The 57,671-nt window shown below is 66.0% G+C and carries 48 protein-coding genes and 1 other RNA gene (2 of these 49 running past the window's edge); 23 read left to right on the top strand and 26 right to left on the bottom strand.

Features of this window, described 5'->3' with window-relative positions; genetic code table 11:
- The 4 genes in view from hisC to gyrA are tightly spaced (at most 10 nt apart) and all read right to left on the bottom strand, a layout consistent with a single transcriptional unit that may run on beyond the window.
- Positions 1-199: the 5' portion of a histidinol-phosphate transaminase gene (hisC, locus tag KW836_RS26040; protein ID WP_175137462.1), read on the bottom strand. It extends 923 nt beyond the left edge of the window; 199 of the gene's 1,122 nt are visible here — the first part of the coding sequence; the start codon lies at positions 197-199; its stop codon lies beyond the left edge, outside the window.
- A gap of 10 nt (positions 200-209) precedes the next feature.
- A complete protein-coding gene (gene pheA, locus KW836_RS26045; RefSeq protein ID WP_175122837.1) occupies positions 210-1,295 on the bottom strand; it encodes a prephenate dehydratase in 1,086 nt (361 codons plus the stop codon).
- The gene (gene serC / locus KW836_RS26050) at positions 1,288-2,418 is read right to left on the bottom strand and encodes a 3-phosphoserine/phosphohydroxythreonine transaminase (RefSeq protein ID WP_218345148.1); all 1,131 of its coding nucleotides are present in this window, start codon (positions 2,416-2,418) and stop codon (positions 1,288-1,290) included. Before serC ends, pheA begins: the two co-directional genes overlap by 8 nt.
- Positions 2,418-5,078 (bottom strand): DNA gyrase subunit A, encoded by a 2,661-nt coding sequence (gene gyrA, locus KW836_RS26055; protein ID WP_175122839.1) that lies wholly within the window; start codon positions 5,076-5,078, stop codon positions 2,418-2,420. Before gyrA ends, serC begins: the two co-directional genes overlap by 1 nt.
- A 412-nt stretch (positions 5,079-5,490) precedes the next feature.
- Between gyrA and ompA the strand changes: the two genes are divergently transcribed.
- The 5 genes from ompA (at position 5,491) to ssrA (ending at position 9,729) form a co-directional block, all read left to right on the top strand.
- Entirely contained in the window at positions 5,491-6,072 is a 582-nt protein-coding gene (gene ompA / locus KW836_RS26060) for an outer membrane protein OmpA (protein WP_056322232.1), read from the top strand.
- A gap of 148 nt (positions 6,073-6,220) precedes the next feature.
- Complete coding sequence (gene ubiG, locus KW836_RS26065) at positions 6,221-6,949, top strand: bifunctional 2-polyprenyl-6-hydroxyphenol methylase/3-demethylubiquinol 3-O-methyltransferase UbiG (protein ID WP_218345149.1); 729 nt, start codon at positions 6,221-6,223, stop codon at positions 6,947-6,949.
- Positions 6,946-7,620, top strand: a complete 675-nt coding sequence (locus KW836_RS26070; protein ID WP_175122840.1) for an HAD-IA family hydrolase — start codon at positions 6,946-6,948, stop codon at positions 7,618-7,620. The genes ubiG and KW836_RS26070 overlap by 4 nt, the downstream gene beginning before the upstream one ends.
- Positions 7,621-8,071: 451 nt before the next feature.
- The gene (locus KW836_RS26075; RefSeq protein WP_175122841.1) at positions 8,072-9,250 is read left to right on the top strand and encodes an MFS transporter; all 1,179 of its coding nucleotides are present in this window, start codon (positions 8,072-8,074) and stop codon (positions 9,248-9,250) included.
- A gap of 90 nt (positions 9,251-9,340) precedes the next feature.
- Positions 9,341-9,729: a transfer-messenger RNA gene (ssrA, locus tag KW836_RS26080) on the top strand.
- Between the two features lie 75 nt (positions 9,730-9,804).
- On the opposite strand, the gene KW836_RS26085 is transcribed toward ssrA, so the two are convergent.
- From KW836_RS26085 to KW836_RS26100, 4 genes are all read right to left on the bottom strand, one after another.
- Positions 9,805-10,059, bottom strand: coding sequence for a hypothetical protein (locus KW836_RS26085; protein WP_218345150.1), 255 nt, complete (start codon positions 10,057-10,059; stop codon positions 9,805-9,807).
- Positions 10,060-10,230: 171 nt separating this feature from the next.
- Positions 10,231-12,771: a TonB-dependent siderophore receptor gene (locus KW836_RS26090; protein WP_218345151.1), complete on the bottom strand. Its 2,541-nt coding sequence runs from the start codon at positions 12,769-12,771 to the stop codon at positions 10,231-10,233.
- Between the two features lie 176 nt (positions 12,772-12,947).
- Positions 12,948-13,958 (bottom strand): FecR domain-containing protein, encoded by a 1,011-nt coding sequence (locus tag KW836_RS26095; protein WP_218345152.1) that lies wholly within the window; start codon positions 13,956-13,958, stop codon positions 12,948-12,950.
- 31 nt (positions 13,959-13,989) lie between these two features.
- A complete protein-coding gene (locus tag KW836_RS26100) occupies positions 13,990-14,583 on the bottom strand; it encodes a sigma-70 family RNA polymerase sigma factor (protein ID WP_218345153.1) in 594 nt (197 codons plus the stop codon).
- 348 nt (positions 14,584-14,931) lie between these two features.
- Here KW836_RS26100 and wecB point away from each other — a divergent pair, with 348 nt between their 5' ends.
- From wecB to KW836_RS26155, 11 genes are all read left to right on the top strand, one after another.
- Entirely contained in the window at positions 14,932-16,089 is a 1,158-nt protein-coding gene (gene wecB, locus KW836_RS26105) for a non-hydrolyzing UDP-N-acetylglucosamine 2-epimerase (protein ID WP_218345154.1), read from the top strand.
- A 35-nt stretch (positions 16,090-16,124) separates the two neighbouring features.
- Positions 16,125-18,338, top strand: coding sequence for a cellulose biosynthesis cyclic di-GMP-binding regulatory protein BcsB (locus tag KW836_RS26110; protein WP_218345155.1), 2,214 nt, complete (start codon positions 16,125-16,127; stop codon positions 18,336-18,338).
- Between the two features lie 12 nt (positions 18,339-18,350).
- Complete coding sequence (locus KW836_RS26115) at positions 18,351-20,045, top strand: glycosyl transferase family protein (protein ID WP_175122847.1); 1,695 nt, start codon at positions 18,351-18,353, stop codon at positions 20,043-20,045.
- A complete protein-coding gene (locus KW836_RS26120; RefSeq protein WP_218345156.1) occupies positions 20,042-22,786 on the top strand; it encodes a hypothetical protein in 2,745 nt (914 codons plus the stop codon). Before KW836_RS26115 ends, KW836_RS26120 begins: the two co-directional genes overlap by 4 nt.
- A gap of 34 nt (positions 22,787-22,820) precedes the next feature.
- Positions 22,821-23,837 carry a twin-arginine translocation pathway signal gene (locus KW836_RS26125; RefSeq protein ID WP_218345157.1) on the top strand — a complete coding sequence of 339 codons (1,017 nt, stop codon included), beginning with the start codon at positions 22,821-22,823 and terminating at the stop codon, positions 23,835-23,837.
- An 88-nt stretch (positions 23,838-23,925) separates the two neighbouring features.
- The gene (locus tag KW836_RS26130; RefSeq protein ID WP_255596332.1) at positions 23,926-24,981 is read left to right on the top strand and encodes a cell division protein FtsQ; all 1,056 of its coding nucleotides are present in this window, start codon (positions 23,926-23,928) and stop codon (positions 24,979-24,981) included.
- 9 nt (positions 24,982-24,990) lie between these two features.
- Positions 24,991-26,571, top strand: coding sequence for an MBOAT family protein (locus tag KW836_RS26135; protein WP_218345159.1), 1,581 nt, complete (start codon positions 24,991-24,993; stop codon positions 26,569-26,571).
- A gap of 24 nt (positions 26,572-26,595) precedes the next feature.
- Complete coding sequence (locus tag KW836_RS26140; protein WP_175122851.1) at positions 26,596-26,835, top strand: acyl carrier protein; 240 nt, start codon at positions 26,596-26,598, stop codon at positions 26,833-26,835.
- Positions 26,836-26,860: 25 nt separating this feature from the next.
- Positions 26,861-28,354, top strand: a complete 1,494-nt coding sequence (locus KW836_RS26145; RefSeq protein ID WP_218345160.1) for an AMP-binding protein — start codon at positions 26,861-26,863, stop codon at positions 28,352-28,354.
- Entirely contained in the window at positions 28,351-29,025 is a 675-nt protein-coding gene (locus KW836_RS26150) for an alginate O-acetyltransferase AlgF (RefSeq protein WP_218345161.1), read from the top strand. Before KW836_RS26145 ends, KW836_RS26150 begins: the two co-directional genes overlap by 4 nt.
- 10 nt (positions 29,026-29,035) lie before the next feature.
- Positions 29,036-30,166: an acyl-CoA dehydrogenase family protein gene (locus tag KW836_RS26155; protein ID WP_218345162.1), complete on the top strand. Its 1,131-nt coding sequence runs from the start codon at positions 29,036-29,038 to the stop codon at positions 30,164-30,166.
- A 64-nt stretch (positions 30,167-30,230) separates the two neighbouring features.
- On the opposite strand, the gene KW836_RS26160 is transcribed toward KW836_RS26155, so the two are convergent.
- The 5 genes from KW836_RS26160 to KW836_RS26180 form a co-directional block, all read right to left on the bottom strand.
- Positions 30,231-31,232: a DUF4434 domain-containing protein gene (locus KW836_RS26160; RefSeq protein ID WP_218345256.1), complete on the bottom strand. Its 1,002-nt coding sequence runs from the start codon at positions 31,230-31,232 to the stop codon at positions 30,231-30,233.
- Between the two features lie 3 nt (positions 31,233-31,235).
- Positions 31,236-31,649: a YidB family protein gene (locus tag KW836_RS26165; RefSeq protein ID WP_175122855.1), complete on the bottom strand. Its 414-nt coding sequence runs from the start codon at positions 31,647-31,649 to the stop codon at positions 31,236-31,238.
- A gap of 141 nt (positions 31,650-31,790) precedes the next feature.
- Positions 31,791-33,044, bottom strand: a complete 1,254-nt coding sequence (locus KW836_RS26170; RefSeq protein WP_218345163.1) for a lytic murein transglycosylase — start codon at positions 33,042-33,044, stop codon at positions 31,791-31,793.
- On the bottom strand, positions 33,041-33,757 hold the full coding sequence (locus KW836_RS26175; protein WP_218345164.1) for an MOSC domain-containing protein: 717 nt from the start codon (positions 33,755-33,757) through the stop codon (positions 33,041-33,043). Before KW836_RS26175 ends, KW836_RS26170 begins: the two co-directional genes overlap by 4 nt.
- 15 nt (positions 33,758-33,772) lie before the next feature.
- The gene (locus tag KW836_RS26180; RefSeq protein ID WP_218345165.1) at positions 33,773-34,597 is read right to left on the bottom strand and encodes a ferritin-like domain-containing protein; all 825 of its coding nucleotides are present in this window, start codon (positions 34,595-34,597) and stop codon (positions 33,773-33,775) included.
- Between the two features lie 96 nt (positions 34,598-34,693).
- On the opposite strand from KW836_RS26180, the gene KW836_RS26185 reads away from it, so the two are divergent.
- A complete protein-coding gene (locus KW836_RS26185; RefSeq protein ID WP_218345166.1) occupies positions 34,694-35,827 on the top strand; it encodes a GNAT family N-acetyltransferase in 1,134 nt (377 codons plus the stop codon).
- 27 nt (positions 35,828-35,854) lie between these two features.
- On the opposite strand, the gene KW836_RS26190 is transcribed toward KW836_RS26185, so the two are convergent.
- Together KW836_RS26190 and KW836_RS26195 are read right to left on the bottom strand one after the other, a co-directional pair.
- Positions 35,855-36,325: a DUF1854 domain-containing protein gene (locus KW836_RS26190; RefSeq protein WP_175122860.1), complete on the bottom strand. Its 471-nt coding sequence runs from the start codon at positions 36,323-36,325 to the stop codon at positions 35,855-35,857.
- Positions 36,326-36,346: 21 nt separating this feature from the next.
- Positions 36,347-38,632, bottom strand: coding sequence for an ABC transporter ATP-binding protein (locus tag KW836_RS26195; RefSeq protein WP_175122861.1), 2,286 nt, complete (start codon positions 38,630-38,632; stop codon positions 36,347-36,349).
- A gap of 259 nt (positions 38,633-38,891) precedes the next feature.
- Between KW836_RS26195 and cphA (KW836_RS26200) the strand changes: the two genes are divergently transcribed.
- The 5 genes from cphA (KW836_RS26200) to KW836_RS26220 all read left to right on the top strand — a co-directional run bounded on the left by cphA (KW836_RS26200) (position 38,892) and on the right by KW836_RS26220 (position 45,495).
- Positions 38,892-41,507 (top strand): cyanophycin synthetase, encoded by a 2,616-nt coding sequence (cphA, locus tag KW836_RS26200; protein WP_218345167.1) that lies wholly within the window; start codon positions 38,892-38,894, stop codon positions 41,505-41,507.
- Between the two features lie 59 nt (positions 41,508-41,566).
- Positions 41,567-44,137 carry a cyanophycin synthetase gene (gene cphA, locus KW836_RS26205; protein ID WP_175137393.1) on the top strand — a complete coding sequence of 857 codons (2,571 nt, stop codon included), beginning with the start codon at positions 41,567-41,569 and terminating at the stop codon, positions 44,135-44,137.
- Between the two features lie 552 nt (positions 44,138-44,689).
- Positions 44,690-44,890 (top strand): CsbD family protein, encoded by a 201-nt coding sequence (locus KW836_RS26210; protein WP_006218180.1) that lies wholly within the window; start codon positions 44,690-44,692, stop codon positions 44,888-44,890.
- Positions 44,891-44,917: 27 nt separating this feature from the next.
- Positions 44,918-45,082 (top strand): DUF1328 domain-containing protein, encoded by a 165-nt coding sequence (locus KW836_RS26215; protein ID WP_006389411.1) that lies wholly within the window; start codon positions 44,918-44,920, stop codon positions 45,080-45,082.
- Positions 45,083-45,156: 74 nt separating this feature from the next.
- On the top strand, positions 45,157-45,495 hold the full coding sequence (locus KW836_RS26220) for a BON domain-containing protein (RefSeq protein WP_056567736.1): 339 nt from the start codon (positions 45,157-45,159) through the stop codon (positions 45,493-45,495).
- Positions 45,496-45,601: 106 nt separating this feature from the next.
- Here KW836_RS26220 and KW836_RS26225 read toward each other — a convergent pair whose 3' ends face one another.
- From KW836_RS26225 to KW836_RS26270, 10 genes are all read right to left on the bottom strand, one after another.
- Positions 45,602-46,474, bottom strand: a complete 873-nt coding sequence (locus tag KW836_RS26225) for a PhzF family phenazine biosynthesis protein (protein WP_218345168.1) — start codon at positions 46,472-46,474, stop codon at positions 45,602-45,604.
- 74 nt (positions 46,475-46,548) lie between these two features.
- Entirely contained in the window at positions 46,549-47,973 is a 1,425-nt protein-coding gene (locus KW836_RS26230) for a 4Fe-4S binding protein (RefSeq protein ID WP_218345169.1), read from the bottom strand.
- A gap of 41 nt (positions 47,974-48,014) precedes the next feature.
- Positions 48,015-48,863: an FTR1 family protein gene (locus KW836_RS26235; protein ID WP_175122866.1), complete on the bottom strand. Its 849-nt coding sequence runs from the start codon at positions 48,861-48,863 to the stop codon at positions 48,015-48,017.
- Between the two features lie 14 nt (positions 48,864-48,877).
- Positions 48,878-49,201: a cupredoxin domain-containing protein gene (locus KW836_RS26240; RefSeq protein WP_175123344.1), complete on the bottom strand. Its 324-nt coding sequence runs from the start codon at positions 49,199-49,201 to the stop codon at positions 48,878-48,880.
- Positions 49,202-49,233: 32 nt separating this feature from the next.
- Positions 49,234-49,770: an iron transporter gene (locus KW836_RS26245; protein WP_056569437.1), complete on the bottom strand. Its 537-nt coding sequence runs from the start codon at positions 49,768-49,770 to the stop codon at positions 49,234-49,236.
- A 222-nt stretch (positions 49,771-49,992) separates the two neighbouring features.
- Positions 49,993-50,559, bottom strand: coding sequence for a polyhydroxyalkanoate synthesis repressor PhaR (gene phaR, locus KW836_RS26250; protein WP_175122867.1), 567 nt, complete (start codon positions 50,557-50,559; stop codon positions 49,993-49,995).
- Positions 50,560-50,678: 119 nt separating this feature from the next.
- Positions 50,679-51,416, bottom strand: a complete 738-nt coding sequence (locus tag KW836_RS26255; protein WP_175137390.1) for a 3-ketoacyl-ACP reductase — start codon at positions 51,414-51,416, stop codon at positions 50,679-50,681.
- Between the two features lie 80 nt (positions 51,417-51,496).
- A complete protein-coding gene (locus tag KW836_RS26260) occupies positions 51,497-53,131 on the bottom strand; it encodes a class I poly(R)-hydroxyalkanoic acid synthase (RefSeq protein ID WP_218345170.1) in 1,635 nt (544 codons plus the stop codon).
- Between the two features lie 123 nt (positions 53,132-53,254).
- Positions 53,255-54,019 (bottom strand): peptidoglycan editing factor PgeF, encoded by a 765-nt coding sequence (gene pgeF / locus KW836_RS26265; protein ID WP_218345171.1) that lies wholly within the window; start codon positions 54,017-54,019, stop codon positions 53,255-53,257.
- Positions 54,007-55,005 (bottom strand): RluA family pseudouridine synthase, encoded by a 999-nt coding sequence (locus tag KW836_RS26270; RefSeq protein WP_218345172.1) that lies wholly within the window; start codon positions 55,003-55,005, stop codon positions 54,007-54,009. The genes pgeF and KW836_RS26270 overlap by 13 nt, the downstream gene beginning before the upstream one ends.
- Positions 55,006-55,112: 107 nt before the next feature.
- Here KW836_RS26270 and KW836_RS26275 point away from each other — a divergent pair, with 107 nt between their 5' ends.
- A complete protein-coding gene (locus tag KW836_RS26275; protein ID WP_175123345.1) occupies positions 55,113-55,901 on the top strand; it encodes an outer membrane protein assembly factor BamD in 789 nt (262 codons plus the stop codon).
- An 80-nt stretch (positions 55,902-55,981) separates the two neighbouring features.
- Here KW836_RS26275 and KW836_RS26280 read toward each other — a convergent pair whose 3' ends face one another.
- Positions 55,982-57,671, bottom strand: partial view of an ATP-dependent DNA helicase gene (locus tag KW836_RS26280; RefSeq protein ID WP_218345173.1) — the 3' portion only. It continues 401 nt past the right edge of the window; the window shows 1,690 of its 2,091 coding nt (coding positions 402-2,091); its start codon lies off the right edge, out of view; it ends in the stop codon at positions 55,982-55,984.

The raw sequence follows: 57,671 nt of genomic DNA on the forward strand, positions 1-57,671 counted from the left end.
GCGATTCGGCCGCGGCCAGCATGGCCGCCTTCGCCGATTTGGGCATGCCCAACGGGTTTTCGTTGGAGGCCAGCTTGACGATGGTCGCCGGATCCAGCCCGAATTCGCGGGCCAGTTCTTCGATCGGCTTGCCTGCCTGGTACGGGGCAATGGCGCTGACGTGCGCGGGAGCAACGAGGGGCTTGGATGCGTGGGTCATGATGTGGGATTCACTGCGCCGGGTACGAGCCCAGCACTTTGAGGTAGGCAACCTGCGCCTGCAGGGCCGCCAGGGCGCGCTCGACATTCGGGTCGTTCCGGTGGCCCAGGACGTCGACGTAGAAATAGTATTCCCACTGGCCCGTGCGCGCGGGGCGCGACTCGAAGCGCGTCATCGACACGCCGTTGGCGGCCAGGGGCGCCAGCATTTCATAGACGGCGCCCGCGCGGTTCGGCACCGCCAGGATCAGGCTGGTCTTGTCCTTGCCGCTGACCAGGGGCTCGATGTTGCCGATTGCCAGGAAGCGGGTGCGGTTGTGCGGGTCATCCTGGATGCCGGCGGCGACGATCTGCAGGTTCCAGGCGGGCGCGGCCACTTCGCCGGCGATGGCCGCGATGCTCGCATCCGACGCGGCGGCGCGCGCTGCTTCGGAATTGCTGGAGGCGGCCACGCGCTCGACGTCGGGATAGTTGCGCGTCAGCCAACCCTGGCACTGGGCCAGCGCCTGCGGGTGCGCGGAAATGGTCTTGATGCCGTCCATGCCGCCCGATTGCGACATCAGGCAATGGCGGATGACGAGCGAACGCTCGCCCAGGATCTTGACCGGCGTGTTCAGCAGCAGGTCCAGGCTGCGGTTGACAGCGCCTTCGGTGGAATTTTCCACCGGCACCATGCCCACGTCTGCCTGACCGGCCTCGACAGCCCGGAAGACCTCGTCGAACGAGGCGCAAGGCAGCTTCTGGACCGCATGGCCAAAGTGTTCCAGCGCAGCCTGCTCAGAGAACGAACCCTGCGGTCCCAAAAACGCGACGGTCATGCCGCGCTCCAGGCCCCGGCATGCGGAGATGATTTCGGTCCAGACCGACGCCACGCCGGCGTTCGGGAACGGACCCGGATTGATCTGCTGCAGGCGGCGGATGACCTCGGCTTCGCGTTCGGGACGCAGCACGGGTCCATCGGCGTGCGCGGCATGCTTGGCCTCGCCCACTTCCAGCGCGGCGCGCGCGCGCTGCGACAGAAGATCGAGGATCTGCGCATCGAGGTCGTCGATGCGCTTGCGCAGGGGAAGCAGCTTGCGCTGCAGCTCGTCATCCATGGCGGCGCTCGAATTCCTTCAGGTACTCGACCAGCGCCGCCACGCCTTCGAGCGGCAGCGCGTTGTAGATGGAGGCGCGCATGCCGCCCACGCTCTTGTGGCCCTTCAACTGCGTGAGGCCCGCTGCCTCGGCGCCCTTCAGGAAGGCGTCGTTGAGCGACTCGTCATGCAGCACGAACGGCACGTTCATGCGCGAACGCACGGGCGCGTGAATGGGATTGCGGTAGAAACCGGTGCTGTCCAGGTAGCCGTACAGCAGATTGGCCTTCGCCTTGTTGGCGGCTTCCATGCCGGCCACGCCGCCATTGGCCTTGACCCACTTGAACACCAGGCCCGCGATGTAGATCGCAAAGGTGGGCGGGGTGTTGTAGCGCGAGTGTTCGGCCGCTACGTTGGCGTAGTCAAACGCCGAGGGGCAGATCGGCAAGGCCTGGCCAATCAGGTCGCGGCGCGCGATGACCATGGTGACGCCGGCCGGGCCAGCGTTCTTCTGCGCGCCGGCGTACATCATGCCGCAGCGCGACACGTCCATCGGGCGCGACAGGAAGTGCGAAGAGGCGTCGATGACCAGGGGCACGTCGGGTGCGCCCAGGTCAGCGGTGTCGGGCCAGTCCAGGAATTCGACACCGCCAATGGTTTCATTGCTGCACAGGTGCAGGTAGGCCGATTCCTTGCGCACCTGCCAGGTATCGGCAGGCGGCACCCAGGTCAGCGGCGCCTGTTCGCGGCCGTCGATCTTGGTGGCGTGATCGGAACTGGCCGCGATGTGCGTGCTGCCGTAGCGGCCGGCTTCCTTGTACGAACGCTTGGACCAATGGCCCGTCACGACGAAATCCGCAGCTGGGGCGCCGCGGCGTCCCATGAGATTCATGGGAACGATGGCGTTTTCCCCGGAACCGCCTCCTTGCATGAACATGACGGCGTAATCGGCCGGCAGGCCCAGCAAGTCGCGCAGATCGGACTCTGCTTCATCGCAGATCTGCACGAAATGCTTGCCGCGATGGCTCATTTCCATCACGGACATGCCGCTGCCGTGCCAGTCCAGCATTTCTGCAGCGGCTTGCTGCAGCACCACCTCGGGCAAGACCGAGGGGCCGGCCGAGAAGTTCCAGGGGCGGGCCATTATTGCTCCGTAGGTTCCGTCGAATCTGCTGCGTCGTTGCTGTCGTCGCCACCGGTTTGCTGGCCGTCTTCGTCCAGTTCGCCGTCATCGTCCGCGTCGCTTTCGACGACACGGCGCACGCCGGACAGCGTGCTGCCGTCGTCGACGTTGATCAGCGTGACGCCCTGCGTCGCACGGCCCATTTCGCGGATTTCCGCGACACGGGTGCGCACCAGCACGCCGCCGGTGGTGATGAGCATAATTTCATCGGTAGGCGTGACCAGCACAGCACCCACCACCTTGCCGTTACGCGAGGTGGTCTGGATGGCGATCATGCCCTTCGTGCCGCGGCCATGGCGCGTGTACTCCGCGATCGGCGTGCGCTTGCCGTAGCCGTTTTCCGTGGCGGTCAGCACCGTCTGCGTTTCGTCGCCGGCGACCAGCAGCGCGATGACCGTCTGCGTGTCCTCGAGCATCATGCCGCGCACGCCGCGGGCGTTGCGGCCCATCGGACGCACGTCGTTTTCGTCGAAGCGCACGGCCTTGCCGGCGTCCGAGAACAGCATGACGTCGTGCTTGCCGTCGGTGAGATCCGCGCCAATCAGATAGTCGCCATCGTCAAGGTCGACGGCGATGATGCCGGCCTTGCGCGGGTTGGAGAAGTCGGACAGCGGGGTCTTCTTGACCGTGCCGCGCGAGGTCGCCATGAAGACATAGTGGTCTTCGCTGAATTCCTTGACCGGCAGCACCACCGTGATCTTCTCGCCGTCGGCCAGCGGGAACATGTTGACGATCGGCTTGCCGCGCGAGTTACGCGTGCCTTGCGGCACTTCCCAGACCTTCAGCCAGTACACACGGCCGCGGTTCGAGAAGCACAGCAGGAAGTCGTGCGTGTTGGCGATGAAGAGCTGGTCGATCCAGTCGTTTTCCTTCATGGCCGTGGCCTGCTTGCCGCGCCCGCCACGCTTTTGCGAGCGGTACTCGGACAGCGGCTGGCTCTTGATGTAGCCGCCGTGCGACAGCGTCACGACCATGTCGGTCGGCGTGATCAGGTCTTCGGTATCGAGTTCCGTCGCGTTCAGTTCGATTTCCGAACGGCGCGAATCCTTGGCGCCGGTGGAGAACTCGGCCTTGATGGCCTGCAGCTCTTCGCTGATGATCGTCGTGATGCGCTCGGGACGGGCCAGGATGTCCAGCAGGTCGGCGATGGTGGACATGATGTCCTTGTACTCGCCAACAATCTTGTCCTGCTCCAGCCCGGTCAGGCGTTGCAGGCGCATGTTCAGGATTTCCTGGGCCTGCGTATCGCTCAGGCGATACAGGCCGTCGCCCTGAAGACCGAACTCGACGCCCAGATCGTCCGGACGGAAAGCCGCGCGGCCGCCCGGCGTGTCGCCGTCGGCGCGGGACAACATTTCGCGCACCAGCGACGAATCCCAGGACTTCGCCATCAGTTCCTGACGGGCGACAGGAGGAGTCGGGGCCGCCTTGATGATCGCGATGAAATCGTCGATGTTTGCCAGCGCCACCGCCAGACCTTCCAGCACGTGGCCGCGCTCGCGGGCCTTGCGCAACTGGAAAACCGTGCGGCGCGTGACCACTTCCCGGCGATGCTGCAGGAAGTAGTCGATCATCTGCTTCAGGTTGAGCAGGCGGGGCTGGCCGTCGACCAGCGCCACCAGGTTCATCCCGAAGGTGTCCTGCAGCTGGGTGTTCTTGTAGAGGTTGTTCAGCACGACCTCGGGCACTTCGCCGCGCTTGAGCTCGATGACAAGGCGCATGCCGTCCTTGTCCGACTCGTCGCGGATGTCGGAGATGCCTTCGATCTTCTTGTCGTTGACCAGCTCGGCGATGCGTTCCTGCAGCGTCTTCTTATTGACCTGGTAGGGAATCGCGTCGATCACGATCGCCTGGCGATTGCCCTTCTCCATGTCTTCGAAGTGCGTCTTGGCGCGCATGATGACGCGGCCGCGACCCGTGCGATAGCCTTCGCGCACGCCGGACATGCCATAGATGATGCCGCCCGTGGGGAAGTCCGGCGCCGGGATGAGCTCGATCAGCTCATCGACCGTGCACGCCGGATTGCGCAGGCAGTACAGGCAGCCGTCGACCACTTCCTGGAGGTTGTGCGGCGGAATGTTGGTCGCCATGCCCACCGCGATGCCGGAGCTGCCGTTGACCAGCAGGTTGGGCAGGCGCGACGGCAGCAGCAGCGGTTCCTGTTCGCTGCCGTCGTAGTTGGGTCCGAAGTCGACGGTTTCCTGGTCGATGTCGGCCAGGAGTTCGTGGGCGATCTTGGCCAGGCGGATTTCGGTGTAACGCATCGCCGCGGCGTTGTCGCCGTCGATGGAACCGAAGTTGCCCTGGCCGTCGACCAGCATGTAGCGCATGGAGAAATCCTGCGCCATGCGGACAATGGTGTCGTACACGGACTGGTCGCCGTGGGGGTGGTACTTACCGATGACGTCCCCGACGATACGCGCTGACTTCTTATAGGCGCGGTTCCAGTCGTTGTTCAGCTCGTGCATCGCGTAGAGCACGCGCCGGTGGACAGGCTTCAAGCCGTCCCGCACATCCGGTAGCGCCCGACCGACGATCACGCTCATCGCGTAATCGAGGTAACTGCGGCGCATCTCTTCTTCCAGCGATACCGGAAGCGTCTCCTTGGCAAAGGAATCCATATATATAACGACAGAATCGTGTAAGGAGGAACCCGGGCCGGGTAAACAGGAAATTCTATCATTCGATTGGGGGACCGGTCCGATGGGCCGTCCGAAGGCGCCGCAAGCGGGCCGCAACGGACCGATCAGAAACGCCGCCCGGCCACGCCCACCCGCGCCCTGCGGCCCTGTTGTCAAAAACCAACATGGGAAACGGCAGGAGTGCCGAAAACGTCATATCCAGCATTAATGCGCCTGTCCAGGGAAGCCAAAGCCCCCCAAATGCCTTAAGATTGTTTCCAGCACGCAGGAAACCCAGTAGCTATTCCTTTGAACCAGCTCTTGGCGTTGCTATACTGGCCCCGTTTTCCTGATATGCGGCGGGGGTTCGCTGCGAGTCACTTATCCAGCTTCAAGCTCAACGAGGAGAAACATGAACAAACCCTCCAAATTCGCTCTGGCGCTCGCCTTCGCCGCCGTCACGGCCTCTGGTGTAGCTTCCGCGCAAACCGTGGACAACTGGCGCAACCCGTTCGGTAACGTTTGGAAGAACGGCACGAACGAACTGTGCTGGCGCGATGCCTTCTGGACCCCGGCCACCGGCATCCCCGGTTGCGACGGCGTCCCGGTTGCCCAACAGAAGGCGAAGCCGGCCCCGATGGCGGCAAAGGTCGTGTTCAATGCTGACACGTTCTTCGACTTCGACAAGTCGACCCTGAAGCCCGAAGGTCGCCAACTGCTGCAGCAAGTCGCTCAGCAAGCCAGCACCATCGATCTGGAAACGATCATCGCCGTCGGCCACACCGACTCGATCGGTACCGAACAGTACAACCAGAAGCTGTCCGAGCGCCGCGCCGCTTCGGTCAAGGCTTACCTGGTCAGCCTGGGCATCGACCCCAACCGTATCTACACGGAAGGCAAGGGCGAACTGCAGCCGATCGCTTCCAACAAGACGAAGGAAGGCCGCGCCCAGAACCGTCGCGTTGAGATCGAAATCGTGGGTAGCCGCAAGTAATTGCCGGACTAGCTACAATAAGAGGGCCTCGCATAGCGAGGCCCTTTTTTTCGCCTGCGATGCACCCCTCTGGTGCATCGGCAAGCCCCTTCCTCGCCTAGCGCGCTGGACCCCTCTATATATAGAGCAGCCTTACGCCGGACCGCCCATGAACACGCAAACTCACGACACCGCGCAAGCCACCGTCAACGCCGATCAGGCCGAAATCGACAAGTTCAGCGCCTTGGCCAGCCGCTGGTGGGACCCCGAAAGCGAGTTCAAGCCGCTGCACGCCATCAATCCGCTGCGGCTGGAGTGGATTCAGGAATGCGCCGGCAGCCTGGCCGGCCGCAAGGTGCTGGACGTAGGTTGCGGCGGCGGCATCCTGTCGGAAGCGATGGCCCGCAGCGGCGCCGATGTAACCGGCATCGACCTGGCCGACAAGTCCCTGAAGATCGCGCGCCTGCATGGCCTGGAATCGGGCGTGAAGGTGGAGTACCGCAAGGTGCCCGTCGAAGAACTGGCTGCCGAGCAGCCGGGTCAGTACGACGTGGTGACCTGCATGGAAATGCTGGAGCACGTGCCGGATCCGGCCTCGATCGTGCGCGCCTGCTCGACGCTGGTGAAACCTGGCGGCTGGGTGTTCTTTTCGACGTTGAACCGCAACGCCAAGTCGTTTGTGTTCGCGATCATCGGCGCGGAGTACGTCCTGCGACTCCTGCCCCGCGGCACCCACACCTACGACCAGTTCCTCAAGCCCAGCGAGCTGTCGGCGGCGGCGCGCGGCGCCGACCTGGAACCGGTGAGCATGCGCGGCATGGAATACAACCCGATCACCCAGATCTACTCGCTGACTTCCGACACCTCGGTCAACTATCTGATGGCAACCCGTAAATGAGCGCCCTGATCCTGTTCGATTTCGACGGCACCCTGGCCGACACCGCCCCCGACCTGGCAGCCGCCGCGAACCGTCAGCGCACCCGCCGCGGCCTGGAGCCGATGGCGTACGAGGCGCTGCGTCCTGTGGCATCTCAGGGCGCGCGCGGACTGTTGCGCGTGGCGCTGAACCTGCAACCGGGCGACGCGGACTATGAGCCCACCCGCCTGCAGTTTCTGGAAGACTACGCCGCCAGCTCGACGGTGCACAGCAAGCTGTTCCCCGGGATAGAAGACCTGCTGGCCGACATCCGCAACCGTGGCATGTCCTGGGGCATCGTCACCAACAAAGTCACCTACCTGACCCTGCCCATCGTCGAATTCCTGGACCTGACGCGCGACAGCGCCGTGCTGGTCTGCGGCGACACCACTGCCCACGCCAAGCCGCATCCCCTGCCCTTGCAGCACGCCGCGCGCGAAGCGGGTTTTGAGACCGACCGCTGCGTCTACGTCGGCGATGACCTGCGCGATATCCAGGCCGCCCACGCGGCGGGCATGCCCGCTGTCGCCGCGGCCTATGGTTATGTCGGCGAAGACGATAACGTCATTGCCTGGCAGGCGGAAACCTGCGCGAATTCGCCAGAGGAACTCTGGTCCGCCATCGAGCCGCTGCTGCCCCGCGACTTGCGCTAAATGTCGGGGATGGGCCGTTTGCCCGTCCGCCCCGCCTTGGTCACGCCCCGCCTTGGTCACGCCCCGCCTTCGGTCACGCCCCGCCTTCGGCGGTGACGCACCTTCCAACGCGGCATCCTCGCCGATGACGCCGCAGCTCCCCGCGATTGTTCGGCCGAATTAGTGCAGCAGGCCGAACAATCTATCCGGATGCCGGGGGTTTATCCGGCCGGCGATCTCCCCTAAAGTGTGAACCGTGCATCGCGATCCGGGTTGTCCGGATCGCTCCGTTTCCGGCTCATGCCGGCGTTGCAGCCTCTCGCAGGCGGCGACGACATCTCCGTGCTGGCGGACCTCCGCGTCCCGCCGCACCGTGCCCGCTACGTTGACGCGGCGCACGCCCGACCTTTTGACCTTGCCTTCAACTCCCTGCCCGCGCGGCGCCATCCGGCCTCGCGTCCAAGGAATGCCTATGCTTTTGCCCATCCTGCTACTTTCCGCCGCCGGCTTCACCATCCTGACCACCGAGTTCCTGATCGTGGGGCTGCTGCCCGGTCTTGCCCGCGATCTGGACGTGACCGTTTCCCAGGCAGGCTTGCTGGTGACGCTGTTTGCCTTCACGGTCGCGGCGACCGGCCCCCTGCTCACCGCCTTGATGGCCAACATGGAACGCAAGCGCCTGTTCATCGGGGTGCTGGTGCTGTTTGGCCTGTCCAACGCGCTGGCCGCCGTAGCGCCCAACATCTGGATCATGGCGATCGCGCGCTTTGTGCCGGCGCTGGCCCTGCCGGTGTTCTGGTCGCTGGCCAGCGCCACCGCCGTCGAACTGGTGGGCCCCGCGCGCGCCGGACGCGCCATTTCGACGGTGGCGTTCGGCATCGTGGCCGCCACGGTGTTCGGCATTCCGATCGGTGTGCTGATCTCGGACGCGTTCGGGTGGCGCGCCGCGTTCTGGGTGCTGTCCGTGGTGGCGTTTGCCAAGGCCCTGCTGCTGCTGCTGACCTTCCCCAGCACGCGCATCCGCGCCGACAGCGTGCGCCTCGTCACGCAGCTGCGGATCCTGCGCAAACCCATCGTGGTGAGCCATGTGGTGCTGTCGCTGCTGGTTTTCACCGGCATGTTTACGGCCTATACCTATCTTGCCGACATGCTGGAGCGGCTGGGCGGCTTTGACGGCGAGACCGTCGGCTGGACGATGATGGCGTTTGGCGCCGTTGGGCTGGTGGGCAACACGCTGGGCGGACGCCTGGTGGACCGCAGCCCGCTCGGCGCCACGGCGCTGTTCTCGTCGCTGATGGCGGTTGGCCTGGCGTTCGTCGCGCCGGTCATGCAGTCGCACGGTCTGCTGGCTGTCGCGCTGGGCATCTGGGGAATCGCCCAGGCCGCACTTTTCATCGTCTGCCACGTACGGCTGATGAAGTCCGCCCCCGAGGCGCCCGCGTTTGCCGCGTCGCTGAACATCTCCGGCGCGAACATCGGCATCGGCCTGGGCGCGGTGGTTGGCGGACATGTGATCGACCACTATGGCCTGGCGACGCTGGGCGGCGCCGCGGCCGTCATCGTGGCGGTTTCCGTCGGGCTGGCCGCGCTGATGATGGCGGCGTCCCGAGGCCGGCGGCAATCCAAGGCGGCGTGCGCCAACGCGGCCTGACGCCAAGCTTGTCTCGCCCCCGCCACGCTTGACACCGCTTGGGTTTACAGGATGGCAGGCGATTGCATTTGCAGTACAATGGAAGGTCTTGGGGCCGATCCGGATTCGACGTGGGTCGCGAAACAACTCAGGGCATGCCGAGCACCAGTACGCTCGTTAAACCACTGGAACACTACAAACGCCAACGACGAGCGTTTCGCTCTCGCCGCTTAAGCGGTGAGCCGCTGCACTGATCTGTCCTTGGGTCAGGCGGAGGAAGGCAACTTCCTAGGGGGGTAACCCTCGAACCGCAGCAGCGACATTCACAAGGAATCGGTCTGCGCTGGGGTCACACGGCTCAGATTTAAATTACGTGAATCGCTTTGGTCCGGCCTGTCGGTTGGCTAAGTCCAAAGTTAAAACCAAATAAATCGACTACGCATGTAGAACTGGTTGCGGAGGGCTTGCGGACGGGGGTTCAATTCCCCCCGGCTCCACCAAATTCCGTTCAGCAACGTCAGCTGAAACCAAAAATCCTCAAGGGTGCAGACCCTTGAGGATTTTTTTCGTCTGGGTCACTGCCGGTTGACCCAGTCCTGGGCTCCTTCGATGAACCAGGGGAGATTCAGGCGTTCGCCCTCGCCCGATTGAATCGTCAGACGCTGGCCGGACGGGTTGGCGTTGTTGCTGGAACCCGCCGGCGAATCCAGCGGCCGGCTGCGGTAGTCCACGTTGTTTCGCGGTTGCTGCGGGGTCTCTGCGCAGGCGGCGAGGGCTGCGATGGCCGCCCCGGCGAGAAGCAGGCGCAGCGCTGCGTGATGAATCTTCATGGTGTTCGGTTCCTGCTGGCGGCACAGGCCGGCGTGCCAGGCGAAACGGCCTTTCCCGTACCTTACTCGCATTAGGGTGGCCGCGTCAGGCAGCTCCGGTCGCCTGGCCGCCCACGTCAGCCTTCCCCCCCTCCAACCGAAGCAGGTCGAGCGCGGGCGCGGCCTCCCAGGTCAGAACTGATACTTCAACGTCAGCATGGCGTGGCGGGTAGGCGCGTAGATCCCGGTGTAGAAGGTGGTGTCCAGCCCCTGCAGGTATTTCTTGTCGAACACGTTGTTCAGGTTCAGCGTGGCCGAAAGCTGGCGGTTGAAGTCGTAGCGCGCCATCAGGTTGGCGACGGCGTAGGCGGGCTGCTCGCCGTTGAGGGTGACGCCCGGCAGGGACCAGGTGGTGGCGCTGTAGTAGATGCGGCTTTGCCAGTTGACGCCGCCGCCCACGGTCAGGCGGTGCCAGTCGCCGGGCAGGCGGTAGGTGGTCCACAGCTTGGCCATGTGGCGCGGGAAGATCGTTCGGATAGTCCCGCCCTCGCCGTCCTTGGTGATGCTGTAGCTGTAGCTGAGCGCGGCTTGCCAGCCGGGGGCCAATTCGCCGTTGAACTCGATATCCAGGCCCGACGTTTTGGCGCCGCTGACGGCGCGGTACGCCGGTTCCCGCACGGTGCCGGGCACGAACTGGCCTTCGTCGACTTCGGCAAGGTTGTCCTGGCGGATCTGATAGAGCGCGATGGCGCTGGTGAGACGGCCGCCAAAGTAGTCGCTCTTCAAGCCGATTTCGTAGTTGTCGCCGGTGCGCGGGTCCAGCACGTTGCCATTGCGATCGCGGGCGCTTTGCGGCTTGAAGATGCTGGTGTAGCTGGCGTAGACGGAATGCTGGTCGTTCAGGTCGTAGACGATGCCGGCGTAGGGCGTGACAACGCCGCTCTCACTCATTTCCGTGATCTTGTTGTTTCGCGCCAGCGCGGGCGACGTGTAGATCTGCGAGAGCTTGTAGCGGTAGTTGCTGACGCGCGCCCCCACGATGACGGCGAGGTCGTCTGTGGGCTTCAGGCGCAACGCGGAATAGACGCCCTGCTGCTTTTGCCAGCCGTCGTAATCCATGAGTTTCTGGCCTGACGCGGTGGGCCCTGCAGGGTCGTTGCCCCAGGTGTAAATGTTGACGTCACGGCCTTCGATGTCGTCGTCGGCCGGCTCGTGATAGTTATTGAACTCCGCCCAATTCATTCCCACGACGAACTCGTGCTGCCTTCCCCACAATTCGAATGGTCCGGCCGCCTGCACGTCGAAGCCGGTCTGGCGCTGGCGGGCGCTGCCCAGGCCGCCATAGAACTGCACGCCGTCGCCCGTATTGCGCTCGACGAAACCCCAACTGGCGTCGGCCGACGAAAATTCGCGCTTGCCGTGAAGGTAGTTGCCCGAAAACTTGAGCTTCCAGTCGTTGACGAACTTATGCTCGAGGTTGAGGAAGGCGTTGTAGACCTTGAGCTCGTCGGTGTTCCAGCGTGCCCCGGCGTTGTCGGACGCCTTGAAATCGGTCTGCTGACCGTCAGCGTAAAAGAGCGGCAGTCCGGTCGACGACTGTCCGCGCGGATCGTTGTTCTGGTAGTCGATGCCCGCTGTGAGCATTGTGTTCGGCGTAAGGTCGGCCTCCAGCACGCCGTAGAAAACCGACTTGTTTTCCTTGTAATAGTCGATATGCGTGTTGCCCTGCTCGTGCGCAGCGACGAAGCGGCCGCGCAAGGTGCCGGCGTCGTTGATGGGCCCGCCCACGTCCAGTTCGCCGCGGCCACGGCCCCAGGTGCCTGCGCCCACGCTGGCATAGCCCTGGAATTCGCGCGTGGGCTTCTTGCGGATGAGGTTGACGGTGCCCGAGGGATCGCCCGCCCCCGTCATCAGCCCCGTTGCGCCGCGCAGGACCTCGACGCGGTCATAGATGGCCAGGTCCGTCTGGCTCTGCGGGATGTTCTGCGACACGATGTCGGTCGCGGTCAGGACGCCATCAAACTGATAGTTATCGATGTTGTAGCCGCGCGAAAGAATCGAGAACCGTCCTGTGCCGATGTTCTGCACCGAGATGCCTGGCGTGCGGTCCAGCAGCGCCTCGATGCTGTCGACGCCCTCGTCCTCGATGCGCTGGCGCGTCATGACGCTGATGGTCTGCGGCGTCTCGCGCTGGGTGAGCGGCAGGCCGGTGGCGAAGGACAAGGGGCCGGTCATGGCGTAGCTATGCGACCCCTCCGTCGCGCCGAAGCCGTCGGCTTGCACGGTGACGGGCGCCAGCGTGGCGACGCCGGCGGGCGCCGCGCGGTGCAGCACATAGCTGCCGCCCTCTGCCGGTGTCGCGGCCAGGCCGGTGCCTGCCAGCAAGGCGTTCAATGCGGCGCGCGGGTCCAGGTTGCCCGATACGCCCGGGCTCTGCTTGCCTTGCGCGAGCTCGCCGGCGCCTGCGACCAGCACTCCGGACTCACTGGCAAAACGCGCCAGCACCGTGCTCAACGGGCCCGCGGGAATGTCGTAGTGCCGCGTCGCGGCGGCGGATTGTTGAGCCGCCGCGGACTGCGCGGCAGCGTCCGGCGCGTTGACCGCCAGGACCGCCACGCCGCCCGCGATCGCCAATTGCACGACACGCGCCGAGCAGGTCAGGCGGGAACTGCCCGCGAGGCGGCGGAATGAGTGGGGCGGCCGCTTGGCGGCAAGGACTGAATGACGGGGCATGACGAACTGGGTTCCGATGAGGTTTATCGACGAGCCGTGCGATTGAATTCGCTCTCATTAGGGGAATCGAACGAGAACCTCAAAAGCGGAACCGGGTGGGAGAAAAATTGTTGCGATGCCGTGCGAATCGCGATGAATCGCGGACGGGCGGGCGGCGGGAAAGGGTGAGGATCGCGTCAGCGGCTGCCGACCGGACCACCGCGCGGCTGGATGCTGACCCACCACGGCAAGGTCCGCTGGATGCGGATGGGCAGAACGCCTTCCAGCATGGCCAGCGCCCGATCGGGGTCGGTGGCCGGATAGCTGCCGATGACCGGCAGGTTGGCGATCTCGGGCGCCACGCGCAGCACGCCGCCGCGATAGCGCTGCAGCTCGCTGGCGACATCCGCCAGCGGCGTGTTGTTGGTGACCAGGATGCCGCGCGACCAGGCCTCGCGCGCGGGGTCGGCGGATTGCGTGACGGCCAGCATTGCATCCGTGAAGCGCGTCTGCTCGCCCGTCTGGATAACGCGCGTGCTGCCCGTGACGGCGGTGCGCGCTTCGACGGCGCCCTTGTAGACGGCCACCAGCGTCTCGTCGCCGTCGAGCCGCACCGTGAATCGCGTGCCGAGGGCGCGCACCCTGCCCTGCGGGGTATCGACGACAAACGGGCGTGCGGGATCGGCCGCGGTCTGTATCAGTATTTCGCCTGCCAAGAGGCGAAGCCGGCGCAGGCCGCCGCTGTAATCCTCGTCGAAGGCGCTGCCGGTGCCGAGCCAGACGACGGAACCGTCGGCCAGTTCGATCTGCCGGACCTCGCCGGTGGCGCTGCGGTGATCGGCCGCCCAGGCCAGCACCACGCCGGGAAGCGGCGTGAGGCGCCACGCCGCCAGTCCGGACAGGCCCGTGCCGGCCAGCGCCGCCAGGCCGAACAACATCTGACGCCGCCGCGCCATGCGGCTATTGGCCATGCAATAGCCCTTGGCGGCGGCGTCGCGGCCGGGGCTGGACTGGACGGGTTGGAACTGGCTGCTGATGCGCTCGACGTAGCCCCAGGCGGTCCGGTTTTCCTGCGCGCGTTCAAGCCAGGACTGCCAGCGCCGGCGCTCGTCGGGCGTGGCCTCGCCGGAGCGCAGCAGCGCAAACCATTCGGCAGCCTGCTCAAGCGCCTGGTGCGTGGGCTCGACGGCGGATTGCACGGAGGTCATGTTGCGCCTCGAACGCGGAAATCCCAGCCTGTCATGCCGAACCGGTCCCCACGGGCGCGGCCGAATTCACATGGATCGGCGGTTCGATGGCCACCGACCGAGCCTCCAGCATCAGGCAGTGCAGCATGGCCTGGGCGACATACTTGCGAACCATTCGGGTGGACACACCCAGCTCCTGCGCCACTTCCTTGTCGGACATCTCGCACGCGACCGCCATGACGAAAGCATTGGCGGCTTTAACCGGCATGCTGCGCAGCATGCCGTCGATTTCCAGCAGCGCCTGGATGACGATGACCTGATGTTCAGCCGACGGGGCCACGGCCTCGGGCCGCGCGGCCAGCTCTTCCAGCCACATCTGCTCGATCTGGCGGCGCCGCCACAGGTCCACGCACATGCCGTTGGCCATGGCTCGCAAATACGCCCGAGCCTCGGGAGCGCTGTCGAAGCGGCGCGGCTTCTGGATAAGGCGCACAAAAGCGTCGTGCGCCAGGTCGGCCGCGTCACACGAATTGCCCAGGCGCCGGCGCAACCACCCATGAAGCCATCCGTGATGGTGGGTGTACAGGGATTCGATTTGTGAGGACGGCGCGTCGCTGGCCACGGCGGTAGAAGGACCTCCGGCCATCCTGGGACGCCCGGAAATCTAAATAAGAATTACTCGTGATTATCCGCACAACGGACCCATTTTGCAACGCGGCATTTCCGTTGGCGCGAATCGGCGCGTTTGAAGCCCGGCGTTCATAACGGAAATTTATTGTTTCGTGCTTTATCTTGGCAGTTGTAACGGCCACAGATGAATTGACCCCAAATTCCGGATGAAACCTGCATCTCCCCTGTGATGCGATCGCGCGAAGCGGGGCTTTACCACGCGCCTGATGCCAGGACAGCTCGACATATTCCGACACATATTACGAATGCTTTCAAGACAAAATAGCCGCAAGAAAATGCCACTGGCGCTGGGGGCCACACCGCCATGAAAGTCCTGTCGATTTTTGGCACGCGTCCCGAAGCCATCAAGATGGCTCCGCTGGTTACCGCGTTGCAAAACGAGCCGCAGATCCAGAGCGTGGTCTGCGTAACCGGGCAGCATCGGGAAATGCTGGATCAAGTGCTGGCGCTCTTCGAATTGAAGGCGCAGCACGACCTGGACATCATGGTGCCCAACCAGACGTTGAATGGCCTGTACGCCCGGTTGATCAGCCGCGTGGATGGCGTGCTGGAAGCGGAGAAACCGGACTGTGTGCTGGTGCATGGCGACACGAGCACCGCGTCGGCGTGTGCGCTGGCCTCGTTCCATCGCCGCGTGCGCATCGGTCACGTCGAGGCCGGGCTGCGCACCGGTAACCTGGCGATGCCGTTTCCCGAGGAAATGAACCGCCGCGTCGTCGACGCGATCGGCGACCTGCTGTTCGCGCCCACCGCGGAGTCGCGCGGCAATCTGTTGCGCGAAAACCTGGCGGGCAGCATCACAGTGACCGGCAACACGGTGATCGACGCCCTGGCGATGACCTGCGCCAAGCTGACCGCCGGCAGCGCGCTGAGCCGCATGCTGCAGACCCGCTACGCATGGCTGGACCCGAACCGCCGGCTGCTGCTGGTGACGGGTCACCGGCGTGAGAGCTTTGGCGAGGGCTTTCGCAACATCTGCGCGGCGCTGGCGGATCTGGCGCGGCGCGCCGACCTGCAGATCGTGTACCCCGTCCACCTGAACCCCCAGGTGCGTGGCGTGGTGATGGCAGAGCTGTCCGGGCTGGCCAACGTGCATTTGATCGACCCGCTGGATTACCTGGATTTCGTGTGGTTCATGCAGCGCGCGCACCTGATCCTGACTGACTCGGGCGGGGTCCAGGAAGAGGCGCCCTATCTGGGCAAGCCGGTGCTGGTGATGCGCGACGTCACCGAGCGGCCCGAAGCGGTGCGGGCCGGCACGGTGGCGCTGGTGGGCACCGATACGCGCCGCATCGTCACCGAAGTGCACCGCCTGCTTGATGACCCCGCGCTGCACAGCGCCTTCTCCCGGCGGATCAATCCGTACGGCGACGGCAAGGCCAGCCAGCGCATTGTCGATGCGCTCTGCGGCCGCGCCGTTTCGGAATTCGCTCCCCACGCTGCCGCCCACTCCTCCCTCTGACTTCTGCCGCGATGCCTATCTTGCCTGGAGCTTTCATGCCCTCCTCCTTACAAGCCACCGATGTCCGTACGTTGTGCCGCGCCCTGCTCGCGGCGGGGCTGCTGGCGCCGCTGGCCGCGCTGGCCAGTCCGGCCGGCGACGCGCTGCGCCGGCTGCAGAGCGACGACATGGTGACGCGCAGCACCACGCTGGAAGACCTGGGCATCAACGAGCCCGTCGTCCTGTCCAACAGCGATGCACGGCAGGAGTTCTATCTGCCGGTGCCGCGCGGTGTGCCGGTCACGGACGCGCGGCTGGATTTCGACGCGCGCTACACCAAGGGCGAGCCGGGGCGGACCAGCATGGTGCTGTGGCTGGACGGCGTGCCGCAAACGGCGCAGCGCGTCGCCGATGGCGAAGGCTCGGCCAGCCGGACGCTCGCCGTCGAACGCCGCACGCGAGATTCGGGCTTCTTGCGCTTGGGCGTGGACTGGCAGTCCGACATCGCGCTGCGCCACTGCGAAAGCAACCGCGCCACGGGCAATGCCCTGACGATCTCGCCGCAGACGCGGCTGAGCTACCGCTATGACGCGTCGGCAATCAACAGCCTGGACGACGCCTGGGGCTCGCTGCCGGGCAAGCCCGTGTTGATGGTCGCCAGCCGCAAGCTGGACCAGCAGGCCTTCGACAGCGCCTGGCGCCTGGGCGTGGCAATGGAGCGCAGCGGCAAGCGCGTGGCGGTCCGGGCCTTCCCGGCGGTGGGCGAAGCGGTCGACACGCGCGGTCTGCAGGCCCCGGCCGGACTAGGACAGGTGCCGGCGTTTGCCGCGCTGACCGGCAAGGAAACGCACAAGCTCGCCAACCCCGCCGAGATCGGCGCCCTGCTCGTGATGGGCGCGCCGGCCGTCGCCGGAGACGTGGTGATTGCCGATGCCGCGCTCAGCACGAAGTACAACGAAGCGCTGGACGCGTTGCAGGCGCAGCTTGCGTCCGATCCCGATGCGGCGGACGCGTTCAAGGCATGGCGCCAGCAGCGCATGCCGCTGGCGGGCGCCGGCCTGGCGTCCAAGGAGATCCGCCTGGTGTCGCTGGGCCGCCAGGCGGTGATCGCCGTCGCGGCCGACGCGGGCGCGCAAGGCGCCGGCGTTTTCGACACGTCCTGGCGCCGCATCCTGGCAAGCCTCCAGGTGCAGGTGCAGACCGCCCTCCCCCCGCAGTCCATGCAGGATGGCGGCGTGCGCCTGTCGACGCTGGGCGGCTCGTCGGCGAGCTTTGACGTGGTGGCGCGCGCGGACTGGAACGCGTCGTTTCCGCTGGCCGCCGTAACCACCGACGGCCGCGTGCCGGATGAACTGATCATGGACGTGGCGGCCGCGCCCGGGGCCTCGTCCACGCGCCCGGTGGCGTCCATCTTCTGGAACGGCATCCTGTTGGGCGCCAAGCAGCTGGAGGCCGACGGCCGGCCCGAGCGGCTGACGGCGCGGGTGCCCGGCTATGCGCTGGGCGTGACGAACGCGGTGCGCGTGACCTTCCAGCGCCAGCCCGTGTCGGTGGACTGCAACGAGATTCCGCAGGGCTATCCCGTGAACGTGCTGCCGACCAGCTACGTGAAGCCCGGCAAGGCGCAGCCCGACGGCACGTTCGTGGGACTCTTGCCGCTGATGGCGGGGTCGCCGCAGGTGCTGATTCCGGACAGCTATCTGGCCGACGCGCCCGACAACATCAAGCGCGTCATCGGCATCGCCGCGGCCAGCGGCGTGTCGGCCACGCGTGCCGAGTTGTCGGTGTCGCCCGCCGGCCAGGCCGTCAAACCGGCCCGCGCGTTCCTGGCGATGGAGTTGCCGGTCGACGGCGCCAAGCCCGCCGTTCAGGTCAATGAACGCAAGCAGCTCAAGGTGGCCGGCAAGGACACGACGTTGCTGGACATCTCGGGGCTGACGCAACTGAGCACCGCGGAAGTCGTCAGCGCGGGCGGCCAGGAGGGCGTGCTGTGGCACACGCTGGGCGAGCAGCCCGGCATGACCGATGCGCCGTTTGTGCTGAATCGCGGCAACATCGCGATCATCGGCGCGGCGGGGCCCGTCGCGTGGATCGACAGCGCCAACCCCGACGCGAGCCACCCGCCGGGCGCGGGGGAAAGCGCCTTCTTCGAATGGCGGCGCTACATCTCGTGGAGCGTGCCGGCCATCAGCATCAGCCTGCTGGTGCTGCTGCTTTTCCTGATCTTCGCCATGCGCGTCGCCCGCAGGAAACGCAAGGATCCCCATTAAGGCCACGGCGTCATGTCCTCGCTCTACTGGCCCTACCTGATCGCGGATTACTACCGCGGACTGGAGGTTGTGACCGCCGTCGTCGGCGTGATCATCCTCCTGTCCAGCCTGGATGACCTGTTCATCGACGGCTGGTACTGGGTGCGCGAGCTGTGGCGGTCGCTGACCATCAAGCGCCGCTACACGCCGCTGACCGCCGCGCAGCTTCGCGCCAAGGAAGAGCAGCCGCTTGCGATCATGGTGCCGGCCTGGCTGGAGTACGACGTGATCGCGTCCATGCTCGAGACGATGGTGTCGACGCTGGAATACAAGAACTACATGATCTTTGCCGGCACCTACCAGAACGACGAGCGCACGATCAACGAAGTGGAACGGATGCGGCGGCGCTACCGGCAGCTGGTCCGTGTGGAGGTGCCGCATGATGGTCCGACCTGCAAGGCCGATTGCCTGAACTGGATCGTGCAGGCGATCTTCGCGCAGGACGCCAAGCAGCCCGTGCCCTTTGCCGGCGTGATCCTGCATGACAGCGAAGACGTGCTGCATCCGCTGGAGCTGAAGTACTACAACTACCTGCTGCCGCGCATCGACTTCATCCAGCTGCCGGTGACGTCGCTGGAACGCCATTGGTACGAGCTGGTGGCCGGCACCTACATGGACGAGTTTGCCGAATGGCACACCAAGGACCTGGTGGTGCGCGAGAGCCTGTCGAAGATGGTGCCGTCGGCGGGCGTGGGTACGTGCTTTTCGCGCCGCGCGCTGGTGGAGCTGGCGGCCGAGACGAACAATCAGCCGTTCAACACCGACACGCTGACCGAGGACTACGACATCGGCGCGCGTCTGGCCCAGCGCGGCATGCGCCAGATCTTCGGCAAGTTCCCGGTCGAGTACGTGACGCGGCGCCAATCGTGGTTCGGCCTGGGCAAGGAACAGGTCGCACATCTGCGCATGCCGCTGGGCGTGCGAGAGTACTTTCCCAACACCTTCCGCACCGCGTACCGGCAAAAGGCGCGCTGGACGCTGGGCATCGGGCTACAGGGCTGGCAGCAGGTGGGTTGGACGGGGTCACTCGCGACCAAGTATCTGCTCTTTCGCGATCGCAAGGGACTGGTGACGTCCTTCATCGCCATCCTGGCCTATGTGCTGCTGGCCAATTTCTTCGTCTTCTATCTGGCCGACCTGTTTGGCTGGTGGACGGTGTACTACCCGTCGTACTTCCGGCCCGGCGGCTGGCTGGTGACGCTGATGTGGGCCAATGCCGTCGCCCTGCTGCTGCGCGTGGTGCAGCGCGCTTACTTCGTCGGCCGCATGTATGGCTGGGAGCACGCGCTGCTGTCGATTCCGCGGATGATCGTCGGCAATTTCATCAACGCCATGGCGGCGGCCCGGGCGTGGCGTCTGTTCATCGGCCATCTGATCACGGGCAAGCGGCTGGCGTGGGACAAGACAATGCACGACTTCCCGTCCACGGATCAGTTGGCGCAGCAGCGCCAGCGCCTGGGCGAGCTGCTGCTGTCGTGGCAGGCCATCGACCAGACCACGCTGGAGCAGGCGCTGGAAATCCAGGCGCGCGAGAAAAAGCCGCTGGGCCAGATCCTGACGGAACAGGGCTGGCTGGACGAAGGCACGCTGACCGAAGCCATCCAATTCCAACAGGCCGGACAAGGCGAGCCCCCGGCCGCGCCCGCCACCAAACCTTCACCCCCATGATGTCCTTTCCTCGCTCGCTCGTTCTGTCCGCGGCCCTCGCCTGCGCCTGGGCCGCAGCGCCTGTTGGGGCGCAAACGCAGCCTGGGGCCGAAGCGCCGCTGGAAGGCGCGGCGTGGCAGTTTGCCGACGAGGGCTACAAGAACTACGACGCCGGCAACTACGCGCTGGCGCAGCAGCAGGCGGAATCGGCCATCGTGCTGCGCCCGGACGTGGAGCGCCTGCGCCTCTTGCTGATCTACGCGCTGCAAAAGCAGGGCAAGCTTGCCGAAGCCGACAAGGCCGCAGCCGACGCCATCGCCAGCGGGCTGGACTCGCCGGCCCTGCGCCAAGCGCGCGCCAACCTGCGCCCTGCCGCCGCCACCCGGCCTGGCACCCAGCCCGCGGCCTCGCCTGCCACGCCCCGGGCCAGCAGTGCCTACCAGCGCGGCTTTCCCATCGCCACCCGCGCCTATGCCGATTACAACCGCGCGGACTATCCCGCAGCCGAGCGCGGCGCCGAACGCGCGTTCCGGATTGATCCCAAACAGGGCGCATGGGCCATGCTGTGGCTCGATGCGCTGGAAGCGCAGGGCAAGTACGCCGAGGCCGAAGCTGCCGCGGCCAAGGCCGTGTCGCTGGGCGCGCCAAACGGCAACGACCTGGCCGCGCGGCAGCAGACGCTCAAGCGCCGGATGGCAGTCAAGCCGGCCGAGGAAGGCTATCAGGCGCTGATCGCCAACCGCCCCGGCGACGCCGTGCCTCTGGCGCGGCAGGCCGTCGCGCTGGCGCCCGAAAGTCCCAGCCATCGCCTGCTCCTCATCACGGCCCTCATGCTGGACAACCAGCTCGCCGCCGCCGAGGAAGCCGCCACGGACGCCATGCGGCAGGACGATGAGAACACCGTTGCGCTACTGATGCGTGGCTACCTGCGGCAGCGTCAGGGCATGACGCAGGAGGCGGACGCGGATTTCGATGCGGCGCTCAAGCAGGACTGGCTGGACGACGAACAGCGGCGCAACGTGCGCCTGATCGCGGCCGACGCCGCCCTGGCCGCGGGCGAAAACGCGCGCGCGCTGGCGCTGGTTGAGCCGCTGGGCAGCAAGGATGAAGCCGCGGCGCAGCGCATCAAGCGCGCGAGCGCCCGCCCGGCCATCCCCGCCACGCTGACGCTGGCGAACTATCCCGCGCCGGTGCAGGACTGCCGCGACACGCCCTACGGCACCTCGTGCGAACTGCTGCCGTCCGATGCCGCAGGCAGCGGCGGCCCTGCGTCACTGGCCTATGCCGCGTACGCGCGCGAGGATTACCAGGAAGCCATCAGCCAGGCGCGCAAGGCGGCCGAGCAGGATCCCGCCAACAAGGAGTACCAGCGCCTGCTGACCACCACGCTGGCGGCCGGGAACGCCGCGCAACTGGCCGAGGCCAACACGCGCATGAGCGCCGCGCTGGCCGCGCAGCCCGACGACCCTACGCTGCTGATGCAGCGCGGCTACCTGCACCAGCGCATGCGTCAGCCCAAGCTGGCGCTGCAGGACTTCCAGGCGGCGCGCGCCACCGGCAAGGCGCCGCCGACCGTGATCCTGGATGAAGGCTATGCGCTGGCCGGCGTCGGGGACAAGCGCGGCGCGGTGGATCGCCTGAAGGAGGCGATCGACGAGAACGACGCCGGCAAACTCGAGCTCACGCCGCAGCAGCGCTTTGACACGCGCAACGCCGTCGGCGGGCTGTCGCGCGAATGGGGCGGGTACTTTTCCGCGGGCTACCGCGGGGCACGGCCTGCATCCTCGGGATTGGGCGGCGCGGCCATCACCGTGCCAGGCGACGCCGTGTTCAGCACCGCCGAGATCTTCTGGCGGCCGTCGGACTTCCTGAATTCCTCGACGCGGACCTTTGAACTGTACGGACGCCTGTCGAACACGCTGTACGACAAGGGCGGCCGGACCGCGAGCCAGACGGTGTCCGACCCGTGCGGCGGAACCGTCGACATCGACAGCGCCACCAACCAGGGCATATCCGGCATCCCCACCACGATCGGCTCGCTGGGCATGCGCTTTACGCCGTCCACCGAAGTGGGCGTGACGTTCGGGCTGGAACGCCAGTTCAATCTGGGCAGCGCCACGCGCCGGGGCACGTTCAGTCCGGACCCGGCGGCCCTGCGCTGCGCCCTGAACCGCGACAACCAGACCGCGCATTACCAGACGGACGCCGGCAGCGGCGGCTGGCTGGCATACGTGACCTACGGCCTGTACGAAGGCACGACGCTGCGCATCGACCGACCCGACTGGTTCACGATGGAAGGCTATGTGCAGGCCGGCTATTCCTGGCAGGACATGCCGGCCAAGTTCTGGCTGCGCGACAACGCGACGGGCGTCGACGGTGAGAAGTCGTCGGGCCGGCTGAAACGCGACCAGGCGTTCGGCGCCGGCGAACTACGCGTGGGCCGCAGCTATCGCGTGGACGCCATCAGCGAACGGCTGGTGTTCTTTCCCTATGCGGTCATCGGCGCGGACTGGCTGTGGAACAAGAACCGTGTCACCGGCTTTGACATCGATGGTTCGGATTCCTACCGGCTGCTGGGCGACACCACCTCGTGGTCCATGGGCGCCGGCCCCGGCTTCAACCTGCGCTACTGGTTCCGCGAAGGCCACTACACCGCACCCATGTCCTACCTGGATCTGACGACGCAATACCGCTTCAACATCGGCGGCGGGCAGGCCGATCGGGCCAAGGGCCTGTTCATCAACCTGACCCTGTCGTACTGACGGCACGCCGATCCGCAATACAAGGAGTTCACCCATGCACACCGCAACCCGTCTTCCGAAACGCACCCTGCCGGGCCTTTCCGGCCCGCTGGCCCGCGCGCTGGCATCGGCCGCCCTGATGGCGGCGTGCGCCACCGCGGCGCAGGCGCAGCAGGCCTCGTCCATCGTGATTCAGGGCAAGGACAACTGGCTCTTTCCTGGCTGGGGCAGCCTGACGCAGGTGGATATGCGCGGCATCGACGCGTCCACGCAGTTGGTGCGCGAGACGCGTGACGCGCTGGCGGCCAAGGGCATTCAGCTTGAGGTGCTGGTGCTGCCGGACAAGACGCTTTTCTATCAGGACAAGCTGCCGGACGGCAAAGCGCTCAGCGCCGACGTTAAGAAGCGTTATCAGACCATCCAGGACAAGCTAAAGCAGGCCGGCGTCGCGACCATCGACGACGAGGCCGTGCTGCAGCGGGTCAAGAGCAGCGGCCAGGAGGTCTTCTATCGCACCGACCAGCACTGGACGCAGGCCGCCGCAGACGCCACCGCCGATGCGCTGGCGCAGCGCATCAAGCAGGACGTAAAGACGCTGGCCGGCAAGCCCGGCACCGGCATGGCACTGGGCAGCGTGGTCAACGAGCGCCGCTATGGCGACCTGGCCGAGCTTTTCCTCACGCCGGACCAGCGCAAGCAGGCGGGCCGCGAGACCTTCACGGTGCGGCGCCAATCCGACAGCCAGAGCCTCGTGGACGACACGCCGGCGCCCGTGCACGTCACCGGCCACAGCATGGTGCAGCCCTACTTCGGGTTTCCGCAGAAGCTGTCCAACGCGCTGGACCGTCCGGTTTCCGTCAACTGGAAACCCGGCAACGTGGGTCACTGGGTGATGCTGCTGGAGTATCTGGAATCGCCCGCCTTCAAGCAGAACAAGCCGCAGGTGCTGGTCTGGCAGATGTTCGAACCCACCTACGCGCAGGGACCGGAGGCCCGCGGCCTGTGGGACAACGCGTCCATCATGAGCGCCGACACCTGGCGTTCGCGCATGAAAGCGGCTATCGGGAAGTAGGCACGTGAGTACGCCGGACAAGTCGCACGCCGCCGGAGGCCGGGGCACCGGAAGTCCCGGCGCCAGCCGCCCGGACGCCAACCATCGGCTGACCGCCTGGGTGGTCGCCGTGCTGCTGGCCGTCGGCCTGGGCTGGGGCGGGTGGCGGTTGGCGCAGGCGCGCGTCGGCGCCGTCGCGATGTCGCCGTCAGCGTGGCTGGATGGCTCGGCGGGCGCCGCGTTGAACAAGGCGCTGGCGTTGCCGCGCCAGGCCGACGTCGACACCTGGAATGCCGCGCTGCGCTATCGATTGTTCGGCGACCTGGGCGAGCAGGTCGCGATGGGCTGCCCTGGCTGGCTGTTCTACCGCGACGGATTGCGGCCGCCGCCCGGCGTGCACGCCTTCGACGAACGCCTGCGCCTGATGCGGCATTGGGTGCGCGAACTGCGCGCCAAGCAGGTGCAGGTGCTGGTGGTCGCGGTGCCGGACAAGTCGCGCATCGAGTCCGCCCAGCTTTGCGGCCTGCCCGTGTCGCAACCGATGCGCCAGACGCTGGACACCTGGCAGGCCGCGCTGCGCGCGGACGGCGTGCCCTTCGTCGACCTGCGCGACGCGCTGATGGCGGCCCCCGCGCCCCGCTTTTTCCGTACGGACGTGCACATGAATGCGCAAGGTGCGCAGGCGGCAGCCGCGCGCGTGGCCGAAGCGGCGTTGCCGCTTTTGAACGGCAAGGGGACGCAGGCGTTCAAGACGGAACCGGCCTCTGCGCCCCAGCCGCGCATGGGCGACCTGATCGTGCTGGCAGGCCTGGAGCAGGCGCCGGCCGGATGGCGGCCGGAGCTGGAGCAGGTGTCGGAGGCGAAGATCGAACCCGTGCGCAGCGGCGGCCTCCTGGACGAGCCGCCCCCGGTAGAGGTGCTGCTGGCGGGCACCTCCAACGGCCGCCGCAGCCAGTTCGGGGAGCGCCTGGGCATGGGCCTGGGCCGAGAGGTCTGGAACATGAGCGTGGACGGCGGACAGTTCTCGGGCGCGCTGACGATGGCGCTGGGGCAGCGCGCGCAATGGCCCGCCAGCCTGAAACTCGTGATCTGGGAATTCTCGGAGAACGCCCTGTCGCTGCCGCTGACCGCGGACGAACAAGCCCTGCTGGCGCGCATCCCGTAGCGGACCAAGATGCTATTCAACTCCTACCTGTTCCTTTTCATCTTCCTGCCCGTGACGCTGGCGGCGTACTACGCGCTGGGAAGGCTGAACGTGCGGCTGGCGGCCCTGTGGCTGTGCCTGACCTCGCTGGTCTTCTACGGCTGGTGGAATCCGCAGTTCGTCGTGCTGCTGGCCGGCTCCATCGCCTTCAATTACCTGGTCAGCCAGTTGATCCTGCACAATGCCGCGCGCCCCCGGCTGCAGGGCCTGATCGTGGGACTGGGCGTGGGCGCCGACCTGGCGCTGCTGTTTCACTACAAGTACTTCGTGACGCTGCTGAACTTCCTGAACGATCTGGGCATGACGGCGGCAACCGCGGACGACATCATTCTGCCGCTGGGTATTTCGTTCTTTACGTTCACGCAGATCGGTTATCTGCTGGACTGCAAGGCGGGGGTCGTGAAAGAGCGCAGCCTGCTGAGCTACGTGCTGTTCGTGACGTTCTTTCCGCACCTGATCGCCGGCCCGATCCTGCATCACAAGGAAATGATGCCGCAGTTCGCGCAGCCGGAGAATTACCGCTTCAAGGCCGAGAACCTGTCGGTGGGCGTGATCCTGTTCGTGATCGGGCTGGCCAAGAAGGTGCTGCTGGCCGATGGCATCGCGCCGTACGCCGACGCGGGGTTCGCGGCGCCGGGTGAGCTGCAGTTCTTCGGATCATGGGGCGCAAGCCTTTGCTATGCGCTCCAGCTTTACTTTGATTTCTCGGGCTATTCGGACATGGCGCTGGGCCTGGCGAAGATGTTCGGCATCCGCTTCCCGCTGAATTTCAACTCGCCCTACAAGGCAGGCAACATCATCGAATTCTGGGCGCGCTGGCACATGACGCTGACGCGCTACATCACCGCGTATCTGTATTACCCGGTGGCGGTGGCGGTGAACAAGTGGCGCACGAACCGCAACCTGCCGGTGGGCTCGGCCGGGCTGAAGACGCTGGGCGGCTTTGCCGGCAGCATCGCGCTGCCCACGCTGTTCACGATGACGCTGGCGGGCGTGTGGCACGGCGCCGGCTTTCAGTTCGTGGTGTTCGGGCTGCTGCACGCCATGTATTTGTCGGTGAACCATGCCTGGCGCATCTTCGTCGTGGGCCGCAAGCCCGCCGCTGCGCGCAACACGCATGCCGCCACGCGCGCGCTGTGCGTGCTGATCACGTTTGTCGCGGTGCTGGTGGCGCAGGCGTTCTTCCGCGCCCACGGCGTGGGCGACGCGATGCTGCTGGTGCAGGGCATGACGGGTGCGCGCGGCATCGAGCCGCTGGACATGTCCGCGCATGTCGCGGGTCTGGCCTTTGGCGACGCCTGGCGCGTCATCGCCGGCCACCACATGCAGCTCATCTATGCCGTCGTGCTGCTGGGCATCGCGTGGTTCGCGCCCAATTCGCACCAGATACTGGGCCGCTGGTCGCCCGCCCTGTTCAAGCCGAGCGAGGCCCCGCAGACGTTCATGCGCTGGCGTCCCAACGTCGCGTGGCTGGCGGTCATGCTCGTGCTGCTGGCTTTCTGCCTGGTGAACCTGCACAAGGAAGCCCGGTTTCTCTATTTCCAATTCTGATCCCACGGGGTCGCGGAGCAAGACATGGACATCAACGCTATCGAAGCCAAAGTGGCGCAACTCGTCGAAGACATCATCCTCACGCAGGTGGATCCCGACACGCTGCTGATCGAATCGGGGCTGGTCGACTCGCTGGCCGCTGTCGACGTGGCGCTGGCGGTCGAGCGCGAATTCGGCTGCAAGATCCCGCCCACCGAAATCGACGTGCATCTGGAATCGGTGCATACGCTGGCGGCATTCATCGCGGAACGCCGCGGCGCCTGACGCGCAGCCACGGGAGGGCAGGACCATGCGCTTCGACTTCACCACATTCGATTTCGCGGACACGCAGACTGACGCCGACGCGATCGCGGTCGTGGACGCGCGCGGGGCCACGTCGTGGCGCGCGCTGCGTGCCGCCACCGAGGCCTGGGTACAGGAAGCGCGGGACGCGGGCGCGCGACCCGATACGCCGCTGGTGATTTCCGGCCACAAGGAGACGGCGTTTCTGGTGGCGATACTGGGCTGCCTGCGGTTGGGCGTGCCCTTCGTGCCGGCGGATGTCATCAACCCACCCGAGCGCATTGCACGCATCGGCGAACTGGTGCGCGCGGACCTGCGCTACGACGCGCAGGCCGCGCAATTCGTTTCCACGGGCGGTGAGGCCGTGCCGCTGGAAGAGAAAAGTCTGGCCTACATCATGTTCACGTCGGGCAGCACCGGCGATCCGAAAGGCGTGCAGATCGGCCGCGAAAGCATCGGCCTCTTTGCCGGATGGATCCGCGACTGCCTCGCGCTGGGCGCGGCGCCGGTCTTCATGGACCAGATGCTGTTCAGCTTCGACTTTTCGCTGTTCAACTGGGTGGGCGCGCTGACGCTGGGCGGCACCTGCGTGCTGTGCCCGCGCGAGACCATCGCGCAGCGCGACGCCTTTGTGCAGTATCTGGCCGGCAGCCGCATCAGCGTCTGGGCCTCCACGCCCTCGTTCGTGCGGCAGCAATTGTTCAACCCCGAGTTCAACCACGCCCACCTGCCCGATCTGCGCGTCTTCGTGTTCGGCGCCGAATCGCTGACGCCCGCACTGGCCGAGGAACTGTGGCAGCGCTTTCCGCAGGTGCGCATCGTCAACTCCTACGGCCCGACCGAAGCGACGTGCTCGACCACCTGGGTTGAGATCGACCCGGCGTTGCGCGCGGCGGCGCCCAATCCATTTCCCATTGGCCGCGCCAAGCCCTATGCCGAGGTCTTCATCGAAAACGGCGAGATCAGCATCGCGGGCGACCACGTCATGCGCGGCTACCTGAACCGCCCCGATCTGAACGCCACGCGCATGTTCACGCGCCACGGCAAGCGCGGGTATCGCAGCGGCGACCTGGGCGAGATCGACGCGCAGGGACTCGTCACCTTCCGCGGCCGCATCGACGATCAGATCAAGCTGCATGGGTATCGCATCGAACTGGCGGAGATCGACGCGGCCATCGCCGCCCTGCCTGGCGTGCGTGCCGGGGCCACGGTGGCGCTGCGGCGGCCCGATGGCGCTATCGTCAGGCTGATCGGCTTTGTCGAACCCGCCGCAAACGGCCAGCGTACGCACTCCCCTGCCGCCGGCTTGCAACCGCTGCCCGCTGACCTGACAGACTGGAAGGTCACGCTGGGCCGGCGTTTGCCGCCGTACATGATTCCGTCAGAACTGGTGGCGTGCCCGCACTTTCCCACCACCAGCACGGACAAGGCGGACCGCAAGCAGCTCGAACGCCTGTATCTTGAAACGCGCCTCAGCAAGAAACCGGAGCCGCAAACATGACTCGCACAACCTTTCGTCTCGCCCTCGCCCTGACGCTGGCGGCCTGCTCCGCCAGCGCCGCCGCCGAAGGCGTGCTGGCGCAACTGTATGCCGCCCGCCCGCCGGCGGGTTCCTCGTTCGTGCGGGTGGTCAATCCGCACGTGAACCCGCTGCAGGCGCAGGTCGCTCAAGGGCCGGTCCAGGAGATCGGACCGGACCGGCAGGCCACCACCTACGCCATCGTGAAGGGCAATCAGCCCTTCGACGTGCGCATCGACGGCAAGCTTGCCGGCACGCTGCAGGTGGCGCCCGATACGTTCAGCACGCTGGTGCCGCGGCGTGACGGCGGCAGGCTGTCGTTCAGCGTCATCGACGACAACGCCGGCGCGCAGGACGCGCTGAAGGCCGAGCTGCGCTTCTACAACCTGGCGACGGATTGCCCCGCCGGGCAGTTGTCCGTCAGTCCGTCGGGCCCGGTCCTGTTCAAGGACGTCGAGCCCGGCGCGTCCGCCGCGCGCGCGATCAATCCGGTCAGCGCGACGCTGGCCGCCGGCTGCGGCACGGCCGCGTCGCAGGCGCTGCCGCTGCCGGCCTTGCAGCCGGGCGACCACTACAGCCTGTTCCTGACCGGGACGCCCGAGGCCCCCGTGCTGCGTGGCCAGACCAGCGGCACGGACGCGTACAAGAGATAGGGAGGCCATCATGCGCCGCGTTTTCCGGGACGACCACGAACTCTTCCGCGACCAGGTCAAGCGCTTCATCGAGAGCGAGATCGCGCCCCGCTATGCCGAATGGGAAGACGCCGGCGTGACCCCGCGCGCGCTGTGGCGGCGGGCCGGCGACGAGGGGCTGCTCAATTGCGCGCTGCCGGATCCGTATGGCGCGGGCGGCGACTTCGGGCATTCGGCCGTGGTGATCGAGGAGCTGGCCCGCGCCAATTTCCTGGGCATCGGCTTTTCGATTCACTCCGACATGGTCGCGCCGTATCTGCTGAACGTCGGCACCGACGCGCAGAAACAGCGCTGGCTGCCTGCCATGGCACGCGGCGAGACCATCGGCGCCATCGCGCTGACCGAGCCGGACGCAGGCAGTGACCTGAAGGCCGTGCGCACGCGCGCGCGGCGCGATGGCGAACACTTCGTGCTCAATGGTCAGAAGACCTTCATCACCAACGGCGTGAACGCGGGCCTGGCCATCGTACTGGCCAGCACCGATCCCGATCTGGGTGCGCGCGGGCTGTCGCTGTTCTGCGTCGAGGAAAACCTGCCGGGTTACACAAAGGGCGCGCCCCTGCACAAGATCGGCCAGCACAGCCAGGACACTTGCGAACTGTTTTTCAACGACGTGCGCCTGCCTGCCGACTGCCTGTTGGGTCCGCTGAACAATGCGTTCGAGATCATGACGCGCGAGCTGGCGCGCGAACGCCTGGCGATCGCGCTGCGCGCGGCGGCGTCGCAGGAAGGCATGCTGGATCAGGCGGCGCAGTACACGCGCGATCGCAAAGTGTTCGGGCGCCGCGTGATCGACTACCAGAACACGCGCTTCAAGCTGGCGAATGCGCGCGCGCAGAGCACCATGCTGCGCGTCTTCCTGGACGATTGCCTGGCGCGCATGATGGAAGGCGAGCTGGATGCAACGACGGCGGCCATCGCCAAGCTCAATGCGACGGAAATGCAGGGCCGCATTCTGGACGATCTGCTGCAGCTTTACGGCGGCTACGGCTACATGGCGGAATATGGCATCGGCCGCGCGTGGGCCGACGCGCGCGCATTGCGCATCTTCGGCGGCACCACCGAGGTCATGCTGGAAATCATCGGCCGCAGCTTCAACTGACGCGGCGCGCCTGACGCCGCGCATCCCAGAGGCGCACTGCAGGGCCGCGCAGCCAAAGCAACCTTCAGAGCCGGGCGTCCATCCACGCCTGCATCAGCGCGCGCGCCTCCGGCGTGTCGTCGATGACCCACGGGTCCAGCGCAAAGGCCACGATGCGCTTGGCGCCGTAGCCGCGCGCCACCTCCCACTGCTCACGCACCCGCTCAAAATCGGCGGACCGCGCCTTGAAAGTCGAGCCGTCGGTGGCGCCCGACGGCAGTTCCTCGAACAGTTCCAGGATCAGGTCGAAAGACGCGTGGCGCGCCAGCAGCATGTCGTGCAGCGGTTCCAGCGCCCGCAGGTTCTCCAACCCGGCCACGCCGACGCCGTCCTGGATCATGGGGTGTATGCCCACGTGGTCCAGAACATGGCTCCACAACTTCACCAATGACCCGTCGCCCGGCAGGCGGCTGTGATACGTCGAGATGCACGGCACGCTGCTGCTGGTATCTTGCGCCGCGCGCGACAACGCGTCCAGCCATGGCACCAGCAGCGCCTGCCGATCGGCGGACGCCCAGTTGTACTGTTCCAGTTCGTACGGCAGATACCATCCGCGGAATGCGCGGCGCTGATTCCAGCCGGACTCCCGCATGTACGCGGCGCCGCGTTCGCGCGTCTGGTTCAGAAAGGCGGCCAGCGCGGGCGTGTCGGCGCGGGCCAGCACGTCCCACCAGCGCTGGTCGTACGGCAGGCCCACGTGGATGCCAATGCCCTGGTGCGCGGCTTCGTCGAACAGGGTCGCAAGAAGCGCCCCGGGGGCCATCCAGTCGTCCGGCCGCCCGCCTTCCAGTCCGGTCCATTGCAGGAAGATCTCGCGGCAGCCCAGCCGCCGGAAGCTGCGCAGCCGCTGGCGCCAGTCTTCGGGCGTCAGGTCCGCGTGGCTGCGCCAGAGCTGCAGGAAGGTGGCGTTCAGGGAAAACGGCGGCGAACATGCCGCCAGCGACGCCAGGGCGCTTAACGCCAGCGCCTGAAAGAGGCGCCGGCGCAGGGGGGATTTGAGCTGCGGGGGTATCAGGGGACTGCCCAGCCTTTATCCGCGGTTGCCGAACATGCCGGACAGCGAGCCCAGTAGATCGGCGGGGTTGAATGGCTGGCCGGGCTGCACCGCGCCTTCCGGCGTGGCCTTGTCGACCAGTTGCGGCAGCAGGGCCGACAGCGAATCCAGCACGGAAGTGGTGTCCTGCCCCGTCTTGGCCGCCAGTTCGTTCACGACGCCGGGATCCAGCACGGAACCGAGCTGGTCAGGGCTGACGGGCAGATTCTGGCCCGTGCCCACCCAGGACGCCACCACTTCGCCCAGCCCGCCCTTCTGAAAGCTGGCGATCAGACCGGTCAGACCGCCCGGATATTTGTTCAGTTGCTCGATCAGCGCGGGCAGCAGCGAGGCCGAACCGCCTTGCTGACCACCGCCGGCCATCGAGGCCAAAGTGTCCAATAGACTCATTGCCGCGCTCCTGAAAAAGTCGGGAAATCAGTATAGGCCGATGAAAAGCGCGGTGCGCGGCAATGCTGTTGCCGCCCGCGACGACTTTGCAAAAGTTGTAAATCGCGCGGGCGGCTCATGCTTTTGGATAGGGCTTTCGGTTCATCCCTTCGGCGTGGCCGTCGACGTCCTGAGCGCCTTAAGGGCCTTCTGGCCGGCGCGTCCGTCTGGCGGCAGGCCGAGTTCGCGCTGGGCGGCCTGCAAGGCCTGGCGCGTGCGAGCGCCGATCATGCCGTCGGGCTCGCCCAGCTCATAGCCCCGCGCGATCAGCAGGCGCTGCAGTTCGCGCCTTTCGGCGCGCGACAGCCCGGGATCGTCCGTGGGCCAGGCCTGGGTCAGCGGGCCGCCGCCGCGCAGGCGGTCGGACAGATGCGCAATGGCCAGCGCATAACTTTCGGCGGCGTTGTAGGAATACAGGGCATCGAAATTGCGCGTCACCAGAAACGCCGGACCGTTGCGGCCCGCCGGCAGCAGCAGACCCGCCGGCATATCGCCGCCTGGCAGCGCCTGTCCATCGGCGCGCGTCACGCCCTGTTTCACCCACGACGACATGGGCCGCTTGTTCTTGCGGCCCGCGCCGGACGTGTCCAGTTTCGCGGGCAACCTGACCTCGTAGCCCCACGCCAGCGCCGGATTCCAGCCCGCGCGCTTCAGGAAATTCGCCGTGGATGCCAGCGCGTCCGGCACGCTGTCGACCAGATCGCGCCTGCCGTCGCCGTCAAAGTCCACCGCCAGCCGCAGATAGGTCGACGGCATGAACTGCGTCTGGCCAAACGCGCCGGCCCACGAGCCAACCAGGCGCTCTGGTGCGATGTGTTCGTCCTGGATGATCTTAAGGGTGGAGATGAATTCGCCCCGGAAATACGCTTGGCGCCGGCCATAGCACGACAGCGTCGACAAGGACGTCAGCAGCGGCCGTCCGCCCAGCGTGCGGCCGAAGTTGCTTTCCACGCCCCACACCGCGGCAATCGTGGCCGGGTCCACGCCATAACGCTGCGACGCCCGGTCCAGTTCGGCCTGCCACCGCGCCATGCCGGCCTTTCCATCTGCCACGCGTTCGTCGTCCACCAGGCCCGCCATGTAGTCCCAGATGGGCGTCTTGAACTCCGGCTGCGCGTCCAGCAGGTCGATCACCGCCATGTCGGGTGAGAGGTTTGCGGTGTGCGTGTCGAACGTCGCCGCCGACACGCCGGCCTTCAAGGCGGGCGCGCGCAACTGCGACAGGCAGGCGGCAAAGTCGCCGGCGGCCAGCGCCGGCGGCACCGGCACAATCAGCGCGGCGGTCGTGATCGCGGCGGCGGTCAACGCGCGATTTACAGCAGTGTTCGACCGCGAGCGGCGCAACAGGGATTTCATGCTTGGGATTCCTCGGGAGGGGCGATGGCGGCATCGCCTTGCAGGCGCCGCGTCCAGTCTTCGACTTCGCCGGCGCGCGCGCGCTTTTCAAAGAGCGCGCGCCAGTTCGGCGACAGCTCGGGCAGCGCGGCCAGCGCGTGCAGCACGTCTGGGTCCAGCACGCGGCGGTTCAGGATGTCCTGCACCCGCGCCAGCGACCACTGCGGATGCAGCCGCTTTTGCAGCGTCAGCGAGTCGCCGGGCGCCAGCCAGCCGGTTTGCAGCACGCGGTAATACCAGCCCGTCATGCCGCTGGCCTGTACCTGCGCGGCCATGCCCTTGTGCTGGAACCGGTGATCCAGCTTCCAGCACGGCTGGCGCGCCTGCGATACCTGGATCAACGCGGTGCCCGCGCGATAGACGTCGCCCACGCACACGTCGCTTTCGGTCAGGCCGGTGGTGGAAAGGTTTTCGCCGAACGCGCCGGGCGCGCGCAGCACCGTGCGTTCGCCCAGCGTCTGCAGCCAGGCGGGATAGTGGTCGCGCGCGTAGTGGTGCAGCGCCTTCTCCGGCCCGCCGTGAAAGCGCCGGTCTGCCTGCGCGTCGCCGTCCAGTCCTTCCAGACCGAGCCAGCGCCGCTCGGCGACCGGGTGCTTGTCGATGCCGCTGTCGCGCCCCGAATCGCCCAGCGGCCGCACGGCGCCCGTCAGCAGCGCGTCGATTGTGATGTCCATTTTCCCGTCGTCCCTTCAGCCGGCCTGCAGCGCGGCAAGCTCGTCGTCGTCGAATCCGGCGGCGCGCCGCGCCTCCAGGTTGAATGGGCCGCGCAGGCGCGGCGCCTGATAGCGCGCCGCCAGTTCGGCATAGCAGGCCACCGGCTCCTTGCCCGCCTGCGCGCACTGCTGCTTGTACCAATGGTTGCCGATGGCGACGTGGCCGATCTCGTCGCGCAGGATGATGTCGACGATGGCGGCGCTTTGCGCGTCGCCCGCGCCCGCCAGCTTGTTGCGGATCATCGGCGACGCATCCAGGCCGCGCGCTTCCAGCGTGCGCGGCACGAGGGCCAGGCGCGCCAGCAGGTCGTCCTGCGTGCGCTCGGCCATATCCCACAATCCGTTGTGCGCGGGGAAGTCGCCGTAGGCATAGCCCAACGTGTCCAGGCGCTGACGCAGCAGGTCGAAATGCAGCGCTTCTTCGCGCGCCACGCGCAGCCAGTCGCGGTAGAACGCCTCGGGCATGCCGGCAAACCGCCACATGATGTCCAGCGCAAGGTTCACGGCGTTGAATTCGATGTGGGCCAGCGCGTGCAGGAGCGCTGCCCTGCCTTCCGGCGTGGCCATGGACCGCTGCCTGACCTCGCCCGGCGCGACCAGTTCGGGCCTTGCCGGGCGGCCGGGCAGTCCCGCGACGGGCGCAAGAACGCGCTCGCAATCCAGCCGGGCGTCGTCGGCGATGGCGCGCACGCGCGCCAGCTTGTCGGGCCATGCCGTGGCGGCCAGCGCCGCCAGCGCCTGCTCGCGCATGCCGTGCGCATCGTCATCCTGCCCGCCGTGGGCAGTCTTGCTGCTGTCCATATTGCCGTCGTTCCCGGGCGCCGCGTGGACGCCTCAAATCCCTGTCGTTGCCATGGCTTGCGCGCCATGCGCTGCCGAAGACTTTATCATTCGCGGATGGATCCCCTGCGCCTTACCTTGGAAACCGATCTGTCCCGCATCGACGCCCGGCAATGGGACGCGCTGGCCGGAGACCAACCCTTTCTGCGGCACGCCTTTCTGCTTGCCCTGCACGACACGGGCTGCGCGTCGCGACAGACGGGTTGGGCGCCGCATTTCATGGCGCTGTGGCGCGACGACGTGCTGGCAGGCGCGGTGCCGCTTTACCTGAAGTCGCATTCGCGCGGCGAGTACGTGTTCGATTACGCGTGGGCCGACGCCTTCCAGCGGCACGGCATGCGCTACTACCCCAAGCTGTTGTCGGCCATTCCGTTCACGCCGGTCACCGGCCCGCGGCTGCTGGCCGCCAACGACGAAGACCGCGCAACGCTGGTGCGCGGTCTGGTGGCGTTTGCCGAAGAGGTCAACGTGTCGTCGTTGCACCTGCTGTTTCCGGCCGACGCCGACGTGCGCGCGCTGCGCGAGGCGGGCTTCATGATCCGCGAGAGCGTGCAGTTCCACTGGACCAACGCGGGCTACGCCGACTTCGACGCATTCCTGGCCACCATGAGCCATGACAAGCGCAAGAAGATCCGCCAGGACCGCAAGAAGGTCGCCGCCGCGGGCCTCACCTTCCGCTGGCTGCGCGGCGCCGAGATCGGCGCGGAGGAACTGGAGTTCTTCTACGGCTGCTATTGCCGCACTTACTTCGACCACGGCAACCCGCCCTATCTGAGCCGCGAGTTCTTCGAACAGGCATACCGCGACCAGCCCGATGCTTTCGTGTTGATCCTGGCCGAACGCGACGGCGTGCCGGTCGCGTCGGCGCTCAACCTGGGGGGGGGCGACGCGTTATATGGCCGGTATTGGGGCGCGACGGAATACGTACCGGGGCTGCACTTCGAGACCTGCTACATGCAGTCCATCGCCTATTGCATCGCGCATGGCATTGCGCGCTTCGAGGGCGGCGCGCAGGGCGAACACAAGATGGCGCGCGGCCTGCTGCCCACGCCGACGTGGTCAGCGCACTGGGTGGCGCACCCAGGGTTCGCCGAGGCGATCCAGAACTTCCTGGATGAGGAAACCGCCGCGGTGACGGACTATCTGGGGGAACTGGAATCGCACACGCCGTTCAAGGGGCGGGGTGCCTGACACCGGCGTTGTACGATCGCCTTGCCGTCAGAGAAAGCGGTCCAGCAGCTTGCGGCTGTGCTTATCCAGCGACTGGATGTCGCGCACCAGATAGAAGATGCCGTGGTTGTCGGCAATAAGCAGCGTCTGGGCGGACAGGCGGCGGATGTCTTCTTCGCCGCGTAGCGTGAACGACGTTGGACCGCGGTCGGTATCCACCTTCCAGACGCTGGGCGTGGCGTAGGTGGACACGCTGGACAGCTTGCGGATTTCGGGCATGAACTCGCGGCTGGCGAGTTCTTCTTCGATCAGCGCACGCGGCTCGGCGGGGACGTCGGACAGATGTTCGATCCACAGCAGCTCGTGCCCGTCGCTGGTCACCAGCGACAGTCCGCGTCCGGCCTCGCTGATCGGGAAGGCGCGCACCGGGATGACACCTTCATGCGATTCGCCGTCGGCGGACTGGAACTCCAGGCGTCCGAAGGCGTTGCGGCGCAATTGAAAGAACGGCAAGGTCATGGCGAGAGTTCCGTTTCCGCGTCAGGCCACGGCGGCCATGTCTTCGCTGCCCGACGCCTGGGCGTCGGCTTCCGCCTGGCGCGCCTGCGCCTGATACAGGCGATAGTAGGCGCCCTCGCGGGCCATCAGTTCTTCGTGCGGTCCCTGCTCCACGATCTGGCCGCGGTCCAGGACCACCAGCCGGTCGGCCTTGCGCAGCGTGCTCAGGCGGTGCGCAATCGCGATGGTGGTGCGGCCGCGGACCAGGTTGTCCAGGGCCTTCTGAATTTCTTTCTCGGTCGTGGTGTCCACCGACGACGTCGCTTCATCAAGAATCAGGATGCGCGGGTCGATCAACAGGGCGCGCGCAATCGAGATGCGCTGGCGTTCGCCGCCGGACAAGGCCTGGCCGCGCTCGCCCACCAGCGAGTCGTAGCCGTGCGGCAGGCGCAGGATGAATTCGTGCGCATGCGCGGCGCGCGCCGCAGCCACGATCTCGTCGCGCGTGGCGTCCGGCCTGCCGTAAGCGATGTTCTCGGCAATGGTGCCAAAGAACAGGAACGGCTCCTGCAGCACCAGCCCGATATTGCGCCGGTAGTCGGCCACGCGGACCGAACGGATGTCCGCGCCATCCACCATCACGGCGCCTTCGGATACGTCGTAGAAACGGCAGATCAGGTTGATCAGCGTGCTCTTGCCCGAACCGCTGTGGCCCACGAGCCCGATCATTTCGCCCGGGGCGATCGTCAGATTCAACCCGCGGATGACCTGGCGGTTGCCGTAGCGAAAGCCCACGTCGCGCAGTTCGATGCGGCCGTTGATATGCGGCAGCTTGGCGGGGTTTTGGGGTTCCGGCACACTGGACACGTGGTCCAGGATGTCGAAGATACGCTTGGCGCCAGCGGCAGCCTTCTGCGTGACCGACACGATGCGGCTCATGGAATCCAGGCGCATGTAGAAGCGCCCGATATACGCCAGGAACGCGGCCAGCACACCCACGGTGATCTGCTTTTGCGACACCTGCCAGATGCCGAAGATCCACACCACCAACAGGCCAACTTCAGTCAGCAGCGTGACCGTCGGCGAGAACAGCGACCACGTCGTGTTGACGCGATCGTTGACTTCCAGGTTGCGGTTGTTGGCTTCGCGGAAACGCGCGACCTCGCGCTTTTCCTGCGCAAATGCCTTGACCACGCGAATGCCGGGAATGGTGTCGGCCAGCACGTTCGTGATCTCGGACCAGATGCGGTCGACCTTTTCGAAGCCGTGCCGCAAGCGGTCGCGCACCGCGTGGATCATCCAGATGATGAACGGCAGCGGCACCAGCGTGACCAGCGCAAGCCACGGATTGATGCTGATCAGAATGACCGCCGTCATGGCGATCATGAGAATGTCGGTGGCGAAGTCCAGCAGGTGCAGCGACAGGAATACGCAAATGCGGTCGGTTTCGCTACCGATGCGAGAAATCAGATCGCCGGTGCGCTTGCCGCCGAAATACTCAAGCGACAGTTGCTGCAGGTGCGCGTAAGTGGTGGTGCGCAGATCCGCGCCGATGCGTTCGCTGACCCACGCCAGAATATACGTGCGCGCCCAACCCAGCCCCCACGCCAGAATGGCCGATCCCAACAGGCCACCCAGATAAAGCCGCACGAGGCTGTAATCAATGGGCGCACCGTTCTGGAACGGAATCAGCACGTCGTCCATCAGCGGCATCGTCAGGTACGGCGGCACCAGCGTGGCCGCGGTGCCGAGCAGCGTCAGCAGAAACCCGGCAAACAACGGACCGCGGTAAGGCCGCGCAAAACGCCACAGCCGCAAGAGCGCCCAGGTGGTCGACGGCGCGGCCTGTTCCTGATTGCACGTCGGGCATTCTTCCTCGCCCGCGGGAATGACGTTATTACAGATCGTGCAGGTGCGTTCTTCCAGCGCTTCGGCCGGCTTGCCCGACAGACGAATCGACTGCTGCGTTTCAAACTGGGCCAACAGCCGCAGCGCCGCGGGATTGCAAGCCAGCGTGAATCGCCAGACGCCCAGACGGCCGGTGTCGTCGTGCAGCTCCAGCACGGCGGCGCCGGCATGATCGCTGAGGGATAGCTTCAATTGAGGGCCGTATGGCCAGGATTCCCAACCGGAATCGTCGGGAAGGCGGGCGATCAGCCGTTTATCGGTCACGGCGACCAGACCCGGCTGGAATTTCAAACGCTGATCGAGGTCTATTTCGACCCAGGCCAGAAGGGTTTCGTCATCCGCCACTTCGGTGCGGATTTCATCCCGCCAGCGGGCAGGAAATGCGTCGGCAAGGCCGGAAAGCAGGTGTGGTTTTTTCATTGGAACGCATACCGGGCCAGGACTCTGCCCTACTAGGCGGCAACCGGTTTGACGCCATCGGCGGCAAACGTGTCCCTTCCTTACAACACAACGAGTTCACGCCATGAAGGCGTCGTATAGTATCAGCCGATTTTTCTAATTAGGAACATCTGGGATCCCCCACTCGTTGGCATTATTCTTAAGGCGCAACCCCAATAAAATCGCGGTTTTGCATAGGGGCGTCCGCGCGTGCCAACCTGCTTCTCGAGCGAATTAAAACATGAAAAAGAAAGACATTGAATTTATCGATGTCGTGGCTTTGCGCGGCCCGAACATTTGGACGTATCGTCCGGTCCTTGAAGCATGGGTGGATATCGGTGAACTGGAGGATTACCCCTCCAACACGATTCCCGGATTTTATGAGCGCCTGACGGAATGGCTGCCGACGCTGATCGAACATCGATGCAGCCCCGGCGTGCGGGGCGGTTTTCTTGCCCGCCTTAAAGAAGGCACGTGGCCCGGCCACATTCTTGAACACGTCACCCTTGAATTGCAGAACCTGGCCGGCTTGCGCGGCGGCTTCGGCAAGGCCCGCGAAACCTCCAAGCGCGGCGTCTACAAGGTCGTCGTGCGCGCCTGGCAGGAACAGGTCACCCGCACTGCATTGAACGAAGCGCGCGACCTCGTCATGGCCGCCATCGAGGACCGGCCGTTCGACGTGCCCGCCACCGTGGCCAAGCTGCGCAGCCTGGTCGACCGCCACTGCCTCGGCCCCAGCACGGCCTGCATCGTCGATGCGGCCGATGATCGCGATATTCCGTATATCCGTCTTTTTGAGGGCAACCTCGTCCAATTCGGCTACGGCTCGGCGCAGCGCCGCATCTGGACGGCCGAAACCGATCGCACCAGCGCCATCGCCGAAGGCATTTCACGCGACAAGGACCTGACCAAGGAACTGCTGTCGACCTGCGGCGTGCCGGTGCCTGAGGGGCGTCTCGTTGAAAGCGAGGAAGACGCGTGGGACGCCGCCGAGGACATCGGCCTGCCCGTGGTGGTCAAGCCCTACGACGGCAACCATGGCCGCGGCGTCTTCACCAATCTGACGACGCGCGAGGAAGTGGTCTCGGCCTATCGCGTCGCCGTGGACGAAGGCAGCGGCGTTATCGTCGAACGCTTCGTGCTGGGCAACGAACATCGCTTGCTGGTGGTGGGCAACCGCATGGTCGCGGCGGCCGCCGGCGAACCGGCGTGGGTGACGGGCGACGGCAAGTCGACCATCACCGAACTCATCGACAGCCAGATCAATACCGACCCGCGCCGCGGCCGGACCGAGAACCATCCGCTCAATCCCGTGCGCCTGGATTCCGCCGCCCGGCTGGAGATCGCGCGCCAGGGCCTGTCGGAAGACAGCGTGCCGCCCGAAGGCCAGCGCGTGCTGGTGCAGCGCAGCGGCAACGTCGCGTTCGACGTGACCGACCGCGTCCACCCCAGCGTGGCCGCCACCGTGACGCTGGCCGCGCGCATCGTCGGCCTGGACATCGCCGGCGTGGACCTCGTGGCCGAAGACATCACGCGCCCGCTGGATGAACAGCGCGGCGCCATCGTCGAAGTCAACGCCGGACCGGGCCTGCTGATGCACTTGAAGCCCGCCGACGGCACGCCGCGTCCCGTGGGCCGCGCCATCGTCGACCACCTCTTCCCCGAGGGCGACGCGGGCCGCATTCCCATCGTGGGCGTGACCGGCACCAACGGCAAGACCGTCGTCGCCCGTCTCGTCGCGCGCCTCTTGCACCTGTCCGGGAAGCGCACCGGCCTCGCGTGCAGCGAAGGGCTTTACCTGGACCGTCGTCTCGTTCAAAAGGGCGACCGCGCCGACTTCGCGTCGGGCACGCGCCTGCTCATGAACCGCAACGTGGACGCCGCCGTCATCGAGAACGACAGCGGCGTGATCCTTGGCCAGGGCCTGGCCTACGACCGCTGCCAGGTCGGCGTGGTCACCAACATCGACGACGGCGATCATCTCGGCGACTTCGACATCAACGAAACGGAACGCCTGTTCAACGTGTTCCGCACGCAGGTGGACGTGGTCCTGCCCGATGGCGTGGCCGTGCTGAACGCGCGCGATCCGCGCGTGGTCGAAATGGCCGAGCTCTGCGACGGCGGCGTGATCTTCTTCGGCATCGATCCCGCCCTGCCCGCCATCGTCCAGCACCTCGCCCAGGACGGACGCGCCGTGTTCGTGCGCGACGGCAGCATCGTCTTGGCGCAGGGCAGCCAGGAAGAACGCCTGGCCGACGTCGCCGCCATCCCGCTGACACATGGCGGCCGCGTGGCCTTCCAGGTTGAAAACGTGCTGGCAGCCGTGGGTTCGGCGTGGGCGCTGGATATTCCGGTGGAACTGATCCGCGCCGGCATCGAGACCTTCGACATCGACCAGGCCGACGCGCCGTGGCAGTTCACGCTGTTCGAGCGCAATGGCGCCACGGTCGTGGTGGACGACGTGCACAACGCCTCGGGGCTGCGTCCGCTGCTCACGGCCATCGACCAGTTCCCGTCCGCCCGGCGCGCTGCCGTCTACTCGGCCGGCGCAGACCGCCGCGACGCGGACCTGATCGAACAGGGCAAGCTCCTTGGCGACGCCTTCGACCGCGTGGTTCTGTATGACGACGCGACCGTGCGCAGCAAGCGCCCCGACGGCGAAGCGCGCGCGCTGCTCCGCCAGGGCCTGGCGCAAGGCAGCCGCGTCAAGGACATCCAGGACGAGCCCGACCACGGCAAGGCCATTGCCAGCGTGCTGGACGGCATCGGCGCCGGCGACTTCGCCCTGCTGCAGTCCGACGAGGCGTTCTCCGGACCGACCATCGATCTGGTCCGCCGCTGGATCCAACAAAACTGACCTTATTAGGCGCGCGGCCGCCCCCGGCGGACGCGCGTCAGACGACAGGAAACCCTGCCATGGAAGTCTCCCGAATCCGAGCATTGCGCGGCCCCAATCTGTGGAGCAAGAACACCGCCATCGAGGCCATCGTGTCCTGCGGCGATGCCGAATGCTCCATCGACAACCTGCCCGAGTTCGAAGCCCGCCTGCGCGCGCGGCTGCCGCAAACCGGCCTGCTGCGCCCCGAAGGTCACCAGGGCGCGGTGTCCATCGCCCACGTGCTGCAGATCGTCGCGCTGACGATGCAGGCGCACGCCGGCTGCCCCGTCACGTTCGGCCGCACCGCCTCCACCATCGAACCGGGCGTGTTCCAGGTCGTGGTCGAGTACAGCGAAGAAGAAGTCGGCAAGCTGGCGATGGAACTGGCGCAGGACCTCGTGCGCGCCGCGCTCGATGACACGCCGTTCGACATTGCCGACGCCCTGAAGCGTCTGCGCGAGCTGGACGAAGACGTGCGCCTGGGGCCCAGCACCGGCTCCATCGTGAACGCCGCCACCGCGCGCAACATCCCCTACCGCCGCCTCACGCAAGGCAGCATGGTCCAGTTTGGCTGGGGCAGCAAGCAGCGCCGCATCCAGGCCGCCGAAACCGACCTGACCAGCGCCATCTCCGAATCCATCGCCCAGGACAAGGACCTGACCAAGATGCTGCTGGACGCCGCGGGCGTGCCGGTGCCGATGGGCCGTTCGGTGACCACCGCCGAAGAGGCCTGGGAAGCGGCGCAGGAACTGGGCGGCCCGGTCGTGGTCAAGCCGCGCGACGGCAGCCAGGGCCGTGGCGTCGCGGTCAACATCGAAACCCGCGAGCGCGTGATCCAGGCCTTTGAAGTGGCCGAAGAGATCAGCTCCGAGGTCATCGTCGAACGCTACATTCCGGGCCACGATTTCCGCCTGCTAGTGGTGGGCGGCGCGCTGGTCGCGGCGTCGCGCCGCGATCCGCCGCAAGTCACGGGCGACGGGCAGCAGACTATCCGCCAACTGGTGGACCAGGTCAACGCCGACCCGTTGCGCGGCGACGGCCATGCCACCTCGCTGACGAAGATCCGTTTCGACGACATCGCCCTGGCGACGCTGAAAAAACAAGGCTTTGACGCCGATTCCGTGCCGCCCTCCGGCACGCTGATCTTCCTGCGCAACAACGCCAACCTGAGCACCGGCGGCTCCGCCACCGACGTCACCGACGAGGTCCACCCCGAAATGGCGGCGCGCGCGGTGTCCGCGGCCCGCATGATCGGCCTGGACATCTGCGGCGTGGACGTGGTGGCCGAAACGGTGCAATACCCGCTTGAAGAGCAGCACGGTGGCGTCGTGGAAGTCAACGCCGCGCCTGGCTTGCGCATGCACCTGAACCCCTCGTTCGGCAAGGGCCGCGCGGTGGGCGAAGCCATCATCGCCAACATGTTCGCGGACGGCGACGACGGCCGCATTCCGGTCGTGGCCGTCGCGGGCACCAACGGCAAGACCACCACGGTCCGCCTGACCGCGCACCTGCTGGGCGCAGCCGGCAACCGCGTGGGCATGACGAACTCCGACGGCGTGTACGTCGACAACCTGCGCATCGACACCGGCGACTGCAGCGGCCCGCGCAGCGCGCGCAGCGTGCTGATGCACCCGGACGTGGACGCCGCGGTGTTTGAAACCGCGCGCGGCGGCATCCTGCGCGAAGGCCTGGCGTTTGACCGCTGCAACGTCGCCATCGTCACCAACATCGGCATGGGCGACCACCTGGGGCTCGGCTACATCAGTACGGTCGAGGACCTGGCCGTGGTCAAGCGCGTCATCGTGCAGCACGTGCATCCGTCGGGCATGGCAGTGCTGAACGCGGCCGATCCCATCGTGGCCGAGATGGCCGCAAGCTGCCCGGGCTCAATCACCTACTTTGCCGAAGACCGCAACCATCCCGTGCTGGCCACGCATCGCGCGCAGGGCCTGCGTTCGGTCTACCGCGATGGCGATGCCATCGTGGCGGCGCAAGGCGCCGACGAGGTGCGTTTCCCACTGGCCGAGATCCCGCTCACGCGCAACGGCACGATCACCTTCCAGGTCGAGAACGCGATGGCTTCCATTGCGGCGGCATGGGCGCTGGACCTGGGCTGGGATGTCGTGCGCCGCGGCCTGGCCACGTTCGTCAACGACGCGCAGACGGCTCCTGGCCGCTTCAACGTGTTCGACTACCGCGGCGCCACGGTGATCGCCGACTACGGCCACAACCCCGACGCCATCCAGGCGCTGGTGCGTGCCGTGGACGCCATGCCGGCCAAGCGCCGCTCGGTCGTCATCAGTGGCGCGGGCGACCGCCGCGACGAAGACATCCGCATGCAGACCGAGATCCTGGGCGCCGCCTTCGACGACGTGCTGCTCTACCAGGACCAGTGCCAACGCGGCCGCGCGGACGGCGAAGTGCTGGCGCTGCTGCAGCAGGGTCTGGTGGGCGCCAGCCGCACCACGCAGATCGACGAGATCCATGGTGAGTTCGTGGCGATCGACACGGCGCTGGCGCGCCTGCATTCGGGCGATCTGTGCCTGATTCTGGTCGATCAGGTGGAAGAAGCGCTGGACCACATCGCCAAGCGCATCGCCCAGCCCTGAACGGCTCGGCGCAAATGCGGACGGGGCGCTCAGGCGCCCCGTTTTTTTTCGTCTTGCGATGCCATCAGCCGTGGGCGGATGCGATGGGCGCCGAGGCCTGATACCGGTCCGTCACGTGCGTGCACCCCACGGCTGCCATGGCGCCAAGCGCCAGCAAGATGGCGCTGCAAAGTCGTTTCGTCATGCGAGCTTTTCTCCCTTTACGTGGCGAACCGCCAGCCGGTTCCGTGTGGACTATACCGGCATGCGCCCTGCCCGGCCAGCCGCGCCAGCAGTGGGTTTCGAGAGCGGATCGGTTACTAGCCACGCACAAAAGGGGTCAAATGGTTGCTCAAATGTAACTCGACCTTCGTGCGCCCGGAACGCGTTTTCTCGTCTCAAACCCGGGGCATTTTCAGAGGCGGCGCAGTTACATTTCTCCACAGCGTGGTTTGACAGCCCCAGGGGGCGACTCGTAGCTTAGAACCTAGCTGATCAGTTCCCAACACACCGCGTTCCGGCAGCTTCATAGGCCATGAACCTGCCGCCGCACGAAACCAGAGAGAGGTCACCATGAACAACGACATCATCGCCGGAAAGTGGAAGCAACTGACGGGCAAGGCCAAGGCGGCTTGGGGTGAACTCACCGACGACGAACTGACCCGCACCGAAGGCAACGCCGAGCGTCTGGCTGGTCTGATCCAGGAACGCTACGGCAAGACCAAGGATGAGGCGCAAAAGGAAGTCCGCGACTTCTTCGACCGCAATCCCTGATTCCCATAACCACCAGGAGAAGCTGACATGTTGCATTACGCCGTAGTTTTCTTCGTTATCGCGATCATCGCGGCTGTCCTGGGGTTCGGCGGCATCGCCGCCGGCGCCGCGGGGATTGCCAAGATCCTGTTCTTCGTCTTTCTGGTCCTGGCTCTCCTGTCCATTCTGGGCGGCGCCTTCCGCAAGAAATAGAACCCGCATCTGAGCTTTAGTAGATCGTCATAGCGTCACGAACGCGCTGAACACCAATAAAAAGGAGCATTACTATGGAAATTCGCAAGCTGATCGCCGCCGCCGCACTGGGTACTGGCGCTGTCTTCACTTCCATGGCTTTTGCCGCCGATGACGGCAAGCCGAAACAGTCCGTGGGTGAATACGCGTCCGACGCCACCGTGACCACCAAGGTCAAGGCCGCCTTTGTCGCCGACAAGCAGCTGAGCGCCCTGGAAATCGCCGTCGAAACCAACAACGGCGAAGCCACGCTGACCGGCACCGTCGGCACCGCTGCCGAAGCGGATCACGCCGCCAAGGTCGCCCGTGGCGTTGAAGGCGTGAAGCAGGTCAAGAACAACATCAAGGTTGATCCGGCCAAGAACCGCAAGTAATCAAGGCATCGATCTGATCGACGCCTGATTTGAAAACGGCGCCTGTGCAAACAGGCGCCGTTTTCACGTTTGGCTTTTACATGCTCGCTTTGGGATTTGCGCTCTGCTACAGCGTGACGGCGCCGCGGCCGATTTCCAGCGCGCGTCCGCCCACCTGGATGCGGCCATCGGTCGAGACATCCAACTGCAGGCGGCAGGGGCGGCCGGTCTGGTCGCCTTGCTCCACCAGCACGCTGGCGGGCAGCGCGGCCTTGCGATGCAGGAGCCAGCCGCCGAGATTGGCGCAAGCCGAACCGGTGCCGGGATCTTCGTTGATCGCACCGCCCGGCGTGGCGTAAAAGTAGCGGGCCACGACGACCTGTCGGCCCGCCTGGACATTGCCTTCGTCAAACGCAAACAGATAGAGCGACTTGCGTTCGAGGCTGCTGGTCTGCCAGCGGCTGAGCAGCGACGCGTCCGGCTTGGCCCGGCGCACTGCGTCCACGCTGGCAAGCGGCACGAGCAACTGGTCCGCACCGGTATCCACCCAGATCGGGTCGGCCAGCAGGTCGTTTTCGCCCAGGCCCACCAGTCCGGCGATGCCGGCGGGATCCAACTTGGGCGCGGCGGTGCGCACCCCACCCGGACACGGCGCGGTGAAGGTCCACGCGTCGCCAATGGCAGTAAGCGGCACGACACCCGCCTGAAATTCCAGCGTCAACGCGTCGCCGGTCTGCCTCAGGTCGCGCACGACCTGCGCGGTGCCAATGGCCGGATGCCCGGCGAACTTCATTTCAAAGCCCGGTGTAAAGACGCGCACCCGCGCGTCGGCTTGATCCGAAGGCAGGATGAACGTGGTCTCGGACAGATTGAATTGCGCCGCAAGATTGAGCATGGTGGCGTCGTCCATGCCGCGCGCGTCTTCAAACACACAGAGCTGATTGCCGCTGAATGTGGAAGCGGCGAAAACGTTGAGTAGGCGAAATGCGTAGGAAGCCATGGCGGATAGCAGTGAGGAAAACGCCGGCGGCGCCGGATAAGCCCCCACTGTATCGCAGCGGCCCCGTCAAACGCTTACCAAACCGCGAAGAACAGCACCCACGCCATGCAGAACGGCGCGAGGCCCGCGGCCAGCACAAGACCCGCGCCAACCTTGCGCGCCATGCCGACCGGACGCGCATTCAGGAGGCGCGCGTAAAGACGCAGCGTCCACAGCACCGCCAGGGTCAGCAGCGTGAACCGGACCGGCGTCGCCCATGCCGCCTGCACGCCTTCATGCTTGAGCAGCGTGATCGTCGTGGCGGACAGGCCCAAAAACACGCCAATGCCAGCCGACGGAATCAGCGCCTGCGCCAGCTTGTGCAGGCCGGCCCGCCCCCAGCGCAATACGGGCGCATGGGCAGCATGGGAATTGACGGGCGCCGGCGGCACGGGTGCGGCGGGCGCAATGCGGTCGGCGAGCCACAACGACAGGAAGGCCGCGCCGCCCACGCATATCGTGGCGCCGACGACAAAGAGCAGAATGCCGGCGCCGTCCAGCCACGAAAAGCTGTCGTTCACGTCCGGGTAGTGCGTCAGGATGAACCACGGCGCGTTGTCCATCAGCGGCCACAGGATGTCGTGCTCGACCAGCCAGGTCGCGGCCCATTGCTTGGCCGTCACGAACCACGGGCTGGCGCTCCAGAGAAACGCGCCGATCGCAATGCCCATCAGGCCGAAACACAGCAATGCCGTCTGCCACGGATCGCCATCGGCCACGTGCACGATCTCTTCTTCAGGCGAGCGGGGTGTCAGTGCAATGGCGCCGCGATAGCCACTGCACCGTCCACAGACGTGGCAATCGCCCGCGCCCTTCATGTGGCGCAGCGGCACCAGCGGCGCACAGTTGATGGGCTCGATGCGGATGACGGGATGGCGCCACTTTTCCTCGTCGACCTTGAAGTGCCAGGGCGCCAGCTTGGCCAGCAGGTTGAACACGCCATTGACCGGGCACAGGTACTTGCACCACACGCGCTTGCTGCGCCCGTAGCGCCAGCCGACGATCATGGCTGCCACGGTGGACCCGCCCAGGACGGCCAGCACCGCCAAGGGGTACTGATAGACGCTGACCAGCTGACCGTAGATGGTCGTCAGCGCGAAGGCCACGAACGGCCAGCCGCCCCAGCGCATCCACTTCGGAATGGCCCGGCCCTGGCCGCGCTCGCTGGCCCATTCGGTCAGCATCCCTTCGGGACACAGCCAGCCGCACCATGCGCGCCCCAGGATTGGCATCGAGATCAGGACAAACGGCCACCACACGCCCCAGAACGCAAACTGCGCCACGACGGTCAGGTTGTTGAACACCGAGGCCGCGTTGTCGGGCAACGGCAGCAACGCCGGCACGATGAGGAGGAACGCATACAACGCGACAATGCCCCACTGCAGCTTGCGCAACAGCGGGGCATGGTCACGGAGGAAGTCGGCGATGCGGGAGGTTGCCCTCCCGAGTGCAGCAGCCATGGTCAAACCTTAAGAAAATCAGTCCGGAGAAAACACCGGAATCAGGATGCTCCGCGGGCAGCGGCCACGGGCGCAGGCCGTCCGCCCGCCCAGCGCAGCAGCGCCCAGACGATGATCCAGTAAGCCACCCACAACAGCAGCGAGGACAACGCGGGCAATGCGCGGTATCCCGCGAAGTCGGCCAGCACCTTGCCAATGCCCGTGCTGTCGCTCAACAGCCAGGAGCTGTCCCAGACCGGGTCCACGATGGTCGGCAGGACATCCAGCGAAATCAGGTGGTCCAGGCCGCCCACCAGCAACGAGCCGGCCAGGAGCAGCAACAGGATTTCGGTCACGAAGAAGAAGCGGCGCCACGTGATGAGCTTGCCGCCCAGTTGCAGCAGCCAGAACGTCAGCAGCGCCACCGCGAAACCGGCCACGCCTGCGACGGCCAGCATCAGCATGTCGCTGCCGCCCTCGCCCGCCGACACCGTGCCGTAGAGGAACACGACGGTCTCGCTGCCTTCGCGGGCGACGGCGATGGCGACCAGCACGAGCAGGCCCCACCAGTTGTCGCTTGCCACGGAGGCGCGCGCCCCGCTTTCGAGTTCGCCCTTGAGCGTGCGGCCGTGCTTCTTCATCCACACGACCATCTGCACCACCAGCGCGCAAGCGGCCAGCGACATGATGGCCTGGAACCATTCCTGGCCTTCATCGCTGAGCCAGGACGACACGCCCAGCAGCACCAGCGCCAGCGCCACGGCCAACGCCAGGCCCGCCGCCACGCCGCCCCACAGGTACGGCAGCCCGCGCTTGCCTTCCGGCGTGGCGCGCAGCCACGTGTAAAGGATGCCCACCACGAGCAGGGCTTCGACGCTTTCGCGCCAGACGATGAAAAGTACCTGTTCCATGCTTTGGTGCCGCGTTATTCCTTGGGCTTGACGACCAAGGTGCCTTTCACGCTCTGGTGAAAGTCGTCAAAAAAGGGATACTCGCCGGGACGCGAAATGGTGATGACCACGAAGGACTTCACCCCCGGTCCCAGGACTTTTTCCTTGCGCAGCGGAATGCTTTCGAATTCCACCGGCTCGTTGCTCTCGTTGATGAGTTCAATCTTGAAACGGCCCGCGGGCACTTCCAGCGTGGCCGGCTCAAACGTGCCGTCCGGCTTGAACCGCAAGGTGAACGTGGGCAGTTCGTCCGCCTGCGCGGGCGCCATGCCGGCTACGCCGGACAGGCCGATGAGCATTGCGGCAAGTACGCGAAGCAGGCGGCGCACGATCAGTAACCGCCCTTCTTGCCGGTGCCGGCGTAGACGAATTCATATTCCAGGTCGAACGGCTCGAACCATTCGCCCACACCCGTTTCCTTGTCGACGTGACGGCCGAAGTGGCTCATCTTGTTCGCCGTCGGCGGCAGGATGGTGTACTTGAGCTTGTATTTGCCCGGGCCCTCGAGCTTCACGTTTTCGCCATAGTGCGGGCCATCGTTGGCGACCATCGGCATGAACGTGCCCTTCTGCACGTTCTGGCTGCCGACCTTCTGGATCTCGTAATTCACGACCAGATACGGCACCCACTCGCCTTCAGGAAAACCAGTCTTGTTGCCGGCCGTGGCGTGGATGTCGGCCTCCAGGTGCACGTCGGAATCCTTGGCCGGACGCATCATGCCGGGCGGGTCCATTTCGATCGGCTGCAGATACACCGCGCCGATTTCCATGCCGCCCTTTTCGACAGGCTTGCCGATGGGGTATTCGGCCGCATGGGCGGCGGACACGCTCAACGCGACAATGGCCAGCGCCAAGGCTTTCTTGATCATGTGCATAATCCTTGAGACACAAATGAAAATAGCGGCTCTCAAAACACAAACAAGAACCGTTTTCATTAATTTAGTGGATTTTGCTGACACAACCCTGAACCTGGCCGCACTAAAAGTGCCGGATCATTGCGTTGGCTCAATCAGTAAAAAGCCGCCTTGGCATGCGCCAAGACGGCTTTTTTGCATTGACGCGGACCGGTCAGGCCCTGCGCCCGGCGGTGGTTACTTGCGGCCCGCGCCCGGGGTGCTGCCCGGCGTGAACGGGAAGGTCGAGAACATCGCGCGCGTCTGATCCTGCATCTGATCCTGCATCTGCACGAACAGGTTTTTGCTCTGGTCGATGTAGTTGTTCATCATGTTCTGCAGCATCGGCGTCTGCACGTTCATGAATTGCGTCCAGGCTTCCGGCCCGAACTGGCTGCCGTACAGGCCCTTGGACTGCTCGGCCATGCGCTGCTGGATCTCCATGAAGGCCTGGATGTTCTTTTCCAGGTACGAGCCCATGATGCCTTGCATGGCGTGGCCGTAGAAACGGATGATCTGCGACAGCATGTTCGAGGAGAACATGGGCATGCCGCCGCTCTCCTCTTCAAGAATGATCTGCAGGAGGATGCTGCGCGTCAGGTCTTCGCTGCTCTTCGCATCGACAACCTGGAATTCCTCGTTCGCCAGGACCAGTTGCTTGACATCTGCCAGGGTGATGTAGGTGCTGGTCCGGGTGTCGTATAAGCGACGGTTGGGGTATTTTTTAATCAGGCGCAGGCTGGCGCCGGTTTGTGCTTGCGTCATGGTTGTCCCCGGATCGGGCGATCTCTTTAGGCTTCGAATAATGTGAGTGTAATGCCGTACGGCCCTCTGCCCGAAGCCGTACAGCGCCAGTGGGCCGCCGCGGGGCGGCCCATGTCACGTCAACCCATGTGCAGGCCGCCGTTCAGCGAGAAGTCCGCGCCGGTCGAAAAGCCGGATTCATCCGACGCCAGCCACGACGTCATGGACGCGATTTCCTCGGGCGTGCCAAGACGGCGCACCGGAATCGTGGCGACGATTTTTTCCAGCACGTCCGGCCGGATGGCGCGGACCATGTCGGTGCCGATGTATCCCGGCGAGATCGTGTTGACGGTCACGCCCTTGCTGGCCACTTCCTGCGCCAGCGCCATCGTGAACCCGTGGATGCCGGCCTTTGCCGTGGAGTAGTTGGTCTGGCCGAACTGACCCTTCTGGCCATTGACCGAACTGATGTTGATGATGCGCCCCCACTGGCGCTCGACCATGCCGTCGATGACCTGCTTGGTCACGTTGAACAGGCTGTTCAGATTCGTGTCGATGACCGCGCGCCAATCGTCGGCCGTCATCTTGCGGAACAGCCCGTCGCGGGTGATGCCCGCGTTGTTGACCAGCACGTCCACCGGCCCGAGGTCAGCCGTGACCTTCTCGAAGGCGGCGACGGTGGAGTCCCAATCGGACACGTTGCCCACCGACGCGTAGAACGTGAACCCCTGCGCGGCTTGCTCATCCAGCCATTGCTGGTAATTGCGGCTGGGGCCGCAACCTGCCACGACGCGAAAGCCATCCTTGGCCAAGCGCTGGCAAATAGAGGTGCCGATCCCGCCCATCCCGCCTGTTACGTAAGCCAGTTTTCCGCTCATTGGACTTCCTCCTGTGTGCGACGGACGCCTCGTTGATTAAACATCTTCCTGCCCGGGGGATCGGACCGCGATACGCGGTATCAGGCCGCCCGGACCTTTACATATCTGCCAGGGGCCGGCTCGATCGGCCGGTACTTGGCATTGCCTGCCTTTGTCCTTGCTTTGACCTGTTTGCCCGAATGCTCGGCCAGCCAGCCCGACCAGTCCGGCCACCAGCTTCCGGGTTGCTCCACGGCCTGCGAAAACCACGTGTTGGGGTCGCCGGGAAGCGGCTGGCTTTCCTGTTCGAGCGCATCGGCCACCCAGTAGCTGCGGCGCTTCTTGGCGGGCGGATTCACCACGCCCGCGATGTGGCCGGATGCGCCCAACACGAAACGCTGCGGTCCGCGCAGCACCTGTGTAGACGCGTAGGCCGAGACCCACGGCACGATGTGGTCTTCGCGCGAACCGAAGATATAGACCGGCATGCGCAACCGCGTCAGGTCCAGCGGCAGGCCGGCGGCCTGCGCGCGGCCCGGCACCTTGAGGTTGTTCTCAAGGTAGGTATTGCGGAAATACCAGGAAAAGAAAGGCCCCGGCAGGTTCGTGCTGTCGCCGTTCCAGAACAGCAGATCGAAGGCCGGGGGCTTCTGACCCTTCAGGTAATTGCCGACCACGTAGTTCCAGACCAGCTCATTGGGGCGCAGGAACGAGAAGGTGGTGGCGAGATCGCGGCCCGCCATCAGGCCGCCGTTGCCCAGTTGATGGTCGCGCATGAGCGCGTGGGTTTCGTCGACGAAGACGTTCAGGACGCCGGTGTCGTGAAAATCGAGCATCGAGGTGAGCAGCGTCAGCGCAGCCACGGGATGCTCGCCGCGCGCTTCGGCCAGCGCCAGCGCCGCGCCCAGCATCGTGCCGCCCACGCAGAAGCCCAGCGCATTGACCTGCGGCTGCTTCGTGATGTCGCTGGCCACGCGCAGCGCTTGCAGCACCGCGTCGTCAAGGTAGTCGGACCAGGTGGCGCGGTCCACGCCGTCGGTATCGGCCGCCACCGGATTGCGCCAGGAAATCAGGAAGACCGTGAAGCCCTCCCCGACCGCGTGACGCACGAACGAGTTCTCGGGCTGCAGATCCAGGATGTAGAACTTGTTGATGTTCGGCGGCACGATGACCAGTGGCCGTTCGTGCACGGTGCCGGTCGACGGCGCGTACTGGATGAGCTGGAACAGCTTGTTCTCGAACACCACGTCGCCGGGCGTGGTGGCCACGTTGCGGCCGATCTCGAATTGGGACTCGTCGGTCTGTGTGATGCGGCCTTTCTGAACGTCGCCCAGCAGGTTCGCAAGACCTTCGTTCAACGCGCGTCCCGCGCTTTCGACGATGGATTGCTGCGCGTCGGGATTCAATGCCAGGAAGTTGCTGGGCGACAGCGCGTCGACCCACTGCATGATGGAGAATCGAAGGCGGTCGCGCATGGGCTCGCTGACCTGCGCGGCATCGACCATGCGCTGCATGGCGCGGGCGGACAGCAGATAGGTATGCGCCAGCAACAGATGCGACGCGTTCGCCGCCCAGGCATCGCCCGAGAACCGGCGATCGGACGGCGGCGCCAGCGTGCCGCGCTGGGCATCGTCGCAAAGGCGTTGCCATTCGCGCGCGAACTCTGCCTGGATGTCAGCCAGGACTTCCGGTGCCACGCTCACCGGAATGGGACCTGCGGAGAGATTGGCATTCACTTCGACACCTTGTTATCGAGACTTCGCGATTGATGTTGCATTCCGGGTCCAGGGCTGTCAATGCGGGTATACAAGGAGGCTGCTGCCGCGGGACGCAAGGCCGGCGCCGGCCTTTGCGCGGCGTCAAACCGGGTGCAACCAGGCCAGCATTGCCATGCGTCCCGTCACCCCGTCGCGGCGGTAGGAAAAGTACCGGTCCTTGCGCGTCACCGTGCATTCGCCGCTGAGGGAGACCTCTTGTACCCCGGCGCGCCGCAGCCGGAAATCCGCCAATCCGGCGAGGTCGGCCAGCCACTTGCCGGCCGCGCCGGCACGTGGCGCGAAAAAGCGCGCCGTGGCCGGGTCGTCCGCCGTGAAGGCGTCCAGCACGTCCTGCCCCACTTCGAAATGCTGCGGGCCGATGCCGGGTCCGACCCAGGCGCGCCAACCGGCCGCCTGCGGCGCCTTGGCGCGCATGGCGTCCAGCGTATGTTCCAGGACCCCGCCCGCCAGGCCGCGCCAGCCGGCATGCGCCGCGCCCAGCACCTTGCCTTCTGTGTCGGCGATGAGCACCGGCAGGCAATCGGCCACCATGATGGCCAGGACGCGCCCGGGCTGCGCCGTGACGCTGGCGTCCACGGCAGGCTCCGCCGGCACGTCGATCGCGTCCGCGTCCACGACCTCGCTGCCATGCACCTGACGCAGCCACAGCGGGTCGGCCGGCACTGCCGCGCGCACGCGGCGGCGATTCTCGGCCACGGCCTCGGGGTTGTCTTCGGCCCGCAGGCCAAGATTGAGGGTGTCATGGGGCGCCACGCCGACGCCACCGGCGCGGGTCGTGCAGAAGTAGCTGACGCCATTCCAGTCGGGTCCCGTCACGACGGGCAGGTCTGCAATCAGGCGTTCCATGCAATGCTCTCCTGGACCTGCGCCATGTCGGCAGGCACCGGCGCGTCGAAGTCGATGTCGCCCTTGCCGCCGGGATCGTCGAAATGGAGCGCGCGGGCGTGCAGCATCTGGCGCTCCGCCCCGGCAATGTTCTTGCCGCCGTAGATCGTGTCGGCCAGCAGCGGATGCCCCAGGCTGGCCATGTGCACTCGGATCTGGTGGGTTCGTCCCGTTTCCAGGCGGCATACCACTTCGGTGACACGGCCGCCGGGTTCCACCGAGCCGCGCCGGGCCGGCGCGTAATTGGTGATCGCCGGCTTGGGCGCGACGGGCCGTTCAACGCTCATGCGCACCGGCACACGCGGATCGCGGCCGATGGCGCGGTCGACCTTGCCTGCGGCGGCAACCCAGCCGTGCGCCAGGGCCACGTATTCGCGGCCCATGCTGCGCGCCTGAAGCTGGCGCACGAGATGGGTCTGGGCGATGTCGTTGCGGGCCACGACCATCAGGCCGGAGGTGTCCTTGTCCAGGCGGTGCACGATGCCCGCGCGGGCAACCTGCGCAAGCTCCGGGTAGCGATGCAGCAGGCCGTTGAGCAGCGTGCCGCTCCAGTTGCCGGCCCCCGGGTGGGTGACCAGGCCCGCCGGCTTGTTGACGACGATCCAGTCGGGGCTTTCGGCGACCACGCCGAACTCAACGGGTTCGGGCGTGAAGGCCAGCGCGTCGGGCGCGGGTTGGGCCCAGATGGTGAGTTCGTCGCCGGGGCCGACCGTCTGGCGGATCTTGCCTGGCGCCCCGTTGACCAGGACGTTGCCGGATTCGATCCAGCCTTGCAGGCGGTTGCGAGAATGGTCGGGCAGGAGGCCGGCCAGAATCTTGTCGAGCCGGTCGGCGCGCGTGGCGGACGGCACGGTTACAAGTTGCGGCTCCCCGCGGCCGGATTCGTCGAGATTTTCGTCGGCGCTATCGTCGGAAACAAGATCTGCGCGGGCGGCTGTATCAGACATGGAGACAAATCATATAATCAGCCTGCCATGCTAACACCAAGGATACGATTCTCGTGATTCACCACCCTGCAGCTCCCTCGAACCCCGCATCCCGCAGCGGGTCGGTTTTGCGCGTGGTCATCGCGCTTTTTGCCGTCATCGTCATCGCCGGTTGCAGCGGGGCGGACAGCAAATACGACAAGACCACCAACTGGAGCGCAGAACAACTCTACGCGGACGCCAAGGCCGAAATGGCGTCGGGCGGCTGGAAGGAAGCGCGCGAGCGCCTGACCGCCATCGAAAGCCGCTACCCGTTCGGCGTCTACGCGCAGCAGGCGCTGCTTGAACTGGCATACGTCAACTGGAAAGACGGCGAAAACGAGCAGGCGCTCGCCGCCATCGACCGCTTCCAGCAGCTTTATCCCAATCACCCCGGCACCGATTACGCGCTCTACCTGAAGGGCCTGGTCAACTTCACGCCGGCCAGCGCCTTCATGAGCAACATCACCGGCCAGGATCCGGCCGAGCGCGATCCCAAGGGTCTGCGCGCGTCCTATGACGCCTTCACCGAGCTGATCAAGCGCTACCCGGAAAGCAAGTACAGCGTCGACGCCGAAAAGCGCGTGGCGTGGCTGGTCAACACCATCGCCATGAACGAAGTCCACGTCGCCCGCTATTACTACGAACGCGGCGCCTACGTGGCCGCCGCCAATCGCGCGCAGACCGTCATCACCGACTTCGAAGGCGCCCCCGCCACCGAAGAGGCCCTCTACCTGATGGTTCAGTCGTACGACAAACTGAACATGACCGACCTCAAGAACGATGCTCAGCGCGTCTACGACAAGAACTTCCCGAACAGCGCGTTCCGGACCCAGGGCCTGAAGGCCGACAGGAGCTGGTGGAATCCCTTCAACTGATTCCGCCTGCATGGGAAGCAAAAAGCCCTTCAGATTTCTGAAGGGCTTTTTTTCGCCTGCTGGGCGCGCGGGGGGTCGTGCTACGCGTCGTCCGGTCCGCGTTTACGCCGGTAGAACGCCAGCACCTCTTCCAGCTCGCGTGTGCGCGCAAACGGCGGCAGGCCGCGCCACAGGCGCTTGCCGTACGGCTTTTCCACCAGCCGCGCGTCGCCCACCATCAGCACGCCCCAATCGGATTCGGTACGGATAAGCCGGCCCGCGCCCTGCTTGAGCGAGATCGCGGCTTCGGGCAACTGGTATTCGGCAAACGGATTGCCGCCCTGCGCCCTGCAGGCGCGCAGGCGGGCCTCGATGACGGGATCGTCCGGCGGCGCGAACGGCAGCTTGTCGATCGCCACCAGCGTCAGCACGTCGCCCGGCAGGTCGATGCCTTCCCAGAAGCTGGCGCTGCCGACCAGCACCGGATGCTTGAGCTTGCAGAAGCGGTCCAGCAGATCGCGGCGAGTGCCCTCGCCCTGCTTGAGCAACGGCCAGTCATGACCCGCGTCGTCGAAGGCGTCGGCCAGCAGGCTGGCAACCTTGTCGACGGCGCGCAGCGTCGTACAGAGCACCAGGGTGCCGCCCGGGCTGGCCTCAAGCAGCGGCATCAGCGTCTGGACGAACCGATCCAGGAATTGCGGCGATTGCGGTTCAGGCATGCCGCGCGGCACGAACAGCAGCGCCTGCTCGGGGTAGTCGAACGGCGACTCCCATTTGCCGGTGCGGGCGGTATCCAGGCCGAGCTGGCTGGTGAAGTGCGTGAATTCGCCGTTGATCGACAGCGTGGCCGAGGTCATGATCCAGGCCTGGCCGGGCTTGCGGAACTTGGAGAACGCCTGCGCCACGGACAGCGGCGCCGAATGCAGCCGCACGTGATGCAGGCCGTGTTCGACCCAGCGCACGGCCGGGCCCGTCCATTGTTCGGCCTGCGCGGCGCCTTCAAGCAATGCCGCGGGCGTGGACGGACCGTCGCCCAGCGGGCTCTGCACGGGGGCCTGATCGTCGCGGCCCCAGCCTTCGTCGTCGTGCGCGCTGCTGCTGCGCCCGGGCGTGGCCCAGCGCTTGAGCTTGACCGAAATTTCCGCACCCATGCGGGCAGCGGCGAGTAGATCCGGATGCTTTTCGGCGACGGCGCCCAGCGCCTTGGTGGCGCTGTCGATGGCTTCGCGCAGCGACAGCAGCGCCTCGTCGAATTCCTCGGGATTGGGGATGGCCTCGAACGTGGCCTTGCGCCCCGGCATCTTGTCGAGCGGCGCACAGACCAGCCGCAATTCGCGCGCGGCGGTTTCGATGTGACGGCTGACGTCGCTCCATTTGGCGGCTTCACGCGCATAGGCCAGCCCCGCGACTTCCAGCGCGCGGCCGAAGTCCATCAACTGGTGCGTGGATACGCTGCTGCCCAGAAAGCGCGTGGCGGTGTCGGGCAATTGATGCGCTTCGTCGAAGATGACGGTGTCGGCTTCAGGCAGGAGGTCCGTGACGCCCTCTTCGCGCAGCATCAGGTCCGCCATGAAGAGCGCATGGTTGACCACGACGACGTCGGCTTCCTGCGCCTGGCGGCGCGCCTTGACGACAAAGCAATCGCGGATGCGCGGGCATTCCTGGCCCAGGCAGTTCTCGCGGGTGGACGTGACGCGTTGCCAGATGTCGGCGTCTTCGGGCACCTGCGCGAGGTCGCTGCGGTCGCCCGTTTTGGAGATGCCCGCGAACACCTGGATCTGGCGCAGCTGC

The organism is Achromobacter sp. ACM05, from assembly GCF_019218915.1.
GTDB lineage: Bacteria > Pseudomonadota > Gammaproteobacteria > Burkholderiales > Burkholderiaceae_B > Achromobacter > Achromobacter animicus.

Coding starts and splice junctions, on each gene's coding strand:
- KW836_RS26210 (WP_006218180.1), top strand. CDS start 44,690: ATGAACAACGACATCATCGCCGGAAAGTGGAAGCAACTGACGGGCAAG.
- KW836_RS26120 (WP_218345156.1), top strand. CDS start 20,042: ATGATGTCCTTTCCTCGCTCGCTCGTTCTGTCCGCGGCCCTCGCCTGC.
- pheA (WP_175122837.1), bottom strand. CDS start 1,295: ATGGATGACGAGCTGCAGCGCAAGCTGCTTCCCCTGCGCAAGCGCATC.
- KW836_RS26125 (WP_218345157.1), top strand. CDS start 22,821: ATGCACACCGCAACCCGTCTTCCGAAACGCACCCTGCCGGGCCTTTCC.
- wecB (WP_218345154.1), top strand. CDS start 14,932: ATGAAAGTCCTGTCGATTTTTGGCACGCGTCCCGAAGCCATCAAGATG.
- KW836_RS26170 (WP_218345163.1), bottom strand. CDS start 33,044: ATGAAATCCCTGTTGCGCCGCTCGCGGTCGAACACTGCTGTAAATCGC.
- KW836_RS26075 (WP_175122841.1), top strand. CDS start 8,072: ATGCTTTTGCCCATCCTGCTACTTTCCGCCGCCGGCTTCACCATCCTG.
- ubiG (WP_218345149.1), top strand. CDS start 6,221: ATGAACACGCAAACTCACGACACCGCGCAAGCCACCGTCAACGCCGAT.
- KW836_RS26230 (WP_218345169.1), bottom strand. CDS start 47,973: ATGGCTGCTGCACTCGGGAGGGCAACCTCCCGCATCGCCGACTTCCTC.
- KW836_RS26135 (WP_218345159.1), top strand. CDS start 24,991: ATGCTATTCAACTCCTACCTGTTCCTTTTCATCTTCCTGCCCGTGACG.
- KW836_RS26085 (WP_218345150.1), bottom strand. CDS start 10,059: ATGAAGATTCATCACGCAGCGCTGCGCCTGCTTCTCGCCGGGGCGGCC.
- KW836_RS26090 (WP_218345151.1), bottom strand. CDS start 12,771: ATGCCCCGTCATTCAGTCCTTGCCGCCAAGCGGCCGCCCCACTCATTC.
- KW836_RS26190 (WP_175122860.1), bottom strand. CDS start 36,325: ATGACCTTGCCGTTCTTTCAATTGCGCCGCAACGCCTTCGGACGCCTG.
- KW836_RS26150 (WP_218345161.1), top strand. CDS start 28,351: ATGACTCGCACAACCTTTCGTCTCGCCCTCGCCCTGACGCTGGCGGCC.
- KW836_RS26140 (WP_175122851.1), top strand. CDS start 26,596: ATGGACATCAACGCTATCGAAGCCAAAGTGGCGCAACTCGTCGAAGAC.
- KW836_RS26220 (WP_056567736.1), top strand. CDS start 45,157: ATGGAAATTCGCAAGCTGATCGCCGCCGCCGCACTGGGTACTGGCGCT.
- pgeF (WP_218345171.1), bottom strand. CDS start 54,019: ATGGAACGCCTGATTGCAGACCTGCCCGTCGTGACGGGACCCGACTGG.
- KW836_RS26095 (WP_218345152.1), bottom strand. CDS start 13,958: ATGACCTCCGTGCAATCCGCCGTCGAGCCCACGCACCAGGCGCTTGAG.
- KW836_RS26185 (WP_218345166.1), top strand. CDS start 34,694: ATGGATCCCCTGCGCCTTACCTTGGAAACCGATCTGTCCCGCATCGAC.
- KW836_RS26235 (WP_175122866.1), bottom strand. CDS start 48,863: ATGGAACAGGTACTTTTCATCGTCTGGCGCGAAAGCGTCGAAGCCCTG.
- KW836_RS26225 (WP_218345168.1), bottom strand. CDS start 46,474: ATGGCTTCCTACGCATTTCGCCTACTCAACGTTTTCGCCGCTTCCACA.
- KW836_RS26070 (WP_175122840.1), top strand. CDS start 6,946: ATGAGCGCCCTGATCCTGTTCGATTTCGACGGCACCCTGGCCGACACC.
- KW836_RS26165 (WP_175122855.1), bottom strand. CDS start 31,649: ATGAGTCTATTGGACACTTTGGCCTCGATGGCCGGCGGTGGTCAGCAA.
- KW836_RS26110 (WP_218345155.1), top strand. CDS start 16,125: ATGCCCTCCTCCTTACAAGCCACCGATGTCCGTACGTTGTGCCGCGCC.
- ompA (WP_056322232.1), top strand. CDS start 5,491: ATGAACAAACCCTCCAAATTCGCTCTGGCGCTCGCCTTCGCCGCCGTC.
- phaR (WP_175122867.1), bottom strand. CDS start 50,559: ATGACGCAAGCACAAACCGGCGCCAGCCTGCGCCTGATTAAAAAATAC.
- KW836_RS26255 (WP_175137390.1), bottom strand. CDS start 51,416: ATGAGCGGAAAACTGGCTTACGTAACAGGCGGGATGGGCGGGATCGGC.
- cphA (WP_175137393.1), top strand. CDS start 41,567: ATGGAAGTCTCCCGAATCCGAGCATTGCGCGGCCCCAATCTGTGGAGC.
- KW836_RS26155 (WP_218345162.1), top strand. CDS start 29,036: ATGCGCCGCGTTTTCCGGGACGACCACGAACTCTTCCGCGACCAGGTC.
- KW836_RS26195 (WP_175122861.1), bottom strand. CDS start 38,632: ATGAAAAAACCACACCTGCTTTCCGGCCTTGCCGACGCATTTCCTGCC.
- KW836_RS26100 (WP_218345153.1), bottom strand. CDS start 14,583: ATGGCCGGAGGTCCTTCTACCGCCGTGGCCAGCGACGCGCCGTCCTCA.
- gyrA (WP_175122839.1), bottom strand. CDS start 5,078: ATGGATTCCTTTGCCAAGGAGACGCTTCCGGTATCGCTGGAAGAAGAG.
- KW836_RS26175 (WP_218345164.1), bottom strand. CDS start 33,757: ATGGACATCACAATCGACGCGCTGCTGACGGGCGCCGTGCGGCCGCTG.
- KW836_RS26180 (WP_218345165.1), bottom strand. CDS start 34,597: ATGGACAGCAGCAAGACTGCCCACGGCGGGCAGGATGACGATGCGCAC.
- KW836_RS26115 (WP_175122847.1), top strand. CDS start 18,351: ATGTCCTCGCTCTACTGGCCCTACCTGATCGCGGATTACTACCGCGGA.
- KW836_RS26215 (WP_006389411.1), top strand. CDS start 44,918: ATGTTGCATTACGCCGTAGTTTTCTTCGTTATCGCGATCATCGCGGCT.
- KW836_RS26270 (WP_218345172.1), bottom strand. CDS start 55,005: ATGTCTGATACAGCCGCCCGCGCAGATCTTGTTTCCGACGATAGCGCC.
- serC (WP_218345148.1), bottom strand. CDS start 2,418: ATGGCCCGCCCCTGGAACTTCTCGGCCGGCCCCTCGGTCTTGCCCGAG.
- KW836_RS26145 (WP_218345160.1), top strand. CDS start 26,861: ATGCGCTTCGACTTCACCACATTCGATTTCGCGGACACGCAGACTGAC.
- KW836_RS26240 (WP_175123344.1), bottom strand. CDS start 49,201: ATGCTCATCGGCCTGTCCGGCGTAGCCGGCATGGCGCCCGCGCAGGCG.
- cphA (WP_218345167.1), top strand. CDS start 38,892: ATGAAAAAGAAAGACATTGAATTTATCGATGTCGTGGCTTTGCGCGGC.
- KW836_RS26245 (WP_056569437.1), bottom strand. CDS start 49,770: ATGATCAAGAAAGCCTTGGCGCTGGCCATTGTCGCGTTGAGCGTGTCC.